We start from the raw sequence: 57,671 nt of genomic DNA on the forward strand, positions 1-57,671 counted from the left end.
TCAAATTGCTAATAGGCCAAATTAACAGGTAATATACCCTCTAAGCCTTTAAAACCTTGTAGCCGCTCTTTAAGCCTCATACCAAAATCACTATTGTTGAGGTGAGGGACGCGAGTTTTGTCTGTTTCATAGTTATTAAGCTTAACTTCATCAGCAAGATTAGGGTCTTTTAGGCTTGCCTGTTTATCTCTTGCTTGAATAGAAAGCTCTCCAATTAAATCAATATCATGCTGCCAACTAAAGCGATTAACACCTCTGAAAGTAAAGTTTTCATCTAGATATCTATCGCTAAGCTGAATCAAATACTGCATTAAATAATGATGTAACAAATGAATGTTTGCTTCATCTAGTATGAGTGTAAAAGGGGTGGCTGATAATTCGGCTAATTTGCTTTTATCGGTGGCAATGAAGGTCAAATCAACAAGGTATTGCAATTTTACTTGGGCTTGATGAGTTACTTGTCTCTCTTCAAAGTTAACTAGTCTAAAGCAACCATGATCATATTGAATTCTTGCAAGCGCGCTTTGAATTATTTGCTGATTCAGTCCAAGCGCATGCTTATCAGTCTTATTTGATAGGGCATGGCTTAATAAAGGAAGATCGTGATGACTATTAAAAGGAGTGCTGGTTTTATCCTGGTGAGATAGCCTAAAGAGCTCACGAATCTCATGCTCTCGGGCTTTTTTTAAACCTAAAAAGGCTGTTTGGATCACTTCAGAGCTGGGTAGCTGTGGCTCAATACGCCATTTACGGCCGTATACAATTTTGTAATGTTGCTGATTTTCTTGGTTTAAATAATTGTCATAGCCAATAATACCAACCTGTAGATAGAGACCAGACTTATCTTCGCAAACAAAAATAGGGTATTCAGTATCAAACTGAATTTCTTGAATCAGTTTTTCAATCGAAGCAAGCGTATGTTGATATCGTAAATAATGCTGAGGAATGCATTGAGTATTATTATCTAAACAAATGACAGGGGCATGCTTAATTGCAGACTCGCCTAAATGTAATGGAATGGCTTTGCTCATCATAAACTCTTCAAAGGCTCTTATAAAACAAAGAAATGGAGTTTAATCAAGTATACTAATGGGCGGAAGTTGCAAAAAATGCAACTGGTCGAACTAAAAATGCACCAGTTGTTCACCTGTTTATCTGTTCAAAAATAGTGTAAAGATAATAAAAACTTGAAATGGATTCTAACTTTAGGTTTTTAAAAAATGAGGCGTAAATTTTGTCACCAAACCAATATACTTGCCCCTTATGTCATCAAACTAATGCTTGTGGCCTTAATCAAATGAGCAGCAAAGCGTGCTGGTGTGAATCATTGTCGCTACCTGAGAAAACGCCAGAATTAAATGAAAAATTAGAAGAGCTGCAAGGAAATATGGTGAGTTTCTCTGAGCTTGGGCAGAGTCAATCTTGCATTTGCCAAGCTTGCCTAACGAAATTGAATCATTTGTCTAAAGGTTTAATTACTCGTTAATATCATATTTTTTACTGAGGGTAATAACATCACTAATTGGCATGGGTTTATAAAAGTAAAAACCCTGAATAAGTTCTACTTTCAGCCTTTTTAAATAGTTCAGCTGCTCTTCTTGCTCTACACCTTCTGCCACAATAGATAAGCCAAGTCTATGGGCTAACAATATGATGTGCTCAACAACATAGCCAGAGCGAATGTCATGGGGGATTTTTTTCACGAAGGAGTAATCAAGCTTGACCACATTAACAGGTAAGTTCTGTAAGTAGGCTAAAGAAGAATATCCAGTGCCAAAATCATCAAGGGCGACATGAAAGCCCGCCGCTTGAAGTTGATTGCTTATGATAATGGCGCAATCTAAGTCTTCTAACATGCTACTTTCGGTAAGCTCAAATTCGATATATTTGCTATTAACCTGATGTTTTTGGCAAATTCCCAATAACTCTTTCACAAGAAAATCACGATTAAACTGATAGGAAGATAGGTTAATAGAAATCCGAAAGCCTGGGCAATGATTAAAATGCTCGATTAATAGTGATGCTTCACTGATGATTCTACTGAATAGATAGTTTTCTAATTGAAGCATGAGGTCTTTAGAGGTTTCGACAATAGGCAAGAAATCTCCAGGTCTCAATAAGCCTCTTTGTGGGTGCTGCCAGCGAATAAGGGCTTCAACGCCTTTGATTTCACCCGTTTGACTGCAAAGTTTGGGTTGGTAATAGGCAATGAATTCTTTATTTTTTATACCTGAGGCAACCATGTTTAAGAGATTTTCTCTAGCTTCAATTGCTTCAACGATAGTATTTGAGAAAAAAACTAACTTGTCACTTTTTAAGCCTTTTGAGTGTTGTAGTGCTTGTTCAAATCGGGTAGCGATAGCCGAATTATCTAGAATGAAATCAAGTTTGATACCACCAGAATGTAGTTTAATATTTTTCATTCTGTTGATAATTTGCTTCATCAAATTATCAATGTTTTGTTTAAATTCATCCTGACTATGGGCCGAAGTAATGAAGGCAAATTTGCCACCATATAAGCTATAGCATTGGCTTTGCTTATCACCATATTGGCTAATGATATCCGCCACATTTTTTATTAGATCGTCAGCGATTTTAAAGCCTTGGCTTTTATTAATTTTTTGCAGTTTGGCTATATCAATAATAGCCAAGTAGTGGTTGGTTTTATTACGGGTACGACATTCTTCGAAGAAAAGCATCATAGCAGACCGGTTTTTCATGCCGGTTAATGTGTCTTCAAATGCCTCTTTCTCAAGTTTTTGCATCGCAAAATCAAGCTTACTTTTTAAAGTACGATTCCAAACATAGAGGAGGACTATCATCAGCAAAGCCAATATGGCGCCAATAATACTGTTTCTTATCCAAGATTTATCCTGATGGAATTCGTCGTATATGGACTTTCTTGAGAAAACAGCCTGACCATTAGTGACTTCATTAAATGTATCAAACATAACGGCCCAACGATCTGGGCTGGTATAACCAAGAGGAATTTTTTTTGAATCGATTAGTTCTATTGTTTTTTGAGCTTCAAATTGTTGGTGCAATAAATTAAAGGGTTTAGGGTTGAGTGTTTCAAGTGACAAAATATGTCTAATAATCTCATCTGGATACTTGATGGCGTAATTCCAACCTCGAATAACAGCACTGCGAATGGATGCTACACGATTAGGGTGATTATTCAGTTCAGATTGTGTTGTCGCTAAACTGTCACCATAAAAATCAATACCATAATCAAGCGGTGAAAGTATTTTAACCTTTTGTCCAAGAGCGGCTAACTGGTATGGCTCATTTGAGATATAACCGTAAATGGCAAAAACAGTACCATCAATGAGCTTGCTAACATCGCCATCATAAGGGTGTTTGGAGTAGCTGGTGGAAGGGACACCATTTTTATTCAACATGGCATCAATTTGGCCTGCTAACGCCGCATCAGCCAGCATTAGCTTTTTCCCCTTGAGCTCTTTTATATCTTGAACATTGTCTTCTAGACGAGTCATCAAAATTTCAGGAGCGTGCTGAAAAATGGAGGTAACAATAATAACGGGTGAACCAAGAGCCAATGAGTTTATAGACTCGCTACCAAGTACAGCATATTGGCTCGAGTTATTAATGAGTTGGTGTAAGTGGTTTTTATGAGGGCCGCCTTCAATGAGCTGGACATCCAGCCCCTCATCTTCAAAATAACCTTGTTCTAAGGCGGCATAATAGCCTGCAAACTGAAACTTGTGATACCACTTGAGATGAATGCTAACCGTCTCTGCTAAGGAAAGAGAGGTATATAAAACAAGGACGAGCAAGGACACTAAGTGTCTGGCTGATATTAGCATTGTATGATCTGCACTAATTTATTCATAAAATGCGCGTTACCATCAATCAACATATTTAACAAATCCATTAGCTATAATATTTAGATAAAAATGATTACTTCTATCTCTATAAGTATAACCTTTTTTCTCTGATTAAATTTATATTAACTTGGCCAATTGTAGTTTTTTGTGATTTATAAAACGAAATTTTACCAAGATTATTCCTAGCAGAAAATTCATGCTTTCATATTAATGAAAAAGACACCTATTGTTACTAAGTGTATGAAATTAATAAGTAAGTCCTAATTTAGTTTGTAATCAATTTGTGGCTGTAACTTGCTCTGATTAGCTTGGTTCTACTTAAAATATTAAGTTCAAGCCTTGGCTAAGTTTAGTCTAGATTAAAAATTAAATGCCTCTTCATTACTTTCGCAAACTCCCTAGTGCCCACTATTATTGGAGGTGGTGGGTAGAGAGATAGTCTTGCCATTGAAGAAGTGGGTAATAGATGAGATTTGAGAAAAGGTATTGATATAGACTTTATTTTGATAAAACCTCTCTTAGATAAAGTTTCAAGCTGCAACCTTCTCTGACTCCAGCTTGATTTTAGTTGCTTAGTTAGGCTTTTTGTTTGCGATAAAGCTTTGATACACATAACCATAACTTGTATGTTCTGCTAATACAGCACCAAGTTCTTGGCCCTTAGGGCTTCTCCAGTCATCCATAATCTCAGCGAGTACAGAAGTCCAAGTAACTACTTTTACACCAGCTTGTGTCATACGATGAATCGCAGCTTCACGGCTAACTTTATCCCAAGTACCAGATGCATCGACAACCGCGTAGACATCATAGCCTTGTGCAACGGCTGAAATGGCAGGAAACATTAGGCACACATCAGTCACTATGCCTGCCATGATAATTTTATTACGACCAGTGTCTTTAATTGCCTTTCTAAATTCAGGCGATTTCCATGCATTTATTTCACCTTGTCGGTTAATCACTTTTGCATCAGTGAGTACTTGGCTAATTTCTCCCATTACAGGTCCGTTAGGCCCTTGCGGATAGCTGGCGGTTACAATGCTTGGTAAGTCCAATACCTTTGCCATCTTAGTTAGGCCTAAAATGTTATTTTTTAGCTGGGCAGGATTCATATCTCTTACTCCCACCATAAGTCCAGTTTGATGATCTATCATGGCTAGAACGGCATTATCTGGCGTTAATACTTCACTGTATTTATTCGCATATGATTGGCTGGCTAAGCCTAATAGTGCGGCTGTGAAGAGAGTATTTTTAACAATAGATTTGAAAATTTTCATGAGTTAAACCTCGTTTTTGAATGTGAGGTCATATTAATTGTTGGTTTAAAAGTGATATATAACTATAAATGAGATTCTTTGTTGATTTATTGATAACAAGATGCTGTATTTGAAAAAATGTTCTTGAAACTAAATTGGATTAGATTATTTTATTTAAAGAAATATGACTTATTAAAAGTAGGAAAAATAATAATGAACTTTACCTTGAAGCAACTGCGTTACTTTGTAAAAGCAGGTGAATTTAATAGTGTAACCAGAGCGGCAGAAACCTTATTTGTTTCTCAGCCATCTATTTCTTCTGCCATTTTACATTTAGAAGATGTGACAGGTTTACAGCTTTTTGTTAGACATCATGCTCAAGGTCTTTCCTTAACGCCTGCAGGTAGGCAATTTATCCTTAAAGCGAAGCAGCTTTTGGCTGATGCTGAAGGGTTAGGGCATTATGCGAATACTCTCGGTGAAGATGTTGCTGGTACTCTGAGAATTGTCGGCTTTCCCACTTTTACCCCAATACTTTTACCTTCTTTAATGAAAAAGTTTGTCGAAACCTACCCTGATGCAAGTGTTCAATGTGATGAAAGCCATCACAAAGACATTATTGAAGACTTGATTGATGGTCGTTATGAACTTGCTTTAACCTATGATATGCAAATTCCCGCTGAGATCGAATTCGAGCCGATTGTAGAGTTTCCTCCTTATGCCATCTTGTCTCAAGATCATCCATTGGCACAAAGAGAGACATTAAGTCTAAAAGAACTCGTAGAATATCCAATGGTGCTGTTGGATTGGCCTATGAGCCGAGATTATTTCTATTCGCTATTTTTAAGCCAAGACCTTGAGCCTAATTTTGCCTATCGAGCACAGTCCTTGGGCATGGTACGAGGTTTAGTTGGTAACGGTTTTGGTTACTCCTTGTTTAATACACCACTTGCAACAAACTTAGCCTTAGATGGTTCTCAGTTGATAGCTATTCCTTTAACAGATAATTTGCGACCACTGAGGCTAGGTGTAGCAAAGGTTGCTCAGTTTAGGCTGACACCTGTGGCAGATGCCTTTATTGAAATGTTAAAAGAAAGAGCGAGTGAGCTTACAGACTCAGTGTTTACCGATAAGCGTCTTTATAAAAACTTGAAATAATCTTGTTTAACTTTCCTGCATAAATTTTTTTTATGCAGGAAAGTTAAATTAAATATTTTACATATGCACTGGGGCTTTTTAATCTGTTGTTATAGATATGTTCATTTACTGACTTCGAGGTAAATGCGCTTAACCCTCTATATCATTGGATTAAAAAATGACTGTCCTAAAAAAAATAATTAAATCGGTTTTACCTTGCGATACTTTGAACAAATCAGAGTTTGATAAGCTGGTACAGCTCTTTCATTTGCAAAAATTAAAGCAAGGGGAAATGTTCCAACATGACTTATTAAGCTCAGATGTTATTTTGCTTGTATCTGGGCAGTGTCAGTTGATATATCAGGACATTCAAAAGCATTTAGATACCCCTTCACTTTGTAACCCCTTCATAGGCGATGATAGTGACACCGCATTACGTAATATTTGTGTTGTGAGTGAGTCAGCGTCATTTGTCAGTATTAAACGTCAGGCATTATCCACTTGGTTGGATACAAACCAAAATACAGCACTCTTAAGTCATGCTTTTCTAAAATTAGAGATGAATCGTTTGAATGCTCAGGTCTTAGATGTACAAACATTTCGTACCGAAAAAGATTTACTTGGGGTTCGACAGGTTGAAGAAAGTGCATTGTATGGCATTCAAACCCTACGTGCCCAAGAAAACTTTGCTATCACTGACATCAAGGTCAAGCATTTTCCTCAACTTGTTAGCGCGCTTGCTATGGTTAAAAAGGCGGCGGCTAATGCTAATCATAAGTTGGGTTTACTGTCACAAGAACATAAAAATGCTATAGGACTAGCGTGTGATGAAATCATAGGGGGTGAATGGCATGAGCATTTTGTCGTTGATGTGATTCAAGGAGGCGCGGGCACATCAACGAATATGAATGCTAATGAAGTGATTGCCAATAGAGCGTTAGAAATCATGGGGCATAAAAGAGGGGAGTATCAGTATCTACACCCAAATAATCATGTGAATCTCTCTCAATCCACCAACGACGCTTACCCCACTGCGATACGTTTAGCTATCTTGCTAAGTCATCAGGACTATGTGGATGCTTTATCAGATCTCTGCTATCAGATGAAGCAAAAAGCCGTGGAGTTTTCTGATGTCATCAAGATGGGGCGTACTCAGCTGCAAGATGCTGTGCCTATTACTCTAGGTCAAGAGTTTGATGCTTGGTACTTCACCATGAAAGAAGATATCTCAGAAGTGAAAGACGTTATTGAATACTTTAGAGAGATTAACCTTGGTGCTACTGCCATTGGAACAGGGATAAACACGGACCCTGATTATTCCAGTTTAGCCATTGAAGAGCTATGCCGTATTTCAGGAAAAGAATTAGTCAGAGCAAGAAACCTTATTGAAGCAACGTCTGACATGGGCGCTTTTGTAACCTTTTCCAGCGTGCTTAAGCGAAATGCTGTCAAGTTATCTAAAATCTGCAATGACCTTAGGCTCATGTCGAGTGGTCCAAGAGCTGGGCTACAAGAAATCAACTTGCCCGCTATGCAGCCAGGTAGCTCAATCATGCCAGGCAAGGTTAACCCTGTGATACCCGAAATGGTCAATCAAGTTGCATTTCAGATTATTGGGAACGACATCACGATAACAATGGCAAGTGAAGCAGGGCAATTACAGCTCAATGTTATGGAGCCTGTCATCGTCTTTAATGTTTTACAGTCTTTACGATTACAGGTTCGCGCTGTTTCAACCTTATCGCAAAAATGTATCAAGGGAATAACCGCAAATGTTGAGCATTGCTTAAACACGGTTAATCACAGTATTGGCATCATCACAGCGCTTAACCCATTTATAGGTTATGAGAATGCTACTCGTATTGCTAAACAAGCCTTAGATGAAAGCGCCAGTGTTAGAGATCTTATTTTGGCTGAAGGTCTGTTATCTGAACAAGCTTTAGATGACGTGCTCAGTGTAGAGAATATGACAGCACCCCGAAAAATGCGTGTTAAAGAACCAATGCAGCTAGTTTGATCCCATAAAATTAGACTAAAACTATTTAATAGAACCTATGTCGGGCAAGGTGTCCTGATTGGAGAAAAAGAATGAAAAACAAACAAGACTGGTTAGATCTACAGCAAAAGATTGAGCTTAAACATCAGGCTTTTATTAATGGACGTTTTGTTGATGCCAGTGATAAAGGTGTATACGAGACAATTAACCCAGCAAATGGTGAGCGACTAAATCAAACGGCTGCTTGTACCGAACTTGATGTAGATACTGCAGTAAAAGTGGCTAGGGAGTCATTTGATGCTGGCGTTTGGGCAGATAAAGCGCCGGCAGAAAGAAAAGCTGTTTTAAAGAAGCTTGCCAGTTTGATTATGGAAAATCATGAAGAGTTAGCTTTGCTTGAGAGCCTAAATGTAGGCAAACCAGTGCAAGACGCTATGAATGTCGATATACCAGGTTCAGCTGCTTGCTTTGAATGGTACGCTGAAGCGATCGATAAACTCTATGGTGAAGTAGCGCCAACAGATAAAAACAATGTTGCCACGATTACACGTGAACCTGTTGGTGTGGTTGCAGCTGTTGTGCCATGGAACTTCCCGCTTGATATCGCAGCATGGAAGCTCGCACCAGCGCTAATTAGTGGTAACTCTGTGGTACTTAAACCTGCCGAGCAATCACCATTGACCGCATTAAAACTCGCTGAGCTTGCTCAGCAGGCAGGTTTGCCAGATGGTGTTTTAAATGTCGTAACAGGTCACGGACACATAGTGGGTAAAGCCTTGGGTCTTCATCAAGATGTCGATTGCTTAGCTTTCACTGGCTCTACTCAAGTGGGTAAATTATTTATGGGCTATTCTGCTGCTTCCAATTTAAAGCAGGTTTGGCCAGAGACTGGTGGTAAAAGTCCAAACCTTATTTTTGCTGATTGTGATTTAGACGCTGCTGTAGAGCATGCAGCCTTTGGTATCTTCTTTAATCAGGGCGAGGTCTGCTCGGCAAATTCACGTGTTCTTGTTCAATCTAGTATTAAGCAGGCTTTCTTAGACAAGTTTGTAGCAAAAGCAAAATCAATGAAGGTTGGTGATCCGCTTGATGCAGATACCCAAGTGGGTGCTTTAATTGACCAACAACATGCCAGCAATGTTAGAGCCTGTATTTCTCAAGCCCTTGAACAAGGAGCAAGCTTGGTAACAGGTGGTTTAGGTGATGAGAGTACTGCCGTAGTGGCGCCAACAATCTTTGATAATGTGAGCTCTGAAATGGCCATAGCGAGAGATGAAGTCTTCGGTCCTGTGGCTGCCATTATTGGGTTTGATTCAGAGGAAGAGGCTATCAAGATAGCGAATGACTCCATTTACGGATTGGCAGCTTCTGTTTGGACCCAAGACTTAAACCGAGCTCATAAAGTATCTGCGAAACTAAAAGCAGGTACAGTCTCTGTGAATACAATGGATGCTCTAGACTTTTCGACACCATTTGGCGGTTACAAGCAGTCAGGGTTTGGTCGTGATTTGTCGCTTCATGCACTTGAAAAATTTACTCAGTTAAAAACCACTTGGATCAAGCTTACTTAGGTTGTTTTAGTAAAAAAGAAGCACAGAGTTTGATTCACTCTGTGCTTTTTTTATTTAGAACCTATGAGTAATTTTTTTATCAAGATGAATCAAGGCTGAACCTTATCGCCTGATATAGCTCGGTTTTCTTTTCTAATTTTATTTCCCCCAACTTTTAGTCGTTTTACCTATGCGTGACGCCTGTTTTGAGATTTATTTAATTTGGAGTTATTACATGCAAAACATTAATTTATGGCAGCTTGATGAGCTTGACTCAGCAAAAAGGCAATCTCTATTAATGCGAACAGAGGCTGACTTGAGTCTTTATATAGATCAAGTTAGGCCCATTATTGAAAGGGTGAAGAAAGAGGGTGATTTGGCTCTCATTGAGTATACAAAAAAGTTTGATGGTGCCAGTTTAAGTCTAGAGACAATTCAAGTGACAGAACAAGAGTTTCTTGATGCCCAAGCTCAGGTCGATGAGGATACATTAGCCGCAATCAAATATGCCTCAAACAACATACGTCAATATCATGAGGCGCAAAAACCTCAAGAAATGGTGATGCAAGAAGTTCGAAGTGGTAGTTATGTTGGTGAAAAGTATTTGGCGATTCCTTCTGTCGCTTGTTACGTGCCAAGAGGTAAGGGGTCTTTTCCATCCGTACTCATGATGAATGCCATTCCGGCGGTTGTGGCTGGGGTTGAGCAAGTGGTTATTTTAACACCACCTGGGCCTGACGGACGTGTTGATGCTGCAACTTTGGTCGCTGCAAAAGAAAATGGCATCAATCAGGTATATAAATGCGGTGGGGCACAGGCGGTGGCAGCGGTAGCGTATGGTACGGATACATTACCAAAATGCAGCAAGATAGTCGGACCGGGTAGTCCATGGATGATAGCAGCAAAGCAAGAGCTCGCTAGCCTGATTGACCCAGGTATTCCAGCGGGTCCATCGGAATCTATCGTGTTTGCAGATGATAGTGTTGATGGCGCACTGGCTGCTATGGATTTATTGATTGAGGCAGAACACGGGCCAGATTCCTCTGCCTATTTAGTGACAACCTCATCTAGAGTGGCGCAAGAAGCATTATCAGCTATTCCTCAGCATTGGTTAGCTATGAGTGAGCTTAGGGTTGAATACTCAAAGACAGTGCTAACAGGTCCTATGGGGGGCATAATTCTCGCTGACAATATTGAGCAGGCTTTTGATTTTATTAATGACTACGCACCTGAGCATTTACAAATTCTAAGTCAAGATGCATGGAAATACTTGGGTAAGATTCGTAATGCAGGTGAGGTTTTATTAGGTCAACACTCACCAAGCACTTTAGGTAACTTTGTTTTAGGCTGTAATGCTGTTTTACCCACTTCAGGGGCGGCAGCCACTGTATCGCCATTATCTGTGATGGATTTTATGAAGTTCATGTCCGTGGCGTATGTGACTCAATGTGGTTATCCAGAAATGGCAAAACATGCGCACGTCTTGGCTAGCTACGAAGGTTTTGATGCTCACGCAAATGCGGTATCTGATAAGCGCAAGAGCTTAATAAAGTAAAGAAGTAAAAGTGCCATCAAAGCGGTGCTAGTCACCGCTTTTTTGTGTTTATTAAATATAAAGATAGGTGATTGGAGAGTGATAAGAATAACTGAAAACCCTATTTTACAGGCACAAAAAAGGGTAGATGGGAGAACATCTACCCAAAATGAGCAACTTGGGAAGCTGCTCATAAGGCTGGTGGGTGTAATTCAGCCTGTAAACTTATAAGAAACCATCACGTTTTAGATCTTGGGTTGTGGCTTCAATACTTTCTCTTAAGGTACTGACTAGGAAATCAACATTCTCTTTTGTAAGCGTCAGTGGTGGTGACAATACGTTCATATGCGCCAATGGACGGACAATCAAACCGCGAGCCTGACAATGGTCTGCAATTCGGTTACCCACAGCAGCATCAGGGTTGATTAACTCTTTGGTTTCTTTATTGGCAACATTCTCAATGCACATCATAAATTTACGACCGCGCACGTCCCCAACAATAGAAAGGTCACCCAGTGATTTAACTTGTTCTTCGAAATAAGCACCCATATCCATCACGTGCTCGCAAAGTTGTTCACGCTCCATGATCTCAATATTTTTGATTGCAGCCGCACAGCTAACCGGGTGGCCAGAGTAGGTATAACCATGGGTAAATAAGGCGCCGTCTTCTTGTGGCACACTGATAACATCGTAAATATCATCAGACATTATGGTGGCACCTAAAGGAAGGTAGCCAGAGGTTAAGCCTTTTGCGCAAGTGATGATGTCAGGTACTATCTCAAACTCATCATCAGATGCAAACATATGGCCTAAACGACCAAAGGCCGTAACCACTTCATCTGATACATAAAGAACGCCATATTTACGGCACACTTCTAAAGAGCGTTTGTGATAACCCTTAGGCGGTACGATAACACCACCAGCACCCATGATAGGTTCTGCAAAAAATGCAGCAACGTTATCTGGACCTAATTCAAGAATTTTATCTTCTAGCTCTTGAATCTTCTCATCGCAGAAGTCTTCGATACTTTGATCATTTGGACGACGATAGGGATTAGGGCATGAGATATGGTGTACAAGCTCTTCTTCAATATCAAAACCAATGTGGTCAAACTTGACGCCAGTAATCGACATGGCCATATAAGTACTACCATGGTAACCATCAATACGAGAGATGATTTTCTTCTTCGATTTTTTACCTAGCTGGTTAAAGTAGAAGTGGATAATACGAACCGCGGTATCGTTGGCAACAGAGCCGCCACAACCGTAAAAGACATGATTCAAGTTACCTGGCGCTAGTTCTGCAAGTTTGGCAGAAAGCTGTGCCGCAGGAACTGTCGTGTGATGACCGAATGAAGAATAGTAAGGAATATTCATGATTTGATCAGCAATGGCTTGTGCCATTTCTTCGCGTGCATAACCTATGTTGACGCACCACAGTCCGCCAATACCATCTAGGTAGCGTTTACCTTCACCATCCACTACATGCACATTATCGCTGTCAGCGAGGATCATAGAGCCTTGCTCTTTGAAGGTTGAAAAGTCAGTCCAAGGGTGAACATAGTGATCTTTATCTTGTTGCCACACTTGCTTCATATTGATGTTTTTTGTATTGGACATTTTCGAGATTACTCCTCAATGAAAATTATTATTCTTTTTTCTGATCTCTCTAAGGTAGGCATTTGTTAGGTATAAATAAAATATTAAAAATTTTACTTAAATATTAAAAAAACCTATGCAAAGAATGACTGTAATTAAGAATCTAAAAAGTCCTGACTAACTAAGTGCGCTTTAAAAGTATAGGAGATCTTGAAGGTGGAAGAAGTACATTGGTGAGAGCAAAGTGAGCGTAAAAAAACAGAAAAACCCGTAAACATTATGTTTACGGGTTTAGTATTAAAGTTCACTTAATACTTAGGTGAAGCTATTTTGGCTTGAGAATTTCATCAATGTCTGTGGCTTTGAAAAGGGGTTTACCCATGACCAGTTTCACCCAAAGAACACCAATGATGGTCACAAGGCCAAGTACCACACCCGCGGCACCAAATATTTGAGTACTTAACTCTGGTGCTGGTGAGGCATAATAAATGGCATAAAGCATTCCTAAAATACCAACAATCTGAGGGATAGGGTAAAAAGGTGTTTTATATGGTCTGTCGATACTTGGATAACGTTTGCGCAATACAAGAACGTTGATATGGGTGATGATATAAGCCAACAACCAGGCAATCGCAGCTGAGATAAGAAGTAAACCGATAGACTCAGGCTGATCTCTTAACAGCAGCATAGGAATACCTGTAATTAAAGCGACAAAGACAATAGCAACCCAAGGGGTTTTCTTTTCCTTTGTTAATGTTTTGAATTGAGGGAATGCCTGACCATTTTTTGCCATACCATAAAGCATTCTTGGTATTGCCGCTAATGAGGTATTCACCGTGCTACAAGTTGCTGTAATAGCAGCAATGGCTAAAAACATTAAACCAACATCACCAAATACTGCTTGGGCAAAGTCATAGTGAGGCAGTGTTGAATTAGCTAAATCATCAGCTGGGATATAAAGCAAAGCACCAAGGCAATATAGAGTGATAGTAATGAAAATAATGGTCACACCTATCATCATAGAGCGAGGTATATTTCTATTCGCATCTTTTGACTCTTCCACTAGCGGACAAACAAATTCTGCGCCAACAAAGCCCCAAATAGCTAATGCAGCTAGGGTAAGCACTTCTGCACCCAGTGGATTCCAGTTGGAGACCAAGTCTATGCTTTGATTGTGAGGTGCTGAGATTTCAGTTACAGCAGATAATCCAAGTACCAAGAGGACAACAACCATTACAAAGGCTAGCGTGGTTTGTAGCTTGGCGAAAACATCTAACCCCATTAAGTTTAAGAAGGTAAAGATGGCTAATAAACCAAAACCAACTGAGTATTGAGGGAAGATACCCGGATAAATTTTCTCAATGATGAAGTCGACCAATAAGAGTTCGGCAGATAGAGCGAACATGGCAACGACGACGTAACCAGAGAAAACCGCTAAAATAGCTGGGAAATGGCCAATAGCAGCTTCGGTATAAGTACTTAAGCTTCCTGCTCTTGGGATCATTAAGGATAGTTCTGAAAAAGACATGATATAGGTAATTGCAAGCAAGTAGGCAATGGCTAAAGGTATTATGAAACCTAAACCAGCAATGCCCGCGCCCTGTAGCATGAGTACCATCACGCCTTGAGACACTACTAAACCAATAGCGACCGCTAACAGCGAACCTAAACCTAATATTTTATTAAAGCCAGTTGGCTTTGATGTATCTGTTTTAGCCTGATCGGCATTACCATAGGTGGTGGGGTTTGACATCTTTCGCTCCAAAGAGAGTATTTATTGTTATTTGACTCGGCTATTAAAATTTAAAGCCTGTTGTTCACTTACTTGTTAACGAATTAGGCTCTTCTTACTATTTTTTGAATCCTTATCAAAGATGACATGTCATTGTTTAATCTTAGTGGATTAGCGCTAAAGAGTGCTTTGTATCAGTTTTTGCTGATAAATTAAGAGTACGTAGTCTTTCTTTATTATTAAAATATTAAAAATCACTTTGCTGCATAAATATTTTTTATCCAAATAATCTGCTCTTTACCAGCCAATTTATTCGTTAAAATCTAATAGAAAGTTAAAAGGCCCCTAGGTTAGACATAAAAAAAGCCAATAGAGGCGAGTCTATTGGCTTCAACTTTTTATGTGACAGCTTATAAAAGCAATTGAGTCCAGACTTTATCAACTAACTTTTGTGCGACAGGAGAGCATGCCTGGGTAAATTTGACTCTTACTTCAGGAAATATCTCTGGCGAATTATTCGGTTTGTGTTTGGCGTTTCTTGCATTAATGATGAAGCCTGATGAGTGGCCATAATAATTGTATTGGGTTGTCGCATTGGCCTCTTGGCTAATCCAGTTAATAAAGGTTTTAGCATTTTCTGTATTGCGTGAACCTTTAGGAACCACTAAAGCATCTAGCCAACCAATCAAACCCTCAAGTGGTTGAGCATAAATAATGGGGGCCTTGTTATCTTTTCTAGCTCGCATTGTGTCTCCATCCCACCAAGAGTGCATGGCGACTTCTCCGCCTGCTAGGCGAGAGCTGATATTGTCTGAGCTATAAACCGCCACGTAAGGCTTTTGCTTTTTAAGTAGCTGATAAACACGCTTCATTTCATTACTGTCTTCACTACAAAAATCGATTCCTAGATAAGCTTGTGCTGCTGGAATGATTTCATCAGGCGTACTAAAAGCAGCAATTTTTCCCTTCAAACTTTCTTCTGGTTCAAAAAACTCTTTCCAAGAGTTGCCAGGACCTGAGTATTCATTGGTATTAAATGCAAAGCTTGCTGTGCCATAAGCAAAGGCGATGGAGTACTCATCATTTGGGTCCCACCATTGGCCTTTCCATCTTGGGTCAAGGTTTTTAAATGCAGCAAGTGATTTAGCGTTAATGTTTTTAAGCAGATCTTCCTGAATCATAATTTTAACAAAGTGCTGGCTTGGCATAACCAAGTCATAATCACTTGAGCCGGATTTAAGTTTTGCTAACAAATCCTCATTAGAGGTGTAGCCATCTAAGGTGACTTGTATACCTGTCTCTTGCTCAAATTTTTCTATGAGACTTGGGTCAATGGACTCAGACCAAGTATAGATATTGAGCTTTTCAGCGGCGCTAACCGAGAACGAAAGGCTAAGGGCGGTAAGTCCTGCTAGGGTAGATTTTGCAAATTTCATAGTGCTTATCCTTTGTTATTGTTATCGAGGTTACTTATTGCGTTTAGATATCATCCAAGCTGGTGTTACCAGTAATAGGGAAACCAGCATGATGAGGGTGGAAATAGCATTTAACTCAGGTGAAACGCCTTGTTTTACCAGCGAGAAAATATAAACGGGTAGGGTTGTTGCGCCTCCACCTGACACTATGCTGCTGGTGATAAAATCATCCATTGAAATCACAAAACTAAGCATGGCGCCGGCAAAAATCCCGGGAAGAATTAAGGGTAAGGTAATGCGCTTAAAGGTAATCCAAGGGTTGGCATATAAATCTTGAGCTGCTTGCTCTAAATTGTTCGTCATACCTTGAAGGCGAGCGCGAATGGGTAAAAATGCAAAGGGGATGCAAAAACAAGCGTGAGCAAGGATTAACTTGGTTAATCCATCTTGTAAGCCAAGTTGAGAGAAAAGAATCAGTATGGCGACCGCAAAGACGATTTCTGGCAGCATTAAGGGTAAATTGATCACTGTCTCAGACAGTTTTACATGTTTAACCTCTTTACCACGAGATAGAACCAATGCGGCCGCGGTAGCAACACTGGTCGCAATAATAGTTGCTATGGTGGCAACGGTTAATGAGACCTGTACTGCATTCATTAAACCTTCATTTTGCAAAGCGCTGAGATACCATTTAAATGAAAATCCTTGCCACACAGAGACGATTTTATTGCTATTAAATGAGTAGGTGATTACGACTAAAATGGGTAAATACAAAAAGAGAAAGAAGGCGACACTGATTAGGCCAAAACCAGGATAGTGTTTCACATCTTTATTTTTTGCGGTGATAAAACGCATAAGTGCATTTTGATTATTTGAATGGCTCATACAGCACTCCCTTCAACAATAGGGCGAGAGCTTTTTCTGGCATTCCACATAAGAAAAAGCATGACTATGATAAGTAACACCACAGCAAGGCTGGCTCCAAATGACCAGTTTCTAGCAATGCTGAATTGGTTTTGAATCAAGTTCCCCATCATCATGGTTTTGCCGCCGCCGAGTAACATGGGCTCGAGTACCGTGCCTAAACATGGAACAAAAACAAGAATAAAACCTGCCACTATGCCGGGTTTGCATAAGGGCAAAATGATTTTAGTTAAGGTACTTAAACGAGTGGAGTAGAGGTCACTGGCTGCTTCTGTAAGGCGAGCATCAAGTTTTTCGATACTGGCATAAATAGGCAAAATCATCAGTGGGATATAACTGTAAACCATGCCAACTAACATGGCGTTATTGTTATACAGAAGGCTATCCATACCTGAGGTGAGGCCTAAGAAAGTTAGGCTAGACTCTAAAACACCATCATTGCTTAAAATCAAAACCCAAGCATAAACGCGAATCACCATGCTGACCCAAAACGGTAAGGTAATCAGGTAAAGCAGTAGGGCCTTGGTACTGTTTGATTGTCTTGATATGAAGTAGGCAACTGGAAAGCTGATTAATAGGCAAATAATTGCGGTGGCTGATGCTAAAAGTAAAGTGCGAGCAATAATAATCAGATATTGAAAGTTAAGGTTTAAATTATCATCCCAGTCATAGGTAAAGAGTATTTGCTGGTATGACTCTAAGGAAAAAATAGCTTCGTATCCGCCATAGGGATCTGAAGTCATCATAGAGACATAAAAAATGATGCCTAGAGGAATGATCATTAAAAAAAACATCACCAAATAGGCTGGCATTAGGCCAATTAGATTCCAAGACAATCTAAGGTTAAAAGGCTTGTTGATTGAGGCATTCTGCTTATGAGCGTTATTGATGATCTGGTTCATTGTGTTAATACCCTTACTGATGATTGTAAGAAGCCAATTTTGACCATTTCATTAATGCCGTAGCTTATGTTGTTGCTGATGTGATTTCGTTTAGATACTTTGAGGTTCTGCCCTTGTTCTGTGTGCACTGTATAATGGGTGTAACCACCCATATAAGTACGTTGGGTAATCCTGCCTTCTAGATTGATGTCTAGCCCATCACTGTTTATAGAAATTTTCTCAGGTCTTAAAGAAAGGGTGGCATGACAGGATTGGTTTTCAATTAAAGCGTTGAAACCCGCTTGTGTACTAGGGTCTAGTTCAAGGTCAACACCTAATGGCGTTTTAACCTTTAGGGGTTGATCCTTTCCTTTGTTAATCACATCAACATTTAAAAAGTTGGTTTCGCCTATAAAATCTGCAACAAATTTATTCGCCGGGTTTTCATAGATCTCAGCTGGTGTGCTTAATTGTTGAATATCACCATTTGCTAAAATGCAGATACGATCCGACATCGCCAGTGCTTCTTCTTGATCATGGGTGACAAAAATAAAAGTAATGCCGGTGTTACGCTGTAGTTGCTGTAATTCATCCCGCATTGCTTGGCGAAGTTTGAGATCCAATGCTGAAAGAGGCTCATCGAGTAACAGTACTTTCGGTTCTGGTGCCAAAGTGCGGGCAAGCGCAATACGTTGTTGCTGACCGCCGGATAACGCCGATGGCATGCGCTTGGCAAACTGCGTCATATGCACAAGGTTTAGCATCTCATCAACACGGGCTTGAATTCTGTCTTTACCCCAGCCGATCATTTCAAGGCCAAAGGCGATATTTTGCTCAAGGCTCATATGAGGGAATAAGGCATAGTTTTGAAAAACGGTATTGACTCGTCGCTTGTGTGCTGCAAGAGACTGAATGTCATCCCCATGGAGCTGGATGACACCAGCATTGGGTGTTTCAAAGCCAGCAATCATTCTCAGGAGAGTTGTTTTACCGCAACCACTTGGGCCTAAAAGGGTAAAAAACTCATTATCTTTAATCTCTAGTGAAATATTGTTGAGGGCTTGATAAGAGCCATACGACTTTGAGATGTTATTTATTTTTATTGCAATGCTCATTGTGCGTCTCTTCTTTAAAATGAATGTGTCTATGCGCTAGGGCTAATTCTCGATAAATGACTCTTTAATGGCTGATGAATGTAAATGTGTATTTAGTTTGTTTTTCCCTAGTTAGCTTGCTGTAAACTCTGTATTAGCCTTTTTAAAAAAAGGTCACACTGAGCTAGTTGGCAGGCTTCAATGTACTCATCTGGTTTATGGCCTTGGTCCATGCTGCCTGGCCCACAAACGACAGTGGGGATATTTAGTTCTTGGCTAAATAAACCGCCTTCTGTACCAAAGTTGATGTTGGCTTTTTCCTGAGATTGAGCGAGATTTCTGACGTAGCTAACGACATCTTCGGTTTCTGATGTACTTAATCCTGGATATTGGGTGATTAACTCAATTTGGATATCACAGGCTTCACTAATCTCTCTCATTTCAGTGATGAGCTGGTTAGCATAAGTTTTGAATTCTTCGAATAGCTGGAAAGGGTCTTCTTTGGCTATATTGCGCATTTCAAAGGTAAAATCACAAAAATTAGGAACGATATTGAGGGCTTGGCCACCCTGCACAACACCTGTATGTATCGTGCTATATGGAATGTCATAGTTGGAATCAAACGGGCCTGCCAACTTTCTTTGGATAGCCGCTTGTTCTAACCAATGAATCAATCTAGCTGCATAGTTAATGGCGTTGACTCCCATTGGCGCCATGCCTGAATGGCATTCTTTACCGATAACTTTTACAGTCGCCGCTATTTTGCCTTTATGACTGGTTACAACCTGCATGGAGGTGGGTTCGCCAATAATGCAAATTGCAGGTTTTATTGTTTGCTCTTTGAGGTTTTCGATCAGCTTTCTGACCCCGACACAGCCAACTTCTTCATCATAGGAAAACGCGAGGTGAATAGGAGTGTGTAGTTCATTTGCTTGTATTTGTGGCACACTAGCCAGCACTGCTGCCACAAAGCCTTTCATATCACTGGTACCACGACCATAGTAACGATCGTTTAACTTGCTCAATTTATAAGGAGGTTGTGTCCAGTTTTGGCCAGTAACAGGTACTGTGTCTGTATGGCCGGATAGCATGACGCCAGCTTTGTCTTGAGGACCTAAGGTTGCATATAAATTGGCTTTGGTTTTTTCTTGGTTGTAAACCAAGCGACTTTCTACACTGTGCTCAGAAAGAAAAGATTGCACATAGTGCATGAGGGCAAGGTTAGATTCACTGCTGGTGGTATCAAAAGCAATTAGCTTGCTTAAAATCTGTGTGGTGAGGGTATCTGTCATCATCTTGCCTTTAAATTTGGTTGCAGTGTTTGGAATCAAAGCTCGGTTTTTACTTACTTGTTAAAAACTGATTGAGATCATTCTCTAAGTGATAACTTGAGGATATGTCGTAATTTAAAGGCAATAAAATATTATAAAGTTGTTAACTGTATTAAAAAAATGAATCCAATTGGCATATTGTTTATGTTTTTAGAATGCTTAAGTTTTTTAAATATCCAATTGAAAATAAAAATTTTTTCTTGTCTTTAGTGAAAGAAGTTGATGGAAAGGTATGAATTACCCTAAAACCTTGGATTGAAACCAATAAAAAACCAGTGGCCAGCACTGGTTTTTAGATATCAAATGAGAGTTTATTCGTCCCCTGGGACTCCGTATGATTCGGCGTTAGCTGGATCTTTGGCGCGTGTGATATAGGCTTGCATTTGCGGCTCGTATGCTTGCCATAAAGACTCAAGCTCTTGTAGTGGATCATCATGCCAGTCCACCCTTAAATCTATGATAGGCCATTCAGGGTCTGAACACACTTTTAAGCCAATAGATTGTATTGGCCCCATCTCACCACCAGCCTCAAGACCAGCTCTTAATGCAAGCAGTAAACGATCAGCAAGTTTACCCTTACTTAATTCGAATGCATTTACCATAGCTTGAGGTACTTGATCGTTTGCTAATAAGTTGCCCATAGCAATAACATTTTTGCCCTTGGCAAGATTATGAATGCCCAATGCTTGCTCGCCACTGAAAGTTGCACTGTCTCCATTAGCTGCAAGTATGCCTAATTGACGCCACTCAATACTGGCTTCTTCTTGCTTAAGTTGCTCTAACACAGATTGGGTATCTGGGTAGCTGCTATCTTCTAATAATGTGAGAGCACGCGGTCCTAAATCAGGGTTAGTAATGTTTTGCGTTAGCGCAACACCCACTTTGGATTTAACGAAATGACAGCGGCTGGCAACGCAGATACTAGACGAGGTGATAATACTGCCAAGCATACCTGTATCAGGGCAAACTCCAGCAACAGAGAAGGTCATTATGCTTCTCCTTTTTCTGGTTGCCAATCGTCTGGAATCACTGCAATAACATCAATTTCCATTAACCATTGGGCTTGAGCTAGGGCTTGAACCACTAAACCAGTTGAAATAGGGTAAACACCTTTAAACCATTTACCTGTTTCCTTGTAGACATCTTCACGGAATCTTGGGTCTGTTATGTAGGTTGTTGTTTTGACAACATGGCTAATATGAGAGCCAGATTCTTCTAGTAACTGATTCACATTTTTCATAGCTTGTTTTGCTTGAGCACCTGGGTCACCCAAACCGACTAGATTACCTTCAAAGTCCGTGCCGACTTGCCCGCGCACATAAACTGTATTGCCTGCACGTACTGCTTGGCAGAGGTCATTGTCCAAACTTTGGTTGGGATAAGTTTCTTTGGTATTGAACATACGAATTCGAGTATGTGTCGGTGTAGTGTTAGACATGAAAGCTCCTTACGCTTTGTCGCATTCTGAAAACCATACAAGGGCTAAAAACAGCCGTTAACGCGTTTTTAATGCAGCATAAGAAAGCCCTTTAGATAAATAAAATACTATTAACTTTTAACTTGTATAAGAAAAAATAATGCAGTGAGAGTGATGTTAAAAAATAATAATAGAGAAGCTTTTTTTTGCTGGAAAACAGACAGGGCTTTTAAAAAATATGTGCCATACTTAGCTCACTTTTTATTCAATTAGGATGAATGATGGAAAGTTTCCCCGATAGCTCTTGGCATGATTACCTTGCAAAAGTTAAAACTAAACCTCACCGAAAAATTCTGGAAAAAGTTGTCGAGCTACTCCCTAAGGATATCTTGTGTGCAGTAGAGTGCGGTTGTGGTGTTGGAAATAATAGCCAATTTTTAATTGATAATGGACTTAATATACATGCCTTCGATAAAGATCCTAATGCAGTTAATTTATGTCGCATGCGGTTTATTAACGAATCAAATTTTGCCATCTGCTTAAGTGATTTAGATACCTATATCTATCCTTCTAATGGTCTGGTAATTGCTGATTCAAGTTTCTTTGTATGTAACCCTAAGCGCTTTGAGATTTGCTGGCATAACTTAGCGCGCTCAATACAGTTAGGCGGTTTGTTTTGTGGTGACTTTTTAGGTCTTAATGACTCGTATGCCAAACACGACCCAGACAATGTTCTGGCTTTAAGTGAGGCTGATATTAGACGTTACTTTTCATCTTTTGAAATAATTGATTGGCATGAAAGAAACCGTTCTGGCGTTAATTTTCAAGGGGAAGAAATTAATCGTCATAGTCACACCTTATTAGCGCGTAAACTCCAATAATTGCACCTCATTACTTTTCATATTAGTTTTGCTAATGCATAAAATTAATTCTGCTTAGTTAAGACTTAATTTTTAAGACTTCAACTTTTAGCTTAATCGGTGTCAGATTTGCTAAAACAGAGAAAAATTACAAATTAAGTATAAAATCACCTAGGCCTTATTAACCTAAGGTTACTTAAGTTATGGTATTGTAACTGTGTGACCAATATTTTTACCTAAACGTAATGGAGTGTAATATCTTTTTGGATATTACTTTTACAATTTAAAAAATTGGATGGATTAAATTTTCTAATAAGGTAAGTGTATTATGTTTGTAAATCTTAGCTTTAAAGCGAAACTAAGTATTCTTCTTATCAGTGCTATCAGTGGATTTATTATTGTCACTTTAGTGGCGTTAAATGGATTAAATATCCAAACAGAATCTTCCAACCGCTTACAAACCTTATCTGGAATTGAAAGTAATTTAGATTCACTCGAAATCGCAATGATGAAAGAGTACGAGGCGATGTTTGAGGTTAATGATGATAACTTTCAAGTTTATGTTGATCAGATAAATATGGATAAGATTGATCTTCTTCTTGGCCTTGAAGAAGACATTTTAATCATAGAATCCCCAGAAGGTCAGTCTCATTTAGAAGCAACTATGGTGAGTTTAACTAACTTCTCCGATGCACTTGGGTATGTGGTGCTACAAAGACAGCGTTTAGGCTTTAGTGGCCAAACTGGGCTTAAGGGAGAAATTGCGGGTTTAGGTGACAAGGTACTTGAAGATGTGGGCAAGCTGAGTTTGGTGAAACGCTCATTTCTACCTGTTCGTGAAGCTGAGAAAAACTATGTATTCGAAACCACCCAAAATAACCTTGATACCTTTATGGCGAAGTTTAACGAGTTCCATAAAAGGGTTCAGAACTTTGGTTTAGAAGACAGGTTTGGTGAAAGCATCAATGCTTACTTAGTTTCCGTTGAAAAGCTCACAAAAGAAACCTTGAAAACCAGTGCCGCTGAAGAAGACTTTAAGCAGCAACGAGCTGAGTTTGATGTGAAACGTGACAATGCATCTGAATATTTAGCGAGTATGACCAGAAACGCGACTGAATTTGCTAAGAAAAGCTCGCAACAAGCAAGTCTTACCTTAATTGCAGTCAGTGTCATAGTGGCACTTTTTGCTGGTGTCTTAATGGCATTCATAGGAAAGAGCGTCAATCGCTCACTTAACCAGATTATTCGCGACCTAATCAAGGTGCAGGAAGGGGATTTGAGTGCTAGGTTAGCAATCAATGCTAAACGCAATGATGAGTTTGATGCCCTGTGTAATTCGGTTAATGCCATGACTAATGGGTTAGGTTCAGTAATAGGTGATGTCGTTCAAACCACAGAAGAGGTTAATGGCATGGTAAGTGAACTTAACCTTGCTGTTACTGATATTGCTGATAGTAATAAATCGGTTAACACACAAACGAACTCCTTAGCAGCAGCAACAGATCAAATTTCTGCAACTATTTCGAATATTGCCACTACGACAAGCACTTTAAGTGTTCAATCGAAAGATACCTTTGAATCTGCTAAAAATGGCGCTGAAACCATTAAAGATGCGCTTGATAATTTATCCATGACAGTTGGGTTTGTTAATAAAACCAGTGATCAACTGAATGATTTAGGTAAACTGTCTAAAGACATTGATGGTGTAATTTCTATGATTAATGATTTGGCTAATCAGACTAATTTACTCGCTTTGAATGCGGCGATTGAAGCGGCAAGAGCTGGGGAGGCAGGTCGTGGTTTCTCTGTTGTCGCTGATGAGGTTCGTTCATTGGCAGAAAAAACTGTTGAAGCAACGTCAAGTATCACTGCCATAGTAAGTACGATTCAAACCTCGACGAATAATGCCATAACAACCATGAAGGATGGTCAAGAGAACTTAAAGGCCATAGAAACCTCTGGTGAGAAGGCCGCACAAGCGATGAGAGAGATTGAAGTAAATGCTCAAACAGGGGCTGATTCTGCTCATAATATGGCCATCTCAATTCAGGAAGTTTCCAAAACCTCTCAACATATGAGCGAGGAAATGGATGCCATTGCACAGCAATTGCAGAAAGACACGGATTCCATTTCAACGATCGCTGATAGTACTAACCAAATAAACTCCTTAGTTGATCACCTAGATACTAAAACCCGTGTATTCACAACAGTGTGATGTTGCTTAGCATTTAAACTAACTCTTCTAGAATACGCTTTAAAAGGAAGGTCTCTCTGACAATAGAGAGGCCTTTTTTTGGGCTTGAAGCCATAGTTTCTTCATTATGAGCAATGGCCGCATGAATATTCATCCAAACTGGGTGCATGCCATTTTGAATTTCATGATGTTCTAGTTCAGGTGTATCAAGTTCTTCATCAATGTCACAGACATAACAAAATGATTGCATCTGCATTATGTCTATATCTTCCTTATACCAAGGCCTATATTCTTCATAACAACCAAACTCTTGGATATTACGAACATTTTTAGCGCCTGTTTCTTCTCTTAGTTCTCGTATTAAGCCTTGAATATTATCTTCACCTTCATCAATGCCACCACCTGGTAAACTATAGTCATGATAACGCTTGGTATAGAGCATGAGTATTTCGTCATTTCGAATAATAATGCCCCTTGTTGCACGTCGTAAAACTCGCTTGATAGAGGCATCTTGGAGCTTTTCAGGTGAAATATCAGGATGAAGTGTAGAAGCTAATAAACGCATGTAAGCACTCAATAATAACTAGTAAAAATAGAAAGCGGGATTATAAGTGCGACCTATCATTTTTAACACTCTTTTATAATAGTGCTTAAGGAAGTCTTTAATACACTTACTATTGGTTAGCTTGAAAATCGGCTAATGTCATTTTCTCTGTATGTGTCGCATCGTCAGCACAACATTCATCCTGCAAAAAGCCAATAACATTCTGCAACTGTTCGTACTGAGCAACACAATATAACACTCTGCCTTCACGCCTTTGATTAATAAGCCCAGCTGATGACAAGCTAGAAATATGATGAGAGAGGGTGGAACCTGGAATCCCTAAAGATTCCTGTAAGCTGCCTACGGCAACGCCTTGAACCCCAGCTCTGACAACGGTTTTAAAGACTCTAAGCCGAGTTGGATGGCCTAATTCTTTTAAGGCTTTGGCAATAATTTCTATGTCCACAATGGCATCCCTGTTAAAAGTTATTTCGATAATAATCGAAATAATTTGTTTTATCTAATTTATTTCTTTATATTTCGACAAATCCAGGAATATAGAAATTAATAGATAAAATGATAGTGAGATGATTATGTTAGGTATTGATATGAGTATGGTGACAGAAACTCTGAATATGTTCGTGTTTTTAGCGGTGGAATTAACCTTGTTGTTCCTACTGATAAGCTATCTTGTCGGGGTGTTACAGCATTATATTCCCCCTGCTAAAATTCAAAGCATTTTGAGTACAAAGAAAGGTAAAGGTTATATCGTTGCTGGCTTTTTAGGTGCCATTACACCGTTTTGTTCTTGCTCTACCATCCCTTTTTTAAAAGGCTTGTTACGTGCAAAAGCCGGTTTTGGCACCATGATGGTTTTTCTATTTGCTAGCCCTTTGTTAAATCCAATCATTATTGGGCTATTTGCCGTGACTTTTGGTATTCAGGTAACTTTGTTTTATTTCGCGATTGCACTTGGTGTCTCAATTATGGCGGGAATCCTGCTTGAAGCATTAGGATTTGAAAAGTATGTGAAACAAGAAGCTTATGCAGAGCCTGTTAGTAAAGGTTGTTCTGGCAACTCAAAGGGACAAGCTAAGCAAGGCACACCATGGTTTGCAATTTGGCAATCAAGCTGGAAAGACTTTAAAAAGTATTGCCTTATCTGATAGGGGGGATCGCGTTAGGCTCTATGATTTATGGCTTTATGCCAACAGACCTTGTTGCTCGGTTCGCCAATGATAATAATCCTTTTGCCATTCCAGTCGCTGCTATTATCGGTATTCCTTTATATATCCGTGCTGAAGCTGTCATCCCTCTTAGTGCGGCATTAGCCGCTAAAGGTATGGGATTAGGAGCTGTCATGGCGTTAATTATTGGCAGCGCTGGGGCGAGTCTTACTGAAATTATTTTGCTTAAATCAATTTTCAAAAATAAAATGATTTATGCTTTCCTAGCTGTCATTTTAACTATGGCAATGGGAGCGGGCTTTTTATATAGCCTTATCTTTTAATGGTCTGAATACATTGTTCTTCTAAGATAGCCAAATGGATTTAGCGAGTGAAATAGCTCTGCTAAATCCTCAGTATTTTTATAATTCTCAAAGGTTAGATTGATTTTATTGTTTGATTATTTATAAATGATCCAACGTATCTAAATGACACCGTAGGGAATTATTCATGTTAAAAGGAAAAATCAAAGACCTATTAGGCACCGAGCTTCCAATTATTCAAGCACCAATGGCCGGAGCACAAGACAGTGCTTTGACTATTGCAGTCTCTGAGGCTGGAGGTTTAGGGTCTTTGCCTTGTGGCATGTTAAGTATCGATAAGATGGTGTCAGAAATTCAGCTAATAAAAGCGGCGACAAGTAAACCTTATAACTTAAATTTCTTTTGTCATCAGATGCCTGATTATGAACAAGAAAAGCATGATGTTTGGCAAAAAACCTTAGCTAAGTATTTTAGTGAACTCGGTATCGAGTGTAAAAACAGCCCAAACAGTGCCACCAGAATGCCTTTTAATCACGATGTTGCTGATGCCATAGAAGCTTTTAATCCGGAATTTATTAGTTTTCATTTTGGTTTACCTGATGATGACCTGCTCGCTCGAATTAAAGGCTGGGGGACACGCATAGTCTCTACGGCAACAACAGTAAAAGAAGCTTTGTGGTTGGAGGCAAAAGGCGTTGATGGCATTATTGCTCAAGGGGTTGAGGCTGGTGGTCATAGGGGAATGTTTTTAACCAAGGACATAAGTACTCAAATTGGCACCTTTGCTTTGCTTCCTCAAATTGTTAAGAAAGTAGACCTTCCTGTCATTGCCACAGGGGGGATTACAGATGCAGAAGGCGTTAAGGCGTCTTTGTTGCTAGGTGCTGATGCCGCCCAAATCGGAACCGCCTATTTATTAGCGGATGAAACCAAAATATCCGAGCTTCACCGTAATGCACTTAAAAGTAATGCAGCTGAACATACCGCATTAACTAATATTTTTTCAGGGAGGCCAGCGCGAGGTATTGTAAATAGAGTAATGGCCGATCTTGAAAATATGTGTGACCAAGCGCCAGACTTTCCTCATGCTGCTATTGAAATCACCCAGTTACGTAATAAAGCTGAAAGCCTTGGTGATGCCGGATTTTCTCCCTTATGGTGTGGTCAAAATGTCTCAGGTTGTTTATCCGCTTCAGCAAAAAGTATTACTCAAGAATTGGCTGGCAAGGTTTAAAAATAGTGACATTGCCTTTTCTTTCACCAGAAAGGGCAATGAAACTAACCAGCTTTTAAGGCGTCTATACTTATATCAAATAATTTAAATTCCTTAATGTCATTAAGAATAGGTATTAGATATAGGTAGGTTTTTATGGCGACTCTGAACAAAAAATGGCTGCTTTTTATCTTCATCACTTTATTACTCACTTTTCCTATGGCTCAAGCCAGCTTCTTTGAGCAATGGCCCAAAACCGACTTCACCAAGAGTAGTGTAAATTTAGAAGAGGTGATGTTTGGTGGACCGGGTAAAGACGGTATTCCTGCAATTGATTCACCTAAATTTGTTTCTCTCGATGAGGCAGCAACAAAATTAAATGACACTGATCCCATTATTGGTGTGGTAATAAAAGGAGAAGCGAAAGCCTATCCTTTGAGGGTGTTAATTTGGCATGAAATCGTTAACGATGTTATTGCCGATGTACCTGTTGCTGTTACTTATTGTCCTCTTTGTAATACTTCAATTGTGTTTGATCGCAGGATTGGGCAGAAGGTCTTAGATTTTGGAACAACAGGAAACTTAAGGCATTCCGATTTAATTATGTACGATAGGCAAACACAGAGTTGGTGGCAGCAATATGAAGGTAGTGCCATAGTGGGCGACTTAGTTGGTACAAACCTTAGAGTGTTGGCTTCAAGGCTTGAATCTTTTGCTGATTTTAAAAAAAGAGCACCAAATGGTGTGGTGTTAGTGCCAAATAATCCAGCGTTTAGAGATTATAATCGAAACCCTTATGTTGGCTATGACAGCTCTGCACTCCCTTTTTTATTTAAAGGAAAATTGCCCAAAAACTTAACGCCAATGATGAGGGTGATTGCGGTAGATGGTTTAGCTGTCAGTCTACCATTACTATCTCAACAGCAGAATGTTAAGCAGGGCGACTTACTGTTTAGTTGGCATAAGGGGCAAAGTTCAGTTCTTGATACTTCTGATATTGGCCAGGGGCGAGATGTTGGCAATGTGTTAGTCACGCGTAATGGAGAAGATGTCCCTTATATAGTGACATTTGCGTTTGCCTACTTTGCTTTTAACCCAGATGGAAAGCTTTTTACAAAGCAAGGTGAAATGGCTGTTTATTAATTTTAATCGCTGTTTTTCTTCTGGACTCAGTTAAACTTGTTTGTTGGTGAGTATCTGGCACCTTAAAAAATCACCTTATCAAGAAACTAAGGGTTTTATATAAGCTATTGATTTATATGAATTAAATTTCTTTTTATGTAATGGGATGTTATTTTTACAGCGTCTTAAGCAAGGCAAAATTACAGACTTCAATCTTGAGCTGAAATACAGCTTAAGAACCCTAGTGATTAAGGAACACACCTAATGAAGTCTTATAAAATTATTTTTGCAGCAATTATTCTTACCCTTTCTGGCATTGCGAGTGCTATCAACTTTTTTGCCACTAGCAATTATTATCAAGGTAATTACCAGAATATGGACCCAACCTACGGCGGTATTTGTATTGGTGGCGATATATGTGGATTAGAAAATACCTTATTTATTGTTTACCCTCAAAATACTTACTTGTCAGTTGCTGAGGTGACGGCTCATGATGATGTTGGCAGTAAAACAAAGGCCCGCCTTCAGTTATGGGTTGATGGCGTATTTCAAGAAGATATGGATGTGAAAAAAGCAGGCTCTACACTTCGTTTTTACATCAACAAAACAGTGAAAGGTAATATTGAGTTTCGCTCTGTTGGGGAAAGTGACGGTAAAACAGATGAGACAGTCATTGAATCTGTTTTAACTTTTTAATTAGTGAAAAGGGTACAAGTATATTTCTTGTACCCTTTATATTTACTCCCCTTTAACCAAAAAACATTAAAGCGTGGCTTAAAACCTTTCTTCTAAATCCAGTGATTCTTGTGTTTGGCAGTTATAAATGACGGGCATCTTGCCTTCCCAATAGTCAAAAAGGTAATCTTCTCTAGTTAAACGTGCCATAAAGTTAGCAACATTAATTCGGCTTGTTGTGCCCGGATCAAAGATTGCACTTCGTTCTGGAGAGGCATGCAAAGTGTAGTTCGAAATGTCCTTTTCATTTATTAGTGTATCTGGCCTTACGATGACCCATTTTAATTGATAGTCGTTTTTAATTTCGCACCTTAGATAGTTTGCCGCTCTTTCATTATCTAGGTGGGGTGGAACAAGGCATCGAATTATCGCTAAAGCCATCTTCTGAGATTTTGAAATGGGCTCTGCTAAATCTAAGTTTTGGCTACCAGAGCTGCTCATTAAAATAATTCTAAGGGGTTTTCTTCTTGTTAGGGTTTTCCTTATAAGGCGTTCTAGCTGGCAAATTTGCATTATGCTGTCTCGAACTAGCATTCTTGGCTGCCCATAGATTCCTTTAAAGGTTAAGTTATGGCCTAAACAAGAGGCGATACACTCAACTCTCGCTAAGATCTTAATCAGCTTAGCTTCACTAAGTGTTAATACTGTCCCTTGAATTTGCTCAAGGTTAGGATGGGGTGGTAAATTTGGGCTTCTAACTAAAGCGATGACACTTTGGTTACTGGATAATAAATCCTTAACAATTAGTTGGCCGGTTGCCCCTGTCGCTCCTAATACAAGAACCGCCATATTATTTTTCTCCCGTTTGAAAACTAAAAAAACATTATAAGTATTCAATATAAGGCAGAAAATACGCTTAATTTCATAGTATCTATTCATAAATGAATACCAAAAGCCGATATACTGCTAAAATTCTATTTAACAATGTATAGATAAAGTCGTTAAGGTGTTTCAGTATGGAATGGCAACAAAATCAGTTTGATTGGAATCATGCTCGAGCATTCATGATAGTCGCTGATGAGGGTTCTTTGTCAGCTGCTGGAAGAGTGATGGGAGTAAGCCAGCCAACATTGGGTCGGCAAATCTCTTTGTTTGAAGCAAAGTTAAACCTAGTGCTATTTGAGCGAGTTGGCAGAGGGTTGGAGTTAACGCAGGCAGGCTTAAGGTTATATGAACACGTAAAGCAAATGTCTCATGCGGCAGATCAGTTTTCCCTAGTGGCTTTGGGACAGAGTAACGACCTTCAAGGTACGGTTGGTTTGTCTTTGTCACAACTTGATGCATTTTTTAAGTTTCCCGAACTTTGGCCTAAATTCCAAGAAATAGCCCCTAAAGTACGAATTGATCTTGATGTGAATAATCAAATTAGTGACCTTAAACGCCGACAATCAGATATTGCTATCCGTTATAAAAGGCCAGAAGAAGCGGATTTGATTATCAAAAAACTGGGTGAAGAAAGGGTGTTTCTTTATGGGCATAAGGATTACGTAGCAAGCTTTGAAGACAAGCAGCCACATGAAATTAACAATTTGCGTATATTAGGTTTTGACCAGACTGAGCAATTAAAAGATTATTTTGCTAGTTGTGGTATGACAATCAAGGAAGAGCAAATTGTTTTTTTGACTCATAATCAGCTAGTGCAATGGCAGTTGCTTAAGCAAGGCAATGCATTGGCTCTTTTACCGGACCATATTGCAGCAAGAGACCCTAATCTAGTACCTGCTTTTTCGTCTCTTTGTAAACCTATGAGTTTTGATATATGGCTAGTTTGTCATGGTGAATTGCATACTAACCCAAGAGTAAGGTTAGTTTTTGATTTTCTCGTTGATCACTTTATGAAATCCAGTGCTACTTGAATAAACTAACTTGGCCATAAGAAAAGTAACTAGGGAGAAGCTCATGCCTGAATTAATTTCTTTGATAGAAGAAGTGCGAGCCTGCACCTTATGTTCTGAACATTTAGAGCATGGTGTAAGGCCTGTTGTACAGCTTCATGAAAAGGCTAGAATTCTTATTGTAGGACAAGCCCCGGGTCGTAAAGTACATGAATCTGGCGTGCCATTTGATGATGCAAGTGGTGATAGATTAAGAGATTGGTTAGGGATAGATAAAGCGACTTTCTATGATGAAGCTCAAATTGCTATTCTTCCAATGGGGTTTTGCTATCCAGGGTCCCATAAAGGAAAAGGTAAATCGGGAGATCTTGCTCCAAGGCCTGAATGCGCGAAAGCTTGGCGTAAAGCGTTATTGTCTAAACTTGAGCGTATTGAGCTCACCTTGGTAATAGGGCAGTATGCTCAAGCTTATCATCTTGGAAAACGATTAAATGTGACTGAGACAGTGAAAGCGTGGCAAGACTATTGGCCTGATTGCGTGCCTCTGCCACATCCTAGTCCGAGAAATAATATCTGGATGGCAAAAAATCCTTGGTTCTCAGAAAACCTATTGCCTAAATTAAAATTGGAAGTGGCTCGTATTCTACCCTCTTGAAACGTGAGTCTCTTGTGAATAAAAAATTATTCGTATTTAGTTTTTTACTACATGCTTCAAAGTGATGCCTTGCTTGATACTTTACCAATTACCTTAGCAGAGTAGGCTAATTAGAGGTGAATTGATCTTTGGCTCTCAAGGCAATTATCTAGGCTTTTTTTGTCTGAATGTATTTGTTGTGAATTCTGAGCATGTCTATAAAAACTTTCTCCTGACGGTTTTTGTAAACTATTTTCATCCAACGGTTTTAGTTTTTTACGCTTGATTTGCCCTAGTTAAGCATAGGGTAAGCTGGATTCAGTTTTTCTAAAAACGCTAAAAACAGTGTCAGATTAATAAGTTGTTTGTAAGTTTTTTGTGTTTTTTGCTAAGCTTGCTCTGGTTGCTTGCATCTTTTTTGAACATTTCAATGTTTAGCCTTAAGTAAACTTTATTTATCATTATGTTTGTTTAAGTGAGTATGCAGCACTACTTTTAAATAGGTCTGGATGAAATCCTAGTGCAATAATATCGGGAAGTAATTATGCAAAAGCCTTATCAAATTACCTTTACCATAATGCTCGCTTTAGCTCTGAGTGGTTGTGCAACCATTATGGGCTTTATTTTCGAAGATAAAAAAGTAGAAATGTTTGCTGCTGAAACAGATCCAATAAAAATTCAAGAATATCTTGAGTGGTCAGTTAATCGGCTCAATGAAGAAGATGAAGATAGTCCCGATCTATTGGCTAGGTTGATGCCTATTGCTGTTACGCAAGCTAATAATATTGATCTTTTTGACGTTAAGCCTAGTTTGTATAGTGCACTAACAGACAGTCTTGTAAATATCGCCAAAGATGGTGTGCAGACGACTGATCAAGAAGAGTGGGAAGAAGACGGGTTTCCTTATGATGTCACGATAGATTATTTAAGGGCTTCTGCTGCTTACAATTTGGGAAAACTTGATGGCGATACGATAGCATCTCAACTTCTAGTGATATTACGCAAAGTAGATTCACCAGGGGTGCAAACTGTCGTCATTAAATCTATGTTGGATAGAGTAAACAGCTATCGTGTTAGCCCCGAAATACAAGCACAAGCTGTGACGGCCTTATCCAGTGTTGATGTGGCAAATTTAGCAGAAGATACACCATTGAGTCAGCTTGTTTACGCACTAGAAAATGAGCTTGTTACGCTTGCTATAATCAACCGAGTTTTAGCAAAAAAAGATATCTATCAATTATCGGTGCGTAATTTAAATTACATCTTAGATGTGAATGAAGGTTTGTTTATTCATCACTTAGACAACCCTGGTAGTATTAATAAATCTGAATTGATTAAAAACTCTCGTTTACTCAGTTCTTTAGTGTTACCAAGGCAAGCCCAATATGATGGTGTTTTACCTAAGTTCACTAGTATTCAATTAAGAGCTCAAAGATTACTTTTGCAATATGTTCCAGGGCTTTATTACTACAGCATGTATGAAAATGCGCCTATTAGTGATTATAGTTTGGGCCAATTGATGGCGAGTCTGGCGTTTTTAGATAGACATGATGACTATGCGACAAAGGCAAAAGGAAAATTGGTCGCAAAAGGGGATGATGAACATTTATTCTTTAATCATCATCAGGTTATGAACGCAGAAATCTATGCAACAACTAAGCTACGAGCGAAAGAATTAGTTTTTACTAGTTTGCAAAAAAGGGTAGAAACACGTCCTTATGCATACATAGATTTTATCTATTCATTTTTATATCTAAATTACCCTGATGAGTTTGCCGCCTATTTAATCAAAGCCGTTGATGTCAAATATAGGAATGCGAACCTTGATCAGCTCCAGCATTACTATGGATTACGTTTATCAAAAGATTCAGCAGTAACGGCCAAGCACAAAGCGCAAATAGTAGACAAAATTTCCGCTAAACAGTTATCAAGAAGCTTGGCTTACAATGATAGTGAGTTTAAGCGTTATACAGATAAAGTTATGCCTGTTTTTGTGGCAAACCAGCCTTTAGCCTTATTAAAAGGTCTGACTTCTCGTAATCAGAATGTGAAAAAACAAGCAGGTATTTCACATCTTGTTAATTACTATATTTCGGCACTTGAGAAGCAAGCGATAGTTAATCGAAAAACATATTTAGCGCCAGCAGGACGAATCATCGCGCTAAGAAAAGAGTCGGATACTAAAAAAATATTTGGCAGCTTAATGGCATTACCTTTATCCGAAACCAGTAGTATGTTCGAGCAATATGCGTTTTCTGATTCTCGTACCAGCTTAGCAAGTGATTATTTATTCTTAGGTAATTATCTTACTAAACATAAAACGGGCTTAACGCCAAATTATGCGAGCCGATATGCCAAGTTATTTAGCTCAGGCGTTAGGCAAGCTAAAAGTGAAGATGCCTCTTTGCATGCTGGGCAACAAGGGATTGCGAATCTAAGTTCGGATGCAGATCTACAACAAATTAAAGCGGCGTTATCGGGTCGTTTTAAGAAAATCAGTTTTTAAGCAGGGAGAATTGCTATGAAGATGAATACGTTTTATGTCAGTTTAACCTTGCTTTTAGCTTATGGACAAACCGTAGTAGCTGATGAAGTAGAAGAGTATGATTTTTCGTATAAATCAGACTACTCGGTTACAAATTATGAAACTGATCTTGCTTTACTGCCGCAGTTTGATGTGACGGCGGATACCGGTGAAGTTTTGTTTGATCGTCGTGATGGGTTAGCTGCTAAAGTAAGTGTTAATCAGAGTATCGAGTCAGTTAAACAAACCGTTGTGGCTTACTCGGCAAGCAAAACAATGACATGGCAAGCTAATTACTTGCCACAGCCAAACACTAACAAACTCAATAAACTTTATACATTTTCCGTTAAAAATGAACGTATCCCTGTTTATTATGATGGACAAAAACATGTGTTAAATCGCGTTGTGCTCCAAGATGAAAATGGCCAAGTTTATTTCACCGCGAAATATGGTACGACAGAAAATGCTAAGCTGCATTTCCCCGCAAGTAAGTTGCAATACAAACTGACTAGCTTAAATGGCAGTATGCAATCAGATGGCAAATTGAGCTATAAAAAGAGTAATCCATTTACCGCTGCTAAAACTGGTTACAAGGTCAGGGTTTCTCTTAATAACAAGGTGAATGAAAGTTTTGTTATTGCTCCATCCTTAAGGCTAAATGGCTCTCATTCGGCCAACTTATCTACACCAAATGCTAAAAATGGCAACCATGGTAGTGATGGCCGTGGCGGAACAAGTTATTCCAGTAGTGCGTTATCAAGTGTGGCTGGTGCGTTTGCTGGTGGTAGCGGGCGAGACGGTAACAATGGTGGTGATGGTCGTCGAGGTGGCGATGGTGGTGATGGATATGATGCGAAAGATGTTGGCAGCATTAATGTGACAATTAAACCCTTTAACTCTCCCTTCTACCAACAGCCGTTAAAGGATTATACCTATAAATCTAGACAAGGTTCTGACCACTTATTATTTGAACAAACCCAAAAACTTTACATCGCAGCTGTAGGTGGCAGAGGTGGTAAAGGGGGGAATGGTGGTGACGGTGGTAATGGCGGTAATGGTGAGTCGGGATCCGCGGGCACCAAAGGTAATAATGCAAGTGAATACAGCAGTGCAGGAAGTGGAGGTACTGGTGGTGACGGCGGTGACGGTGGTGACGGAGCTCGTGGGGGTAATGCAGGTGACGGCGGTAACGGTGGTGATGGCGGTCGAATTCAAGTCACATTATTTGGTCCAACCAGTTTTCAAGCTAATGCCCGTAGCTACTTTAGCGCTAAGGTAGGCGGTGGTTCTGGTGGTAGTTCTGGCCAGCCGGGCTCTGGTGGGTCTGGTGGTAGCCGAGGTGGCGCGGGGCCTGGTGGTCCTGGCGGTAGTTCATATTACAACCCAAATTGTACGATAGATTATTCAACAGGTTATTCAAGCTGTAACCCAATTAGTCGATCAGCAGGTTACCAAGGTAGCTCAGGCTCTTATGGTCGCTCTGGTTCATCAGGTTCGTCTGGTTCTTCAGGCTCATCAGGCTCTTATGGATCTAGCGGTAATATTAGCTTTTATGCGTCTGGAAATTGATTGAATCATGCATAAAGAAGCAAATGATGTTGCAATAAAAGTTACAGATTTAGACAGATATTATCTTATCGATGGAAAACAGTCGCCGATTTATAAAAACCTCACTTTGGAGGCAAAGGCAGGTGAGGTTACTTTAATTATGGGAGCCTCAGGTAGTGGGAAGTCCTCGCTTTTAAGACAGATAGCTTTATTGGATAACATACCTAAAGGTGACATTTTTTATGGTCATCAATCTGTCGCCTCTTTAGGCAAGGCTAAAAAGGCTAAGATTAGAGCGAAAAACTTGGGTTTTATTTTTCAGTCTTTTGCGCTTATTCCAGAATTTAGTGTGCTAGAAAATTGTGCTTTGCCGCTTTTAATGAATGGTAGTAAGCGTACAGAAGCGAATCATAAGGCGAAGGATTATATAAAACGTTTTATGAATGATATTGATCCGGATAAAAAGCCAAATGAGTTATCAGGAGGAGAGCAACAAAGAGTTGCCATCATTAGAGCTTTGATCCATGAGCCTAGTGTCGTGATTGCAGATGAGCCAACAGGAAATTTAGACGAGATTAATGCTGAGTTTATTAAGTCAGAGTTAAAGCGAATTGCCAAAAGTTTAGGCAGTGCCGTCATTATTGTTAGTCATGATAAAAGTTTTATTGAAAGTGCTGACGCTTATTATCAGTTAGATGCTTGTCCTAATGGATTAAGTAAGTCTTTATTAACAAGGTATAAATGAGTGCGGTTAGATATCAAGTTGCTGCTTGCTTGGCGATTTTTTAAAGGGCCATTATTTAGCTTTTTTATACTCTTTGCCTTTGTTTCCTGCTGTATTTTTAGCTTTTTTTTAATTACTGATAGTTATGAGAAACAGGTTGAAGAACGTTTTGCTAGTAAACAGCCACATTTCACCTTGAGTTTGGGGGGGGGTGTTTCTAGTTGGTCTGATTATAAAGCATCAGGTGAACTAGAAAATTTAAAGCGGAGCTTGCAAGATGAAGGCAGTATTTTAAGTGTAAGTGAATTTACTAAGGTCACTAAATGGCTAAGGTTAAAAGCAGCTACTGCGCAGCAAAGTGGTTTTGAGTCGGCTCAAGAGTACGATAAATTTAGCTCAGGTAATGTAACCCTAATTGGTTTAGAAAGGCATTTTCCAAGTGTGATCCCATTAACTGAGCTTAATTATTACGATGCTGGGGCCTATAAATTTAAAATTACTAATCTTGAGTTTGCTGCTGATTGGTTAATGAATCCGAGTTTGGTGTTACCCAATGCCGTGTTAGATGCGAGCTTTTTTGCTCCCATAAGTCAAGAAGTCAGTATTAAATCAGTAGGGCATGGCTACCAAGGAAAAATTAAAGCTTTTATTAATGATTATAACGACGAATCCATCTTATATATGGGGATTGAACAGATAGCGGCATGGCTTGATGACGATGATTTAAAAGAAGAGGGTCTTTACCTTCGTATCTTAGATAGTCGCGATATTGAGCAGGGTAAAAATGTGATTACAGCTTTATTGGCCAAGACAGGTGAAAACTGGACTGTAACAACTTGGTTAGATGAGAAAAGTAAGCAAAAAAGTATTTTGTTGATGACGAAGCTTCTAGGTTATAGCTTGATCAGTGTATTGGTATTTGCCTTGATTCTTATATTGGGACTTAATCAGGCGAATGTCTTCATTAAAAAAGCTAAGTCATTGAATATACTTTATATGACAGGCTATTTACTGACACTACCTCTGGTTGTAACTAGCTTTTTTGTTGGTCTATTAGGACTTTTATTGGCTTATTTGGTGACTTTTATTTGGCTAAAACCCATGATTCTACAGGTGTTTTCTGTCTCAACAACTTTACACCAAGGTATGTCTTGGGGAGTGTGTATTACGGTACTTTTGTTGATTAACTTACTTAATTTGATCGGTATGAAGAATAGGTTAGGGTATTAATGTTTAATCGAAATTTTAGACTTATTAGCAGTATTATCTTGGCAATAGGCCTTGTGGGCTGCAATACAGTTGAAGAAAAGCCATCAGGCCCGACCAATATTTTTGATGAGCTTGAATTAAAAGTATCGGAAGCTAAGGCAGCTAAACCTAATAGTTCTAGTTGGTCTGACCCTAGTGTTAAAGATATTAGATTGGTTGGCCCTATTTACCAGACGGGTTTTGAAAAAAGGTCACCTGCTACCAAAGCGCTGACAAAAGTACTGCAATACATAGAAAATAACCCCTCTAAATTGCCTCAATTAACAAAACGCTCTTTAAATGACCAGTTCTCTGATTATCAGGTGAGTGATTTTGTACTAGGAGATAATGAATTTAGTTATATACCCGCTGTTTTTAATGTAGGTTATGGTGATGAAGCTGACTTAAATGCCGTGCTTAATATCGTTTTAGAGCCAAATGGCCCTGCTGAAATTGGGTTTTATATTGATGCTCAAGCTTGGCAAAAAGACATTATCAGTTTACAAGGCTATAAAACGATCAAGTCAGAAGGTAAAGATCGTAATTCTACTTGGTATCATTATAAGTTAAATCTTGAAGGGCAAGACAGTAAGGCTAAAGTCGATGCACTTTTGCGTATGGCTCTTTATGCAATTGGTTCAGATATTCGTGAGTTTGCGAGTATTGATCGCGATGCGGTTATGAAATTTAACGATAAAGATTATGTTGTAGAGCGAGCGAATGGCGATACTTTCGCTTTTATCTACCAAGATAGAGTTAAGCTTATTGAGAAGGATATACAACGAAAAATAGATGGGTTAGATAAAGAAAGAATTCTTAACAATACTGCCAATGCGCGAAGCCTTTTTATTGATGCTAATGAGAGTTATGCCACAGTAAACACGCTAACAGATTATGTAAGTCAGGTTTCTCTTATATCCCTTAAAAACTCAAACCAAGTTAGGCCCCTATGGGAAAGTAAGCAATGGGATGAGTTTGCAAAAGCGGCATATTTTTTACCTAAACTAGACCTTACTCTTATTCTGACTGATAAAAACTTAGTTCTAAAACAAGGTAATCTTGTTAAGTTTAAAAAAGACGCTACAAGAATAAGCTCTTTGAATGTGTTAGAAGCGAGAGAAAAAGCCTTTTATGTTAATAGCGGTGTTGCCTACTCCCTTGATCTTAAAAGTTATCAAGAAAAAGTACTAAACACATTGGGTAAACTGTCTTTATTGGCTGCAAGCCAAGACGGTAAAAGCCTTTATAGTTTGTCAGAAGAGACAAAACTCTCTTATTTCGACGCTAAGAATCAGCGCTTAATTAAACTTAAAGATTCAATTGAGTTAACTGGTATGCAGGTCTGTTCAGCGGGTAAAAAACTCTTATATTGGCATAAAAATAAAGCGTATCTGTACGAAAACCAAACTCAAACACACCACCTTATCCAGTTTGCCTCAGACCTTGATGAAGACTTAATTGCAGCAACCTGCGCTGTGTCTGAAAATAAGCTCTTATTCATGACAGAGTCTGGAGGAATAAGGCAAATCGACACAGAGACCTATCAAGAAATTACCCAATTTGCTGGAAGCTATGATGCTTATGACAAGCTAAATTCTGGCTATGTTCTTCATTATTTGGCTGAAAGTGAGTTTGTTTATGGCGGTAAAAATGATCTTAGAATTAGGCCCACTACCACAGAAGCTGAAATTAGACGTGTTTATCAAAAACGTTTAGAGCGTATTGAAAGTGCACGTTCATGGTTAGATAAATCATCGATTAAACAGTTGGTTTTTGCTGAGTCTATCTCTACAAGTGACTTAGACCTATACCAAAGTCTATTTAATGAGCAAGTTGTCACACAGTCACAAAAAAGTGCTTATCTTAACTTTATTAATGAAGAGCAGGCAGATCCTTTACTTGTCGCCAATAAACCCAGTTTATTTAATGCTTTGAGTGGTGGTATAGAGGTGACGCAAGACGGCAATATTATGCTTGTAAAACAAAACGAAGTTGATTCATCTCGCTTTTTTACGACGTCTCAGCCTAACTGGGAGCATTTAGGCTTTCAGGTGGATACCCTTTTTCTTGGGACACAAGGCTTTGAGTCTAAAATCTATCGTCAGCTAGATAATGCGCAATTGACGGCAGATATCGTGAATATGGATTTAGGAAATGACGATTGGTTACTGACTAGTCTTACTAATGGTGAAATATCGTTCGAGTCTTTGTCATCAGAGTTTGAATTTAATGAAACTTTTGATGCTCACAAAGGTGCTGTGACTGCTACAGCGATGACACAAGATAGAAAGAAGCTCGCCACCGCAGGCCGAGATGGTTTGATTAAAATTTGGCAGATAAATATACCGGCTAAAGAAGATGAGTCATGGATCAACTTAGAAAAAGAGCTAAAAGGTTATGCGGGCCATGTGCTAGACCTTGAGTTTGTTGATGATGAGACTTTGTTATCAACGGGGACAGATCAGACGATAAAACTTTGGGAATTAAGTTTTGAAGGTACTGTGAAAAATGAAATGTTAGGTCATACAGATAGTGTCAAATTTGCTAAGTATGACGCTTCGATTCATAAAGTGGTTTCTGCTAGTGATGATGCCAGTGTCAGAGTATGGGATATAGATAAGGCTGAACAGGTTAAATCTTTTAAAGGGAGTAAAGGCGGGGTTGTTAGTTATCATCTTGGTTCTAACCGACTGGCTTATGCAAAGGGAGAGCAAATCATAGTTAAAAATATTGTCAGTGGCGATACCTTAGGCCGTATTGCAATTGAACAAATGCCAATAGGGTTAGCTCTTGGGGTAAATGGCCTTGTTAGCTATCTTATTTACCAAGACAAAGTGGCTGTTCACAAGGTGGCAACAGGTGAGCTGATCAATGATATTCAGCTGGCCAACGTAAAGAATATTAAACAAGTTTTTACCAGCTTTAATGATCATGATTTATATATAGTGACAGACCAAGAGGCTTACATGCTGAATATGGGCCGATATGCTTTATATGGAATTGAAGATGCTAATTAATAAGAAATCTGTGCTTGCATGTTTAGCTGCTGTATCTTGCTACCTAAGTCCAGCATTAACTTTGCATGCCGTCGAGATTCAAGATGAAAAACCTGATTGGGCTAAAAGTAATTATAGAGCTGACTCGGGTTTGGATTTTATTGGTTTATCACAGTTATGGGTATCTGGCCTTGCTCAAGCTGAAGCAAAATCTATTACCGAAGCCTGTACTAATGGGCTAGGTAAAGTCTCCGAATTTTTTAGTGTTGAAATCGCATCAAAAAGCTCATCATCTCAAGTGGTGGTGGATGATGAGTTTCAAGGACAGTTTAGTGTTAAGACTGATAAGTTAAGTCGAATTAATCTCACAGGTATTAGTGTTACGGCTTCTTATTCAGAGCGGGTAGAAAAGGGCGATTATATACAATCATACTGTCTTTATCGTTTAACTCGTGCTCAGGTTAATGAAATTAAAAGAGATTTAGCGAAAGAGGCCGCTGAAATTCAGACACTTATTAGCCAATTTGGTGCAGAGTTAAACTCAGGCAATATAGCCCAAGCCAAAATACAATTGGCTCTATTAAAAGGGAAAAAAAATGTATCTCCTGTACTTATACAGGAGTTGGATGTTTTGCTAGTTGAGTTTATAAAGAACAATATCGCGATAGATTTAGTGTTTGGTCAACACGCTTTTAGCGCTAACGATATTCTCTCTGTGCAGCTTAGGTCTAATCAAAATGTCTTTGTTTATTTGTTTGTTGATGATGGGCAATATGCAAATATGATTTTGCCAAGCCCTGCTTATGGCTTTAATCTGATTAAGCAAGATGTGGCTTTGACAGTACCAACATTGGAGCAAAAGAAAAAAGGAAACATTTATAAACTGGCTAAATCTCATCAGGGTAAAAAAGAGCCGAAGGTTTATTTAGTCGCTTCAAAGCAAAGGCTGCAAACAGGTTTTGCTAAACCTGCTTTTAATCGCTTTTTAGTGAATGATACATCCAAGTTTAGTGACTTTTTGGCCAGTTGTAGGCTAATTCAAGATTGTATAGTGAATCAATACCCTTTGATGTTGGATCAAACGACATCTGATTTTAGTATTCAGTCCTATGCACTCTTTGTAAATCGCCAGCCTTATGATGATCTTGGCCAAAATGTTAAAGCTACCCTTATCGAGCAAGGTTTTAAATTTGATGATAAAGGGCTTAATTTAAAGTTCTTTATTAATCATAAAAAGGTTTTTTCAAATAAATTGGAAGCGGATATGTTTGTGGCTGAATTACGCCTGGTTTCAGATGTAAATTCACAAAATAAGACATTGTTAAAAATGCGCTTTAATAGTCTATATGATGAGAGTCGTACTGACTTTTATATTGAGAGCATGCTTAAAAAGGCCACAAAAAAACTGATGAGTAAGGTGGAAGCAGGTGAAGTATCTTATTAATTTAGTATTAATAGGTTTGGTACTAAGTTGCTTCAATATTAACTTGGCAAATGCAGATAATGAGGCGGTTGAAAGCTTATTAAGTGAAGAGCTCCCTATAAATACAATTGAATGGGTAAGTATTACTATTAAGGGTAATACTTGGCCTGAAATTATAGGGCCAACTTTAAATCTTGGTGATGACTTTAGCTTTATTTCCGCGTTGCATTCTTTGCCAAGTGACTTTTCTATGATGAAAACAGAGGTGACTTGCACTCAAATGTTAGCGGGTGAAGGCTTATCTTCATTTAGAAAAATAGAAATAGCTAATTTGTGTGAATATGGTATGGATGAACCTGTTACTGGTGTCGCATTTCATGAAGCAAATGATTTCTGTAACGCTTTAGATGCTAGTTTACCGACTGAGAGCCAATGGGTTTATGCAGCAAGTCAGGTAACAAATGACTGGTTAACGCGATATGGCGTGATTAATTATTTACATTCTGAAGAGCCGCAAAACGAATTACTGAGTTATTTTGCGGCTTATAAAGAGGATGCCTATGAGACAAGTGAAGGCCCACTGGGCCTACTTGGGTTATATGCAAGTGTTTGGGAAATAACGCAAAGTATTTGGGGCAAGAACAATCGTGCCTATGTAATAAAGGGCGGTGCTTTTGATCTGGTTAATAAACCTTGGTTGATGCACCCATACTTAAAAGCGGCTTATAACGAAAATGATGTGGTCAATCAAAATGTTGGTTTTAGATGTGTTAAACCCTGACGTAGATTTTATCTATATAGATAACTTTAAAGGAGAGCGTAATGCTTAGCTTTAACTATCGATTAAAAAGTCGTTGCTTTAGCGCCATTTTAACGACGCTTATGGCGAGTTTATGTATAAAGGCTAACGCGGCAAGCCTTGCTAGCCAAGGGCTTAGTGAAAGCATTGATCATTATTCAAGTATCAATTATCAGGTGAGAAATAGCGCTCAACGTCAGTTAACTTATGCTAAGCCTGGTACGCAGACTACGGTCCTAACCTTGTTAGAGTCGAAAAATAGCCTACAGCTCAAGCAAGGTATCAAGGCTTTTCAGCCATTGTTTCAATCAGTTCAGAAACAGCAGAATTATCAGAATTTAAAGAAAGCTTTTATTGATCAAAATGGTGTTGAAAGACAAGCAGATTTAACGAATGAGCTTAATGAATTAGATCAAGAGCTAAGTGCTCTATCAACCCAAGTAAATAATGAAAAAGACGTAAATAAAAAAGCGAAATTAAATAGTGAACTGGGTAAATTAAAGCAAGAACAAAGGAACCTTGAAAAAGCAATAAAAGGTATTAAGCGAAAACAGAATGGTCTGACATCTTTGCCTGTTTATGACCTTTCTCAAGTGTTTGCTCAAGCTTATAAGAAAAACTTCTTTTTGGTAGATAGTGAATCTTTATACCTAGTCAATGTGAAGGTGACAAGAGCTCGATATCAAGATAGTTTGAGTGGCAAAAGCTTGTCTGTAAATGAGCTAGATTATCGTATAGACAGCCAGATTACGTTGGCGTCACCTAATAAGTTTTCACGTCAAGATCGCTCAGTGCTTAAGCTAACTTACCATCAAGATACCTTGGTGCATTTCAGCTATAGACAGCAAGAAGGCGTATTAAGTCATTTAGAAGACGCAGCCTTGTCTGAATTCGCGCGGTTGCTTAAGAGTACGCCGTTAGAACCTAAGGAGTTATCTTTTAAGGGTGAAACCTTAACAAACCTGTATCTATGGTCGAATGCTGATCAAGAGAAAACGTTAGAGGTTAGCTATAAAGAAACAGGTAAACGTAAAAACTTGATTCAAGTGAAAGTCAGTGCGCAAACAAACGTATTTGATCCTAAGCAATCTTCTACTGCACTTGAAAAACACATAGGTGTGCTTGCTGTGGCAAAAGGCCAGCGCTTAGTTGAACTGAAGAAAATACAAACCATCAATGGCAAAAAAGACATAGGTTGGGATCAAGATATTCGTAATGGCATCATAAAGCTGGGGCCAGAAACCATTTTTGTTTCTAAAGAAGATTATTATGGTTATGAAGGCTTATGGTATCTCGCAAGCTGGATGAGTCGTAATAATATTAAGCTAAAACGTATCTTTTTGATTAATGGTACAGAACCCATTTCTTTAACTGCCAAATTAACAAAAGCGGGTGAGGTTGAGATATCGAAAGCAGGCAATGCGCTCTATCAGTTCAGTGTCGATTTAAATGGATTCGTTACAAATTTATTCTTTACCCCATCTAAGCAAATGTTAACGCTAGTGAGTAAAGAAACAAAAACAACTAAGGCAAATAAAGCCAAAATTAAACAATACATGCAGAACAATAAGATAATTTTATTATGAATAAATTGATCTATTTAAGCCTTATTTCAAGCCTACTTCTTGGTTGTGCAAGTCAAGATACGGAAGATACATCCGCTGAGACAAGTTTAGAGCAGAGCTTTGAGCAGGACTTATATGTGGACCTGTTTGATGAGGAAGAAGAGGAGCTAGATTACGAAGCTTATTTCTTTGACTCTAAAGGGCAGCGCTTTTTAGAAAAGAATAGTTCTTTTAGTAAGCTAGATACATTAATTGAGAGACTAATAGAGCAAGCATTTGCTCAAGCTAGTACTCGTATGGCTAATGCTTATGGTGAGTTAGATGTTGCTTTAGAGGTAAGTGGTGGAGGCAGCTATCGTAATGACGTTATTACAGCATCTGAGCAATACATTGTTTCCAACCCCTTACTTAGCTTGAGAGCGCAAGAGGAAGAAGTCGATCAAGTATTAGGAAAAATCCTAAAACAGGAATTGGACCCTTTCTTTGCAACGTCTGACGGTGACTTTGGCGAGACAGCTGAGGTATCTGACTTGGTGCTATATATATTGGCTGAAGAAAAGGAAGAGACTCTAGACCTTAAAGTCAGTGCCTTAAGTAAGTCTGGTCAAGTATTGGGCGTCGCTAAATCAGAACTTCCCTTAAGAGGGCAGGTGACTCAAGCTAACCGTTTTTCTTTTGTTGAAGTACCTTTTAGCGAGAGTAGTGGTGGTCGTGAATTTCAAATCATGAGCTACCCTGTGAGCGTGAATGAGATGTTTGGATCAGGTTCAACGTCCATTGCAGTGACAGATGTTAGTTTAGAGCAGGCAAGTAATTACTGTTATGAAAACGATTTACGTTTGTCGTCACCCTATGTTTTTGAATTTGCTCGCCGTGATTTACAAATTAATCGACCGGCTGGCAATGCCTATGAAGAGATCATTGCGGCAGTTGATTATGAAGATATCGACGAGCCATTTTATCGAGAAGAAGACAGATTAGAACTAGAAGATGATGATATGGCAAATACCTTTCTGGCTTTTAACTGGAACACAGAGCGTTACACAATAGTGTCAAATAGTTATAGCTCTAGAAATATGACGTTTCGTTGTTTTAAACAATAAAAGTCTTATAAAAGGTACGTATGTTGTCATGATATTAAATCAGTATTTTAGGAGCCTTGTGAATGCGTAAATATCTAATAAGCATGAGTCTTTGCCTTGTGTTGTTATTTACTCAATCAGCTTATGCTGCGAATAATATAGCGATTGCTGAGTTTGTAAATAATATTCGAGGGTCATTTAATATGCTCGTCGCAAAAGAGTTTGTTCCTGGCTCTAAGCGACTTAAAAAGACACGTAAAATGATTAAAAAAGGCTATAACAATGAAATCCGCAATATGCAGATTCTACTATCTGGACTGGATCTAGTTGCTAACATTCGTACCGCCAACCCCAAGCTGCTACCTCAGTTTGCAATTCAAGAAAAAGAGGTGGGTAAAACGTTAGATAATGTTGTTGTCTCTTTAACAAGTATTATAAAAACGCGTATTGATGCCAGTAATCAGTTGGCTTCAACACAAATTGATAATTCAGGGGCAGAAATTGAGCTTATTGATGAAGAGTTTGATGAAGATGATATCGGTTCAGATATTGATTTAGATGATAATCTAATTGAAATATCAGACGAATCTATTGAGATAGATAATGAAAGGCTAAATTTAGATGATGTAGCTAAACAAGCTTACATTGATATAGCCATTCAATATGTGCCTCAGTTTGCAGGTAAAGAAGTGACTTGGTATGCGGGCGATAAATCCGAAAAAATTCAATTAGGAAAGGGGATGTCGTTAAAACATGCGTTTGTTCCTTATTCACGACAAGGGCTCATCCAGCCATATCCGCTGCATTCAATCTTTGCGACCTCTTTTCTACCTGACCGTAAAGGGGTGCTTCACGTGATGCGCATGTATATTATTCTCATGGTGAATGAAGCAGAGCACGGTACTGTCCGAGTTGCTACCAGGGAAATACCGACCTTTAGATGGGATAGGAACCCTTACTTTATCGCCGCTGCAACTGGAACTGTTTTGAAGAAGATATTTACCAGTACCTTAGGTCAAAAAGTAGATAGCTTTTAACGATAAGGATAAAGCTGGTGCTAGAACATTCAATTCAGTTGCTTAAAATTTTAAGCAGGGGGCAATCAAAATTTATCCGTTTAGCTCTTTTGAGTTTGCCCCTAATACTGATAATTGTATTTTATAGCTTTTTCATTACTCAAAACTTGGTAGATGCTTTTGAAAAGCATATGCACAAAAGCTACTTTGGTGTGTTTGGTGATCTACAACTAGTATCAACCTCAGGATTACTAGAAGAAGTTTATAATGCACCTGAACTCAAACATCTTAATCGTTCCTACCGTATCTCTACTCAGTCTGTTTTATTATTTGAAGCTGGTAAGAAAGACGTTCTAAAAGGCGTCAAACTTCTTGCTTATGAAACGGATTACCTTATTAATAAATTTAACTCAGAGAGTGATCTTAGGAGCTACCAATCTGGTTCAATCATTTTAAGTGCAGTCGTATTTAACCAGCTTGATGCGGGAAACTATCAGATAAAAAGCATCTTTAACCCTTTGACTAAGTCATCAGCTAATTTTAATCAGCAGATGAAATTAGATTTTGGCTTTTTAGGCAGTGAACCCATTGTCGTCATGAGTTTAGTTGATTTACAAAAGCTATTTTCAAACAATAAGCGTGAGGATAATGCTGATGGAAAGCTTAGCTACAATCAGATCGAATTTAATGGTTTGAATGAACAAGATATAGCGCTTGTTAAGCATGTTGCAAGTAGCGCTTTAACACTGGGTTTGGCTAATGATTATCAATTGATTAATCAAAAAGCGCTGACGCAAGAATCCCGTCTTATTTTTGCTCGCATTAATTATTTTAAAGCGGCATTCTTTTTTATTCTTATATCCATTAGTTTTGCGATTTATTTGATGGCGCTGAAATTGTTACTGAATACTAAGAGAGAGGCCCTTACTATTCTGCAATGCTTAGGTGTTTCGAATACTCGCATTGTGATGACATTAGTATTATTAATCTTTGTGGTTACTTGTTTATGCTTCTTCTTAGCCCAACAGTTGGCTTTATCATCAACGGCTGAATTCATTAAGTTTGTTGGTATAACGCTTTAGAAGAGGGTTAGTTGATTGCTAATGCTTGTTTTGGGTTTCTAGGGTAGAACTTTTCTTCAGCGCATTCATTTAAGGTGAATTCTCGCGTATTTTTATAAGGCATTTTCATAAAACCGGATACACCTAACCCTTTAATTTCTGGTATGGCATCAACAATGCGAGATAGTGCTGCGGCAAACGCTTGTTCTTGCTCAGGCTCTAATAAGACATAATAACTATGTACTTTAAGGTGAGTCGGTAAAGCCTCAAAAATAATAAGCCCCGTGTGTCTTATCGTATTTAAGTAAGCAATTTCTCGCATAATGGACTCTGGTAAATTAAGTAATTCATCTGGGTCCTGACCGTCTTCAAAATAAGAGTGGTTCCGGCTGTGGTCTTCACTAAAAGGCGTGTGAGTCACGTCAAATGGTATGCTCATTCTATTGTCAGGAATAAAAGCGGCTTCTTCATCAACACGATTGATATGCTGAGTGTTTTTAGCGTTAAACATGCAGCATTTAAAGACACCATCTCTGTGGATTGTTCTTGCAAGCGCCACAATATTGTTAACGGCTGTGACAAAAGGGAGCCTTAACGCGTTATCTTTTAAATGTAAGCTGGAATCGATATAAAGGTGCTCTTCATCCCATCTAAGAGCTAGGCCACCCACGACAGGGTATTTGCCTAATCGGCTAATGGCACCTAAGAATGCTCGCTCAGTATGTCCCATGCCATGCATGAAATTCTTGTAATACTTTTCAAGTTCAACATCATCTACTTCGGCGAGTAAGTAATGATCAATATTACCTTCTTTTAAAAAGCTCTTTCTTGAGCTGTAAACAACGGTTTCCATATCAGTTGCTTCATTGAAGCTCCATATAGGAATGAGTGGCTTTTCTTCTTCTTGAGGTAATTCCGGCATCACAAGACGTTTCATGTTGTCGATTTGTCGGAATAAATAATCACCAGCAGTTTGTCTTTGTTTTCTGTCGCCCGAGAGTAGGGTTTGTAAACACACTGCAAACTCTTTAGGTAAGCCTAGTGACGTAACTGGGATAGCATCATAGCCATAGCGGCAACTTTGCCCAGAGGCTAAAGCATACAGAGTTCCAGCAGCACCTTGTTCATCAAATCTTGGTGAACTTAAGCCACCATTTAATTGCTCTTCACCTATAAAATATACATCACCTAATTTTGCATTGGTTTGTTGCAAGTCTTCACTTAAAAAGCTGAACTGCTGGTGGCCAATTGCTTGGCCTGTAGTATCAGTTTGTGCGAAAACACTTGAACCCCAGTCAATTAGCTTGATGGTTTCTGTGTTTTCGTCAAAAACGATATTGGAAGGTTTAATATCACCATGGACAATGGGGGTTTCAACCTTATCTTGGGTGGCATTACGCAGGCTTTTAAGAATATCGATTAATTGCGCTGCAATTTTGACAACTAATCTGGGGGATAATCGACCGTGCATGACTGAGTAGGCCTCAAGGTCCAGACCTGGCGCTCTTTCCATCATGAGTACAGATTGTCTCGATATTTTTGTGTATTCACTGACGGCAGGAATAAGCGGATGCATGACCTGCGACTGCATCCATGCTTCATCTTCTAACCTGTCTTGAATATGCTGAGGTAAGTTGATTCTTGAAAACTTAAATACGTAATCAGAGCCATCATTCGCTTGTCCACCAAAAACAAAACCATAGGCCCCTTTGCCAATAAATTCTATACCTGTAAAACCAAGCAATTTTAACTGATCAATACATAATTGAACCCAGTCTTTTATCTTCTGAGCATCTTCATGGCTCATCAAATAAATTGATTGTTCTTCGTTAATATAAAACTGTTGTAGCAAGGGGCGCGTCATAGATGCTTATTCTTGTTTGCTTAACGTAAGTGGGAAAGCATAGTTACTGGGTTTTCAAGATAAGCTTTCCAGTGATTACAGAAACGAGCCATAGTGGCACCGTCAATTACTCTGTGATCGCCTGACCAGCTGATCTGCATTATCTTACGAGCTTCTACTTCACCTTTTTCATTAAACCTTGGTAGGGTTTGAATCTTGCCTAGGGCAACGATTGCTACTTCAGGTTTACTTATAATTGGTGTCGCAACTGTGCCGCCAATTACGCCAATGTTGGAAATGGTAATAGTGCCACCTTTCATCTCATTGTTTTTGAGCTTACCTTGGCGAGCCATGTCAGCAAGGCGGTTCACTTCTTGGCAAACTTCAAACAAAGAAAGAGACTCAACATTTTTTACATTAGGTACGAGTAAGCCTAATGGTGTGTCGGCCGCCATGCCTATGTTAACTGCGTTAAGGTAGGTTATTTCAGTACAAGACTCATTGACTCGACTATTGAGCTCAGGGAAATGAGGTAGGCTAAGTGCTAATGCCTTCATGAGGAATGGCATCATGCTAAGCTTGGCGCCTTGATCTGCAAAGCTAGCTTTAAGCTCCTGGCGAAGAGAATCTAGTTTGGTGACATCGATTTCTTCTGCGTAAGTAAAATGAGGAATCGTACTCACTGATTCCATCATTTGTTTTGCCATAACCGCTTTTACGCCCTTAATAGCTTCAGTTCTGTTTGTTTTACTATCAGGCACTGTAGACAGTGTTTGTGGGTTATCTAATTGTGCTGGCTCTTGCATATTATTAAATAGGTCTTGTTTCATGACTCGACCGTTTTTGCCAGAACCAACTACTTGGCTGATCTCAATATTGTTTTCTCTTGCTAAGCGTCTCACCGCAGGGCTGGCAATGGCTTTACCTGTATTTGCAAGTGCGCTGATTTGAGTCTCTGAATCTGGCACTGTTTGAGGCTCTAGAGTATTGATATCTGAATTAGCGACCATAGCAGGCGCTTCTACGACTTGCTCATTGGTTTCTACTGATGTTGATTCATCATCTGCAACTTCAATTTCAAATAAGGGTTGATGTACTTTGGCAATTTCACCTTTTGCATAATAAAGCTTGCTAATGGTGCCTGTGTACATAGAAGTGATTTCTACTAAAGCTTTGTCAGTCATAACATCTGCTACAGACTGATCTTCTGTGACTGCCATACCTTCACTTATGTGCCAATCGACAAGTTCGCATTCAACAATACCTTCACCGATATCCGGTAGAATAAAATCAATTTTCATTATGGGTCTCCTGATAACGGGTTAGTAGTTTAGGCTGGCTTTAATTGCTTCATAGGTCTTCAGATGATCTGGCATATATTCTTTTTCTAACGCTAGTGGAAATGGGGTATCTAAGCCTGCCACTCTGACAATAGGGCTTTCTAGGTATAAAAAGCATTCTTCTTGAATTGCGGCGGCAATCTCTGCACCAAAGCCACTGGTTTTAGGTGCTTCGTGGTTAATGATAAACCGACCAGTTTTTTTTACTGATGCAGATACAAGATCACGATCCCAAGGTAGTAGGGTGCGTAAGTCGATAATTTCACAGGAAATACCGTCTTTTTCTGCCATTTCAGCGGCTTTTTCAATGGCTTCCATTTGCGCTCCCCACGCAAGTAGACTGATATCTGAGCCTTCCTTAACTATTTCGCCTTTACCGAGAGGGATTTCATAATCATGATCTGGCACTTCACCCGTTGAAGCTCGATAGAGCTTTTTAGGCTCAAAAAATATGACAGGGTTATCATCACGAATTGAGGCAAGCAATAAACCTTTCGCCTGTTCTGGATTGCGGGGAACAACCACTTTTAACCCTGGGGTATGGGTAAAGTATGCTTCAGGGGATTGTGAGTGGTAAAGACCACCATTTATACCACCACCATATGGGGTACGTATGGTCAGGCTACCTACATTAAACTCATTACCAGAACGATATCTAAATTTAGCTGCTTCATTCACAATTTGATCGAATGCGGGGAATATATAATCAGCAAATTGTATTTCGGCAATCGCTGTCATACCTTGAGATGCCACACCATTTGCAAAGCCTATAATGCCTTGTTCTGTTAAAGGGGTGTTAAAACAACGGTGTTTACCATGTTTTTCTTGTAGTTGGCTGGTCGCTCTGAACACGCCGCCAAAATGACCTACATCTTCACCAAAACAAAGGGTTTTCTCATTGCTTGTCATGGCAATATCTAAAGCATTATTGATTGCCTGTAATAAGTTAATTTTACTCATCGTCGAATCTCCAAGATGTTGTTTTATATGCATCCGGATATTTTCGGATATGTTGCTCTAGTGCCTTGTGCTGTTCTTCTAAATGCCAAGGCAAGCTGTCATATACATCTGTAAATAATTCTTTTAGAGCTGGGGCAGGTACTTTTTCCCCTTTTTTCATTGCTTGTACAACACTGGTTCTATGGGTTTCTTTACGCGCTAATTCTTGCTCTTCATCCCACCAACCTTGATGTATTAACCAATGCTTAAATCGAGAAACTGGACATTTAGAACGCCAAGTATCTTCTTCGGATTTATTGCGATACCCACTTGGATCATCTGAACTTGAATGAGCGCCTAATCGGTAGGTCATCGCTTCAATCAAAACAGGTTGATGATGTTCAACGGCAAGCTTACGAGCTTCTTGTGTCGCTTTTAAAACCGCCAATACATCATTGCCATCAACTCGAATTGTTTTAAGGCCGAGGGCAACACCTCTTGGCGCTATACCATCACCGGCAAACTGTTCATGAGCGGGTGTTGAAATGGCATAACCATTGTTTCGACAGAAGAAAATTGAAGGTGTTTTTAAAACACCTGCCATGTTTAGCGCGGCATGGAAATCACCTTCTGAGGCTGCGCCATCGCCAAAATAACAAATCACACAGTTTGGTTTATCTTGCGCTTTCAGGGCGTAAGCGTAGCCTGTCGCCTGTGGTAACTGAGTTGCTAGAGGTGACGAAACGGTCATGTAATGAAGTTTATTAGAACCATAATGAATGGGCATTTGTCGCCCTTTGCCGTAGTCCTTTTCATTAGAGAAGATTTGGTTCATAAATTCATCAGGTTCAAAGCCACGAAAAGCGAGAGCGCCTTGCTCACGGTATTGAGCCATGATCATGTCATCGTCTTTAAGCGCTGCTGTACTGCCAATATCGGCCGCTTCTTCGCCTGTTTCAGTCATATAAAAGCTAATACGACCTTGACGTTGAGACGCCAGCATACGCTCGTCTAAAGCACGAATAAAAAGAAAAGTATCGTAGATTTTAAGTGCTAGTGTCTGGTCAATATCAGGCATAGCAGCATTAGGGTAGAGGGTTCCGTCATCTTGAAGTATACGTAAGGTTGGTATATTCAAGGATGAGTTTTCTGAAAATTCAGGGCAATGCACGATCTGCGCATCTGTCTTGCGTTTATCACTCATAGTTGACCTTCTTGTTTTTATTTTATGACTAACGATTGTGTCGGTAGCATGGGTAAGATTTTTGGGATCGCCAAAAACTTACCCCGTGACTTTAATACCGAAACACTAGTTATGTAAAGATCATACTGAAGAAGATTATGTAAAAGAGTGTTGCAGTATTATCAGTTTTAAATATAGACCCTTAAGGCGCAACTGATTAAGCTTTATAAACTTTTTTGTTAGGAAATTGGTTCAAGAAGGCGGTTGGAGGGCGTTTTTGTGAAAAAAAGAAAACTTGATATTGGATATTTATATAATTACGACTGAATGCGATCTTGAAAAATCTTGGCTTTTTGATGATAAATAAACCTAATTCAGTCGTGAAAAATAAACTTTTTATATAAGTGCCTGATCAAGTCCAGAGAAAATAACTGGTTTTCCTTTGTCAGTGATTGAAGCTGCAATGATTTTTGCCTTCAAAATTACCTTTTTGTCACTGGTTCTGATGATTTCTTGATGAAAGTCGAACTTGAATTTTGACTGGCGTTCAGCCTTAGTTGTGACAATGAACTCATCACCACTGGTTAGAGGCTTTTTAAAATCGAGCTCTGCTCTCATAACAACTAAGTGAATTCCTTGCTTGGTAATTTCAGCAAAATCAACATTGTTAGCGAGTAAGAATTTGTGTCGAGCGTGTTCGATATAATTCTGGTAAACCGAGTTGTTTACTATACCTTGCATATCACATTCATAGTCTCTTACTTCAAAATTAATCGAGTGTAATTCAGGCATAGGGCATCCTTGGTTTAAGTATAAAGTTTACTATAAAGTTTGTAATTTGGAGGGTTAATGAGAAACGGTGCTGTTTCTTCCCATTTTTTTCGCTTCAGTTAAGTATTTTTTGGCCCTATCCATTAGATGATCGGCGTTTTCTTCACCAATTGTTGTTGCAACGCCAATGGATACTGTGAAGCGACATAGCACTTTTTTGGTTTCTTTATGTCTTAGAATCTGACCTTCAATATTCGCTCTTAATGTCTCAGCATATTGGCTACTAAAACTCATACTTGCTTCATTCATCAAGATAGCGAAAGTACCACCATAGAGTCTGGCAATCAAAGCGTTTTCAAGCTTCTTACTTTTTAAGTAATTTGCTAAGAAACGAATTAGCTGATTTCCAACTTGTTTACCATGGTCTTTATTGATTTTATCTAGATGATCAATGTCTAAAATGAAAAGGGATAAGTCATCTTCTGCTGCTGGGAGCCAAGAGAATAAATGCCTTTCAAGTCCTTTTTGATTAGCAAGTTTTGTAATTGGGTCAAGTTCTACTTCACTCTTAGCTTCTGCAAGGGCTTGTTTTAGCTCTGCCATTTCAGTTTGCGCTTCTTCAAGCTTAGCTAAGAATTTTTCAGATTCTTGTGAGGCTTTTTCTGTACCCTTTTCAAGATATGACACGACCTTTTCTAGTTGCTTATTACCTGAGCTTGATTTGAGAACTTTCTTGCTATTGCTAAGCACCAAGTTTAAATCCTTGATGCTATTTTCCATTTGTTTGGAGCTTGAACCCACTGTATTAATAATTTTTTCAATTTGATTCTTTTTGTCATCATCAAACTTTTTATCGTCATCAGCAACAAATTCGTGGAAGAACTCCTTTGCTAAGAAATGAGGAATATTACCCAGTTTGCGAATAGTTTGATCGACAATTGTATTTAATTGAGAGTCACGGTTGGAAACATAATGGTACCAGACACCATAGTTATAAGGTGTTGGAGGAATGTTTAATTTTACCATCAAGGGTACAGCTTTCCGCAGCAAACGTGACGCTTGTATTGGATTGTCTTGATGCATTTAAGCGTTTCCTCTTAGGTATACATTGTCGAATTTCCGTCCTGGTGAAATCGAAAAAATAAAACAGTTAAGTGAGTTGCTGTTCATTTATTCTTACTGAAACAGCATTTTTATCGTTTGCTTTGAAATAAATCACGACTAGTTTATCGACTAAACATGTAAAAGCTTTAGTAGTTTTAAGTAAAATTAGAGTAGGGTTTAGTAAAACTTAGCCACCTGCTTTTTTTGCTCGTATCTTCTTCTTTTCTAAGGCTAAAATTAGTTTATCCCTATGATCTCCCTGGATTTCGATTTGATTGTTTTTTACCGAACCACCAGTACCACATAGGTTTTTTAGCTCTTTTGCTAGGCTTTTTAAGTCTTTTTCGGTTAAAGCTAAACCTGTGATAACAGAAACGCCTTTACCTTTACGGCCTTTTGTATCAAGGGTGATTTTTACGTTACCGTCACCAACTAAAGCGTTTTCATCTTTACAAATACACACATTTTGATGTTGGTTACAGTCAGGACACATTTGAGTTTGATCTGTGGAGTATACGAGGTTGCGCTTTTTCATCTTGCTCTTAATCTAAAAATTCTGCTTGGCATTATAACATCCTCTTTGAGGGAATCATGGCTGTTTAAAGTTATTTTGCTCATTAATTCGAAAACTTTCCTCAGTCTGCCTAAAATGAAAGTGACAGGAGTCACACAAAAGACATTAGATTAATTTTGATATGTCATTTTTCAAACAAGGTAATAAGGGACTCCTTTTATTTTCGAGTTATCACTATGAAGTCTCTTTTTTATACAAGAACGGCCAGCACTCAGGATGTATTAAAAATTTTAGCTTTTGAACAAGAAAACAAAGACTGGTTTTTAAATTATCTACCCAGCTCTTATTTAGATAAATTGGATCAAGGTTTCATACGTCAGCAAATAGAGAATCAAAGAGATCATAAGTACTACTTGGTTTATTCAAACTCAGGAGTACTGATTGGTCGATTTAACCTCTACTTCATAGAAGAACACAGGAAAGTTGTTGAGGTTGTTTATCGTATGGATCAAGCTTGGATAGGAAAAGGCATAGCAAGCTATATCCTTAAACGACTTGTTGCCTATTGGGCTTCATCTGGAATAGAAGAAATATATGCCACAACACTAAAGTCTAATTTGGCAAGCAACAAACTCTTATTGAAAACGGGTTTTAAGGTAACTAAGCGTCCCTCAAAACCTATTCTAATAGGGGATGTGAATCAAGAAACCAGTGAATATGTGTGGTCGATTGAAGGTTAAACTTCTGTCTATATTTGTTAAGTGTCAGCTGATACTTTCGTCGGCTAAATACTGAATAAAATCGCTAAAACTTACTGGTAACGGTGCTTCACAACTAATTGAGTTTAAGCTAACAGGATGAATAAAGCTGAGTGACTTGGCATGTAACATCAATCTTTGGGCTCGGCCTAAACCTCTAAAGAGTTTGTTATGGTGGCGACAGCCATAACGAGTATCACCTATTAGCGGAAACCTTATATGCTTAAAGTGTCTTCGTATCTGGTGTTTTCTACCTTGCTCAGTTTTGACTTCCAATAAGGCGCAGCGAGTGGTGCTGTACTTGCTTACAGGGTGATTTAAGGTAAACCGATTGAGGCAAGAAAAGTTCGTGATAGCCTCTTTTTCTGTACCTTCTATTTTAAAGCGAGATTGGCCTTTGTTTTCATTTAATTTCGCCAAAGGGTAATCAATAATGCCAGTGTCTTCTGGGTGACCTCTAACAATACAAAGGTAGTTCTTGTCTACCTTTGCTTGGCTAAACTGTTTAGAGAGGTGGCGAGCTGTCTCAGCGCAAAAAGTAAGCACAAGCGCACCCGATGTACCTCTATCAAGCCTATGAACAGGGTAAACCCATTTACCAAGTTGATTATTTAGCCTTTGTACAACGGCATCAGTTTCTTGGCTAGCAAGTTGAGTGCGGTGAACGAGTAAACCAGAAGGTTTATTGATGACAACAAGGTGATCATCTTGGTATAGGATATCTAAATGCATGTTTTAATAAATTAATGTAGATCGAAATAAAGGCTTATCAGTTTAATAATAAGCCTTTATGTATTGTTTGGTGCAATCATCAATAGATAAATACACGTTAGGCGATTTGATGAGTTAGATATTAGCTCATAAAGTCTGACAATTGCTGCATACTGGTATTAGCT

Annotated in this window: 50 protein-coding genes (1 of these 50 only partly in view); 26 read left to right on the forward strand and 24 right to left on the reverse strand. The window is 38.9% G+C overall.

Annotated elements, in window-relative coordinates; genetic code table 11:
• Positions 1–8 precede the first annotated feature (8 nt).
• Complete coding sequence (locus tag OA91_RS02375; protein WP_063337000.1) at positions 9–1,031, reverse strand: hypothetical protein; 1,023 nt, start codon at positions 1,029–1,031, stop codon at positions 9–11.
• Positions 1,032–1,234: 203 nt separating this feature from the next.
• Between OA91_RS02375 and OA91_RS02380 the strand changes: the two genes are divergently transcribed.
• Complete coding sequence (locus OA91_RS02380; protein ID WP_063337001.1) at positions 1,235–1,486, forward strand: cysteine-rich CWC family protein; 252 nt, start codon at positions 1,235–1,237, stop codon at positions 1,484–1,486.
• On the opposite strand, the gene OA91_RS02385 is transcribed toward OA91_RS02380, so the two are convergent.
• Together OA91_RS02385 and OA91_RS02390 are read right to left on the reverse strand one after the other, a co-directional pair.
• Complete coding sequence (locus OA91_RS02385) at positions 1,476–3,803, reverse strand: EAL domain-containing protein (RefSeq protein ID WP_197477714.1); 2,328 nt, start codon at positions 3,801–3,803, stop codon at positions 1,476–1,478. The two genes, OA91_RS02380 and OA91_RS02385, sit on opposite strands and share 11 nt — an antisense overlap.
• 617 nt (positions 3,804–4,420) lie before the next feature.
• On the reverse strand, positions 4,421–5,122 hold the full coding sequence (locus tag OA91_RS02390; RefSeq protein WP_082827752.1) for a hydrolase: 702 nt from the start codon (positions 5,120–5,122) through the stop codon (positions 4,421–4,423).
• 192 nt (positions 5,123–5,314) lie between these two features.
• On the opposite strand from OA91_RS02390, the gene OA91_RS02395 reads away from it, so the two are divergent.
• From OA91_RS02395 to hisD, 4 genes are all read left to right on the forward strand, one after another.
• A complete protein-coding gene (locus OA91_RS02395) occupies positions 5,315–6,259 on the forward strand; it encodes a LysR family transcriptional regulator (RefSeq protein WP_046017175.1) in 945 nt (314 codons plus the stop codon).
• Positions 6,260–6,416: 157 nt separating this feature from the next.
• Entirely contained in the window at positions 6,417–8,255 is a 1,839-nt protein-coding gene (gene aspA, locus OA91_RS02400; protein WP_157203773.1) for an aspartate ammonia-lyase, read from the forward strand.
• A gap of 71 nt (positions 8,256–8,326) precedes the next feature.
• On the forward strand, positions 8,327–9,805 hold the full coding sequence (locus OA91_RS02405) for an aldehyde dehydrogenase (protein WP_063337003.1): 1,479 nt from the start codon (positions 8,327–8,329) through the stop codon (positions 9,803–9,805).
• 214 nt (positions 9,806–10,019) lie between these two features.
• Positions 10,020–11,339 carry a histidinol dehydrogenase gene (gene hisD, locus OA91_RS02410; RefSeq protein WP_063337004.1) on the forward strand — a complete coding sequence of 440 codons (1,320 nt, stop codon included), beginning with the start codon at positions 10,020–10,022 and terminating at the stop codon, positions 11,337–11,339.
• A 204-nt stretch (positions 11,340–11,543) separates the two neighbouring features.
• Here the strand turns inward: hisD and OA91_RS02415 are convergent, their stop codons facing one another.
• The 9 genes from OA91_RS02415 to OA91_RS02455 form a co-directional block, all read right to left on the reverse strand.
• A complete protein-coding gene (locus OA91_RS02415; protein ID WP_063337005.1) occupies positions 11,544–12,938 on the reverse strand; it encodes an aminotransferase in 1,395 nt (464 codons plus the stop codon).
• 304 nt (positions 12,939–13,242) lie between these two features.
• Complete coding sequence (locus OA91_RS02420) at positions 13,243–14,670, reverse strand: APC family permease (RefSeq protein WP_063337006.1); 1,428 nt, start codon at positions 14,668–14,670, stop codon at positions 13,243–13,245.
• A gap of 389 nt (positions 14,671–15,059) precedes the next feature.
• Positions 15,060–16,085, reverse strand: a complete 1,026-nt coding sequence (locus OA91_RS02425; RefSeq protein WP_063337007.1) for an extracellular solute-binding protein — start codon at positions 16,083–16,085, stop codon at positions 15,060–15,062.
• Positions 16,086–16,115: 30 nt separating this feature from the next.
• Positions 16,116–16,949 carry an ABC transporter permease gene (locus OA91_RS02430; protein WP_231870295.1) on the reverse strand — a complete coding sequence of 278 codons (834 nt, stop codon included), beginning with the start codon at positions 16,947–16,949 and terminating at the stop codon, positions 16,116–16,118.
• Positions 16,946–17,890 (reverse strand): ABC transporter permease, encoded by a 945-nt coding sequence (locus tag OA91_RS02435; RefSeq protein WP_082827753.1) that lies wholly within the window; start codon positions 17,888–17,890, stop codon positions 16,946–16,948. The genes OA91_RS02430 and OA91_RS02435 overlap by 4 nt, the downstream gene beginning before the upstream one ends.
• A complete protein-coding gene (locus OA91_RS02440) occupies positions 17,887–18,984 on the reverse strand; it encodes an ABC transporter ATP-binding protein (protein WP_063337008.1) in 1,098 nt (365 codons plus the stop codon). The genes OA91_RS02435 and OA91_RS02440 overlap by 4 nt, the downstream gene beginning before the upstream one ends.
• Before the next feature lie 107 nt (positions 18,985–19,091).
• Positions 19,092–20,255, reverse strand: a complete 1,164-nt coding sequence (gene argE, locus OA91_RS02445; RefSeq protein WP_063337009.1) for an acetylornithine deacetylase — start codon at positions 20,253–20,255, stop codon at positions 19,092–19,094.
• A gap of 350 nt (positions 20,256–20,605) precedes the next feature.
• Positions 20,606–21,283 (reverse strand): DUF1028 domain-containing protein, encoded by a 678-nt coding sequence (locus OA91_RS02450; RefSeq protein ID WP_063337010.1) that lies wholly within the window; start codon positions 21,281–21,283, stop codon positions 20,606–20,608.
• On the reverse strand, positions 21,283–21,732 hold the full coding sequence (locus OA91_RS02455) for a RidA family protein (RefSeq protein WP_046017183.1): 450 nt from the start codon (positions 21,730–21,732) through the stop codon (positions 21,283–21,285). The genes OA91_RS02450 and OA91_RS02455 overlap by 1 nt, the downstream gene beginning before the upstream one ends.
• A 260-nt stretch (positions 21,733–21,992) precedes the next feature.
• Here OA91_RS02455 and OA91_RS02460 point away from each other — a divergent pair, with 260 nt between their 5' ends.
• Together OA91_RS02460 and OA91_RS02465 are read left to right on the forward strand one after the other, a co-directional pair.
• Complete coding sequence (locus OA91_RS02460) at positions 21,993–22,592, forward strand: methyltransferase domain-containing protein (protein ID WP_063337011.1); 600 nt, start codon at positions 21,993–21,995, stop codon at positions 22,590–22,592.
• A gap of 307 nt (positions 22,593–22,899) precedes the next feature.
• Positions 22,900–24,786, forward strand: a complete 1,887-nt coding sequence (locus tag OA91_RS02465; protein WP_063337012.1) for a methyl-accepting chemotaxis protein — start codon at positions 22,900–22,902, stop codon at positions 24,784–24,786.
• A gap of 13 nt (positions 24,787–24,799) precedes the next feature.
• On the opposite strand, the gene OA91_RS02470 is transcribed toward OA91_RS02465, so the two are convergent.
• Together OA91_RS02470 and OA91_RS02475 are read right to left on the reverse strand one after the other, a co-directional pair.
• Positions 24,800–25,330: an NUDIX hydrolase gene (locus tag OA91_RS02470; protein ID WP_063337013.1), complete on the reverse strand. Its 531-nt coding sequence runs from the start codon at positions 25,328–25,330 to the stop codon at positions 24,800–24,802.
• Between the two features lie 109 nt (positions 25,331–25,439).
• Entirely contained in the window at positions 25,440–25,775 is a 336-nt protein-coding gene (locus tag OA91_RS02475; protein ID WP_063337014.1) for an ArsR/SmtB family transcription factor, read from the reverse strand.
• 127 nt (positions 25,776–25,902) lie between these two features.
• Here OA91_RS02475 and OA91_RS24680 point away from each other — a divergent pair, with 127 nt between their 5' ends.
• The 5 genes from OA91_RS24680 to OA91_RS02495 all read left to right on the forward strand — a co-directional run bounded on the left by OA91_RS24680 (position 25,903) and on the right by OA91_RS02495 (position 29,829).
• Complete coding sequence (locus OA91_RS24680) at positions 25,903–26,475, forward strand: permease (protein WP_269447893.1); 573 nt, start codon at positions 25,903–25,905, stop codon at positions 26,473–26,475.
• Positions 26,463–26,819: a permease gene (locus OA91_RS24685; RefSeq protein WP_269447894.1), complete on the forward strand. Its 357-nt coding sequence runs from the start codon at positions 26,463–26,465 to the stop codon at positions 26,817–26,819. Before OA91_RS24680 ends, OA91_RS24685 begins: the two co-directional genes overlap by 13 nt.
• Positions 26,820–26,985: 166 nt before the next feature.
• Complete coding sequence (locus tag OA91_RS02485; RefSeq protein ID WP_063337015.1) at positions 26,986–28,032, forward strand: NAD(P)H-dependent flavin oxidoreductase; 1,047 nt, start codon at positions 26,986–26,988, stop codon at positions 28,030–28,032.
• 135 nt (positions 28,033–28,167) lie between these two features.
• A complete protein-coding gene (locus tag OA91_RS02490; RefSeq protein WP_157203775.1) occupies positions 28,168–29,154 on the forward strand; it encodes a DUF3179 domain-containing protein in 987 nt (328 codons plus the stop codon).
• A 243-nt stretch (positions 29,155–29,397) separates the two neighbouring features.
• Positions 29,398–29,829 (forward strand): hypothetical protein, encoded by a 432-nt coding sequence (locus OA91_RS02495; protein WP_046017189.1) that lies wholly within the window; start codon positions 29,398–29,400, stop codon positions 29,827–29,829.
• Between the two features lie 78 nt (positions 29,830–29,907).
• Here OA91_RS02495 and OA91_RS02500 read toward each other — a convergent pair whose 3' ends face one another.
• Complete coding sequence (locus OA91_RS02500) at positions 29,908–30,657, reverse strand: NAD(P)-dependent oxidoreductase (protein WP_063337016.1); 750 nt, start codon at positions 30,655–30,657, stop codon at positions 29,908–29,910.
• 167 nt (positions 30,658–30,824) lie between these two features.
• Between OA91_RS02500 and OA91_RS02505 the strand changes: the two genes are divergently transcribed.
• From OA91_RS02505 to OA91_RS02565, 13 genes are all read left to right on the forward strand, one after another.
• Positions 30,825–31,724, forward strand: a complete 900-nt coding sequence (locus OA91_RS02505) for a LysR family transcriptional regulator (protein ID WP_063337017.1) — start codon at positions 30,825–30,827, stop codon at positions 31,722–31,724.
• A 43-nt stretch (positions 31,725–31,767) separates the two neighbouring features.
• Positions 31,768–32,358 carry a uracil-DNA glycosylase family protein gene (locus OA91_RS02510; protein ID WP_063337018.1) on the forward strand — a complete coding sequence of 197 codons (591 nt, stop codon included), beginning with the start codon at positions 31,768–31,770 and terminating at the stop codon, positions 32,356–32,358.
• Between the two features lie 523 nt (positions 32,359–32,881).
• Positions 32,882–34,843 (forward strand): hypothetical protein, encoded by a 1,962-nt coding sequence (locus OA91_RS02515; protein ID WP_063337019.1) that lies wholly within the window; start codon positions 32,882–32,884, stop codon positions 34,841–34,843.
• A 15-nt stretch (positions 34,844–34,858) separates the two neighbouring features.
• A complete protein-coding gene (locus OA91_RS02520; RefSeq protein WP_063337020.1) occupies positions 34,859–36,430 on the forward strand; it encodes a hypothetical protein in 1,572 nt (523 codons plus the stop codon).
• 7 nt (positions 36,431–36,437) lie between these two features.
• A complete protein-coding gene (locus OA91_RS02525) occupies positions 36,438–37,154 on the forward strand; it encodes an ABC transporter ATP-binding protein (protein WP_063337021.1) in 717 nt (238 codons plus the stop codon).
• Positions 37,155–38,363 carry a hypothetical protein gene (locus OA91_RS02530; RefSeq protein ID WP_063337022.1) on the forward strand — a complete coding sequence of 403 codons (1,209 nt, stop codon included), beginning with the start codon at positions 37,155–37,157 and terminating at the stop codon, positions 38,361–38,363.
• The gene (locus OA91_RS02535) at positions 38,363–41,398 is read left to right on the forward strand and encodes a hypothetical protein (RefSeq protein WP_063337023.1); all 3,036 of its coding nucleotides are present in this window, start codon (positions 38,363–38,365) and stop codon (positions 41,396–41,398) included. The genes OA91_RS02530 and OA91_RS02535 overlap by 1 nt, the downstream gene beginning before the upstream one ends.
• Complete coding sequence (locus tag OA91_RS02540; protein ID WP_063337024.1) at positions 41,388–42,821, forward strand: hypothetical protein; 1,434 nt, start codon at positions 41,388–41,390, stop codon at positions 42,819–42,821. The genes OA91_RS02535 and OA91_RS02540 overlap by 11 nt, the downstream gene beginning before the upstream one ends.
• On the forward strand, positions 42,805–43,581 hold the full coding sequence (locus OA91_RS02545; protein ID WP_063337025.1) for a formylglycine-generating enzyme family protein: 777 nt from the start codon (positions 42,805–42,807) through the stop codon (positions 43,579–43,581). The genes OA91_RS02540 and OA91_RS02545 overlap by 17 nt, the downstream gene beginning before the upstream one ends.
• 41 nt (positions 43,582–43,622) lie before the next feature.
• A complete protein-coding gene (locus tag OA91_RS02550; RefSeq protein WP_063337026.1) occupies positions 43,623–45,185 on the forward strand; it encodes a hypothetical protein in 1,563 nt (520 codons plus the stop codon).
• A complete protein-coding gene (locus OA91_RS02555; protein WP_063337027.1) occupies positions 45,182–46,267 on the forward strand; it encodes a hypothetical protein in 1,086 nt (361 codons plus the stop codon). The genes OA91_RS02550 and OA91_RS02555 overlap by 4 nt, the downstream gene beginning before the upstream one ends.
• A 62-nt stretch (positions 46,268–46,329) precedes the next feature.
• Positions 46,330–47,283: a hypothetical protein gene (locus OA91_RS02560; protein WP_063337028.1), complete on the forward strand. Its 954-nt coding sequence runs from the start codon at positions 46,330–46,332 to the stop codon at positions 47,281–47,283.
• A gap of 170 nt (positions 47,284–47,453) precedes the next feature.
• On the forward strand, positions 47,454–48,344 hold the full coding sequence (locus tag OA91_RS02565) for a hypothetical protein (RefSeq protein WP_157203776.1): 891 nt from the start codon (positions 47,454–47,456) through the stop codon (positions 48,342–48,344).
• 7 nt (positions 48,345–48,351) lie between these two features.
• Here the strand turns inward: OA91_RS02565 and OA91_RS02570 are convergent, their stop codons facing one another.
• The 7 genes from OA91_RS02570 to OA91_RS02600 all read right to left on the reverse strand — a co-directional run bounded on the left by OA91_RS02570 (position 48,352) and on the right by OA91_RS02600 (position 56,038).
• On the reverse strand, positions 48,352–50,187 hold the full coding sequence (locus OA91_RS02570; RefSeq protein ID WP_063337030.1) for a protein kinase domain-containing protein: 1,836 nt from the start codon (positions 50,185–50,187) through the stop codon (positions 48,352–48,354).
• 20 nt (positions 50,188–50,207) lie between these two features.
• Positions 50,208–51,467 carry a 2-oxo acid dehydrogenase subunit E2 gene (locus OA91_RS02575; protein ID WP_063337031.1) on the reverse strand — a complete coding sequence of 420 codons (1,260 nt, stop codon included), beginning with the start codon at positions 51,465–51,467 and terminating at the stop codon, positions 50,208–50,210.
• A gap of 21 nt (positions 51,468–51,488) precedes the next feature.
• Positions 51,489–52,466 (reverse strand): alpha-ketoacid dehydrogenase subunit beta, encoded by a 978-nt coding sequence (locus tag OA91_RS02580; protein WP_063337032.1) that lies wholly within the window; start codon positions 52,464–52,466, stop codon positions 51,489–51,491.
• Positions 52,459–53,649: a thiamine pyrophosphate-dependent dehydrogenase E1 component subunit alpha gene (locus tag OA91_RS02585; RefSeq protein ID WP_046017208.1), complete on the reverse strand. Its 1,191-nt coding sequence runs from the start codon at positions 53,647–53,649 to the stop codon at positions 52,459–52,461. Before OA91_RS02585 ends, OA91_RS02580 begins: the two co-directional genes overlap by 8 nt.
• Before the next feature lie 375 nt (positions 53,650–54,024).
• Complete coding sequence (locus tag OA91_RS02590) at positions 54,025–54,420, reverse strand: acyl-CoA thioesterase (RefSeq protein ID WP_063337033.1); 396 nt, start codon at positions 54,418–54,420, stop codon at positions 54,025–54,027.
• A 54-nt stretch (positions 54,421–54,474) separates the two neighbouring features.
• Positions 54,475–55,482 (reverse strand): GGDEF domain-containing protein, encoded by a 1,008-nt coding sequence (locus tag OA91_RS02595; protein WP_063337034.1) that lies wholly within the window; start codon positions 55,480–55,482, stop codon positions 54,475–54,477.
• 208 nt (positions 55,483–55,690) lie between these two features.
• The gene (locus OA91_RS02600) at positions 55,691–56,038 is read right to left on the reverse strand and encodes a hypothetical protein (protein WP_046017211.1); all 348 of its coding nucleotides are present in this window, start codon (positions 56,036–56,038) and stop codon (positions 55,691–55,693) included.
• A gap of 215 nt (positions 56,039–56,253) precedes the next feature.
• Between OA91_RS02600 and OA91_RS02605 the strand changes: the two genes are divergently transcribed.
• Positions 56,254–56,757, forward strand: coding sequence for a GNAT family N-acetyltransferase (locus tag OA91_RS02605; RefSeq protein WP_063337035.1), 504 nt, complete (start codon positions 56,254–56,256; stop codon positions 56,755–56,757).
• Positions 56,758–56,781: 24 nt separating this feature from the next.
• On the opposite strand, the gene OA91_RS02610 is transcribed toward OA91_RS02605, so the two are convergent.
• Together OA91_RS02610 and OA91_RS02615 are read right to left on the reverse strand one after the other, a co-directional pair.
• Positions 56,782–57,507, reverse strand: a complete 726-nt coding sequence (locus OA91_RS02610) for a pseudouridine synthase (protein ID WP_063337036.1) — start codon at positions 57,505–57,507, stop codon at positions 56,782–56,784.
• Positions 57,508–57,628: 121 nt separating this feature from the next.
• Positions 57,629–57,671, reverse strand: partial view of a D-2-hydroxyacid dehydrogenase gene (locus tag OA91_RS02615; RefSeq protein WP_063337037.1) — the 3' portion only. The gene runs 887 nt beyond the window's last position; the window shows 43 of its 930 coding nt (coding positions 888–930); the start codon falls outside the window, past its right edge — the gene reads right to left on this strand; the stop codon is at positions 57,629–57,631.

Source organism: Marinomonas sp. SBI8L (assembly GCF_001624705.1).
Taxonomy (GTDB): Bacteria; Pseudomonadota; Gammaproteobacteria; order Pseudomonadales; family Marinomonadaceae; genus Marinomonas.

Excerpts from the sequence above, each read along its gene's own strand:
- OA91_RS02375 (WP_063337000.1), bottom strand. The coding sequence starts at position 1,031 with ATGAGCAAAGCCATTCCATTACATTTAGGCGAGTCTGCAATTAAGCAT.
- OA91_RS02390 (WP_082827752.1), bottom strand. The coding sequence starts at position 5,122 with ATGAAAATTTTCAAATCTATTGTTAAAAATACTCTCTTCACAGCCGCA.
- OA91_RS02395 (WP_046017175.1), top strand. The coding sequence starts at position 5,315 with ATGAACTTTACCTTGAAGCAACTGCGTTACTTTGTAAAAGCAGGTGAA.
- aspA (WP_157203773.1), top strand. The coding sequence starts at position 6,417 with ATGACTGTCCTAAAAAAAATAATTAAATCGGTTTTACCTTGCGATACT.
- OA91_RS02405 (WP_063337003.1), top strand. The coding sequence starts at position 8,327 with ATGAAAAACAAACAAGACTGGTTAGATCTACAGCAAAAGATTGAGCTT.
- hisD (WP_063337004.1), top strand. The coding sequence starts at position 10,020 with ATGCAAAACATTAATTTATGGCAGCTTGATGAGCTTGACTCAGCAAAA.
- OA91_RS02415 (WP_063337005.1), bottom strand. The coding sequence starts at position 12,938 with ATGTCCAATACAAAAAACATCAATATGAAGCAAGTGTGGCAACAAGAT.
- OA91_RS02420 (WP_063337006.1), bottom strand. The coding sequence starts at position 14,670 with ATGTCAAACCCCACCACCTATGGTAATGCCGATCAGGCTAAAACAGAT.
- OA91_RS02425 (WP_063337007.1), bottom strand. The coding sequence starts at position 16,085 with ATGAAATTTGCAAAATCTACCCTAGCAGGACTTACCGCCCTTAGCCTT.
- OA91_RS02430 (WP_231870295.1), bottom strand. The coding sequence starts at position 16,949 with ATGAGCCATTCAAATAATCAAAATGCACTTATGCGTTTTATCACCGCA.
- OA91_RS02435 (WP_082827753.1), bottom strand. The coding sequence starts at position 17,890 with ATGAACCAGATCATCAATAACGCTCATAAGCAGAATGCCTCAATCAAC.
- OA91_RS02440 (WP_063337008.1), bottom strand. The coding sequence starts at position 18,984 with ATGAGCATTGCAATAAAAATAAATAACATCTCAAAGTCGTATGGCTCT.
- argE (WP_063337009.1), bottom strand. The coding sequence starts at position 20,255 with ATGACAGATACCCTCACCACACAGATTTTAAGCAAGCTAATTGCTTTT.
- OA91_RS02450 (WP_063337010.1), bottom strand. The coding sequence starts at position 21,283 with ATGACCTTCTCTGTTGCTGGAGTTTGCCCTGATACAGGTATGCTTGGC.
- OA91_RS02455 (WP_046017183.1), bottom strand. The coding sequence starts at position 21,732 with ATGTCTAACACTACACCGACACATACTCGAATTCGTATGTTCAATACC.
- OA91_RS02460 (WP_063337011.1), top strand. The coding sequence starts at position 21,993 with ATGGAAAGTTTCCCCGATAGCTCTTGGCATGATTACCTTGCAAAAGTT.
- OA91_RS02465 (WP_063337012.1), top strand. The coding sequence starts at position 22,900 with ATGTTTGTAAATCTTAGCTTTAAAGCGAAACTAAGTATTCTTCTTATC.
- OA91_RS02470 (WP_063337013.1), bottom strand. The coding sequence starts at position 25,330 with ATGCGTTTATTAGCTTCTACACTTCATCCTGATATTTCACCTGAAAAG.
- OA91_RS24680 (WP_269447893.1), top strand. The coding sequence starts at position 25,903 with ATGTTAGGTATTGATATGAGTATGGTGACAGAAACTCTGAATATGTTC.
- OA91_RS02485 (WP_063337015.1), top strand. The coding sequence starts at position 26,986 with ATGTTAAAAGGAAAAATCAAAGACCTATTAGGCACCGAGCTTCCAATT.
- OA91_RS02490 (WP_157203775.1), top strand. The coding sequence starts at position 28,168 with ATGGCGACTCTGAACAAAAAATGGCTGCTTTTTATCTTCATCACTTTA.
- OA91_RS02495 (WP_046017189.1), top strand. The coding sequence starts at position 29,398 with ATGAAGTCTTATAAAATTATTTTTGCAGCAATTATTCTTACCCTTTCT.
- OA91_RS02500 (WP_063337016.1), bottom strand. The coding sequence starts at position 30,657 with ATGGCGGTTCTTGTATTAGGAGCGACAGGGGCAACCGGCCAACTAATT.
- OA91_RS02505 (WP_063337017.1), top strand. The coding sequence starts at position 30,825 with ATGGAATGGCAACAAAATCAGTTTGATTGGAATCATGCTCGAGCATTC.
- OA91_RS02510 (WP_063337018.1), top strand. The coding sequence starts at position 31,768 with ATGCCTGAATTAATTTCTTTGATAGAAGAAGTGCGAGCCTGCACCTTA.
- OA91_RS02515 (WP_063337019.1), top strand. The coding sequence starts at position 32,882 with ATGCAAAAGCCTTATCAAATTACCTTTACCATAATGCTCGCTTTAGCT.
- OA91_RS02520 (WP_063337020.1), top strand. The coding sequence starts at position 34,859 with ATGAAGATGAATACGTTTTATGTCAGTTTAACCTTGCTTTTAGCTTAT.
- OA91_RS02525 (WP_063337021.1), top strand. The coding sequence starts at position 36,438 with ATGCATAAAGAAGCAAATGATGTTGCAATAAAAGTTACAGATTTAGAC.
- OA91_RS02535 (WP_063337023.1), top strand. The coding sequence starts at position 38,363 with ATGTTTAATCGAAATTTTAGACTTATTAGCAGTATTATCTTGGCAATA.
- OA91_RS02540 (WP_063337024.1), top strand. The coding sequence starts at position 41,388 with ATGCTAATTAATAAGAAATCTGTGCTTGCATGTTTAGCTGCTGTATCT.
- OA91_RS02550 (WP_063337026.1), top strand. The coding sequence starts at position 43,623 with ATGCTTAGCTTTAACTATCGATTAAAAAGTCGTTGCTTTAGCGCCATT.
- OA91_RS02555 (WP_063337027.1), top strand. The coding sequence starts at position 45,182 with ATGAATAAATTGATCTATTTAAGCCTTATTTCAAGCCTACTTCTTGGT.
- OA91_RS02560 (WP_063337028.1), top strand. The coding sequence starts at position 46,330 with ATGCGTAAATATCTAATAAGCATGAGTCTTTGCCTTGTGTTGTTATTT.
- OA91_RS02565 (WP_157203776.1), top strand. The coding sequence starts at position 47,454 with ATGCACAAAAGCTACTTTGGTGTGTTTGGTGATCTACAACTAGTATCA.
- OA91_RS02570 (WP_063337030.1), bottom strand. The coding sequence starts at position 50,187 with ATGACGCGCCCCTTGCTACAACAGTTTTATATTAACGAAGAACAATCA.
- OA91_RS02575 (WP_063337031.1), bottom strand. The coding sequence starts at position 51,467 with ATGAAAATTGATTTTATTCTACCGGATATCGGTGAAGGTATTGTTGAA.
- OA91_RS02580 (WP_063337032.1), bottom strand. The coding sequence starts at position 52,466 with ATGAGTAAAATTAACTTATTACAGGCAATCAATAATGCTTTAGATATT.
- OA91_RS02585 (WP_046017208.1), bottom strand. The coding sequence starts at position 53,649 with ATGAGTGATAAACGCAAGACAGATGCGCAGATCGTGCATTGCCCTGAA.
- OA91_RS02590 (WP_063337033.1), bottom strand. The coding sequence starts at position 54,420 with ATGCCTGAATTACACTCGATTAATTTTGAAGTAAGAGACTATGAATGT.
- OA91_RS02595 (WP_063337034.1), bottom strand. The coding sequence starts at position 55,482 with ATGCATCAAGACAATCCAATACAAGCGTCACGTTTGCTGCGGAAAGCT.
- OA91_RS02600 (WP_046017211.1), bottom strand. The coding sequence starts at position 56,038 with ATGAAAAAGCGCAACCTCGTATACTCCACAGATCAAACTCAAATGTGT.
- OA91_RS02605 (WP_063337035.1), top strand. The coding sequence starts at position 56,254 with ATGAAGTCTCTTTTTTATACAAGAACGGCCAGCACTCAGGATGTATTA.
- OA91_RS02610 (WP_063337036.1), bottom strand. The coding sequence starts at position 57,507 with ATGCATTTAGATATCCTATACCAAGATGATCACCTTGTTGTCATCAAT.